Below are 57,671 nucleotides of genomic sequence, written 5' to 3'. Positions count from 1 at the left end.
ATCTGCTGAAACCGGATGTTGTGGGTGTTCGCGATCAACGGCCGAATGTCGAAGACCTCCACCGGCCGAAAGGCGGCTACGTGGGCGACGAAGCCGTCGATTCTCGAGCCTACGTCGACATGCCGTTCGGGCGCGGCATGAAAGATGCGGTTGGCAACGAAAATATCCTGGTGGAAATAGTGCCCTTGCGCGGTGCCGCTGGCGGCATCCTTCTCATTCAGGATCGCGAACGTCGGCCCCATGGCGAAGTCGCCGCCGTCGGCCGGCATCTGGGACAGGAATTCACGGCGGTCGCGGTGAAAATCCAGCTGGCGCGTGACCTGGCGTTTGAGGTTTTTCTAAGCGTTCTGACGACGTTATTCTTCTTCATGGCAGGGGCGTACGAAAGCCAGTGAACAAGATACAGCCTAACTGCTGTTACATGGCAGGCGCCGCGCGCCGATCGGGTCGATGGTTGCCCAGCGATCTGGCGCCTGCAGACAGCGGTCCGGCCGGGATACGATGTCTTTATCGACCATCGCGCTTGCCGTGTTCATGAAAGCCATTATTCCTGAAGGATTCGGGCCGAGCGTCCGCCTGACCCTGGGCGAGCGCAAACGGCCGGTGCCGGGCAAGAACGACGTGCTGGTGAAAGTGCATGCCGCATCGGTCAACCCGAAAGACTGGAAGCTCAATCTGACCCTGGCGCGCGCAGCGCCGCCGCTGGGCCGGCGTCTGATCCCGCCATTATTCGGCGACGATCTGGCCGGCGAGATCGTCCAGCTGGGCGCGGGCGTCGAGGGCTTCGAGGTCGGTGATCGGGTCTATGGCATGGATATGCGCCTGCGCACCGCCACCCTGGCCGAATATGCCGTGATCGATACGCGGCGCATCGCGTTGATGCCGGCAAATACCGGTTTCATCGAGGCCGCGGCCGTGCCATTGGCCGGCCAGACCGCATTGCAGGGGCTGCGCAAAGGGCAGGCCGGGCCCGGGCGGTCGGTGCTGATCATTGGGGCGTCGGGCGGTGTGGGCAGTTATGCCGTTCAGATCGCCCGCCAACTGGGCTGTCATGTCACCGGCGTGTGCAGCACGCGCAATATCGAGCTCGTGCAATCACTCGGCGCCGATGCGGTCATCGACTATACCGCGGGCGATTATCGCCAGCCCGCACCCGGCCAGCGGCGAGCGTTCGATCTGGTATTCGATGTCACCGCGTACGAAACGCCGGCCAGCTGCGGCGCATTACTGGCGCCAGCGGGCTATTTCATCTCCACTATGGGCCATGCGCGGCCCGCATTGCGCACGTTGCTTTCGCGCCGGCGCAACGCCTCGCTGCTGCGTGTCGAGTCCTGGACGGCGGACCTTCAAACCATCGGCGAGTGGATGACCGCCGGCGCGGTGCGGTCGGTCATCGACAGCAGGTTTACGCTCGCCGAGGCGCAGCAGGCCTACGAGCGCAGCCGCAGTGGCCGCGCCCGTGGCAAGATCGTGATCGCGGTGACGCCCGGCTGAGCTGCGATTACCCGTTAATGCGCGGTCTGTTTGGCGTAGACGGATTCCGCCGCTTCCACGATTTCATCCAGTTCGGCGAGCAGGTGGGCGTTGTTCTGCTGCCAGGGATGGAAGCTGTATTTGAAGTAGGCAAAGTAGTGCGGCAGGGCCTTGCGCAGCGCGCCGGGGCCGCCGAACAGGTAGTTGGCGAGCTTGAGGTGGCCGCGCCAGCCGGCCTTGCGGCAGGCCGGATCGGCAGCGGCCAGGGCGCGGTAGGTCATGAACACGCGGGGCCAGAAGTTGGTGGTGGTCAACAGCATGTAGCTGGCGCGCATGGCATAGGCCTTGGGCCCGCGGCCTACGCATTTTTCGTAGACATCGAAGGCCACGGCCTTGTGTTCGACTTCCTCGAGCGCATGCCAGCGCCACATACGTTCGTAGTGGGGCTCGGAGCCGGCAATGAGATCCGGGTTGCGGAGCAGGACGTCGCCCAGCAGCGCCGTGTAGTGCTCCAGGCCGATGGTCATCAACAGCGGTACGACACGCGGCGCGCGTTCTTTGATTTCGTCGAGCTTTGCCTTGACCCGGCCTTCGATCTCGCCTGCGGGCAGACCGGCAGCATCCATGACCCGGTTGTATTCGGTGTGCTCGCGGCTATGCATGGCTTCCTGGCCGATGAAGGCCGTGGCCGCCTTGCGCAGATCCGGGTCGGGGATGTCGTCGCGATAGGCGCGCACGGCATCGATGAACAGCCGCTCGCCGGCCGGGAAGAACAGCGACATGGCGTTCATGAACTGGGTGACGTTGGGCCCGGCCTTGTGCCAGTCGCAGACCCGGTCGGCCGGCGGAAGAAAATGCAGGTCGCGGCGTTCCGGCATGACCGGTCCGCTGTAGCCCGAGCCGTGAATATTGACTTGCGCTTGCCGATCGCTCATGACAAATCTCCTGCACCTGTGGCGCGTCGTATCGATCGTTTATCGGGTTGGCCGTATGGGAAAACGTGTATCGTCGGGCGATACGTTCTACCATGTAGCCAATTGGATACTCAATGTATCCAGCTGGATACTTGTTCGTCAAACCCTGTTATGACATCGCAACGCCTGATCTCTGCCGATACGCCGCGCGGTAAACGCCGACTCATCGAAGCCGCGGCCCGGCTGGCCATGCGCAAGGGCAGCACGCGCAGCCTCGTTCTGCGCGAAGTCGCGCGCGAGGCCGGGCTGAATCACAACACCTTCTATCGCCATTTCGACGATGTGCCGGGCATGATGCTGGCAATCGTGGACGACTTTGTCGGCGAGCTGCGCCAGGGCCTGCGGCGTGAGCTCATGCGTGTGCCCGCGGGTGAAGTGCCCTCGCCGTGGGTTGTCGGCTGGTTCTTCGATTTCGCGCTCGAGCACGATGCGGTGTTCACCGTGGCCTTTCGCGAGCGCTACGGCCCGCCGGGGCCGCTGCGTAAGCGGGTCGTCGATACCATGGCCGCGATCCGCGAGGACATGATCGTCGATTTTCAGACGCTCGGCTGGCTCGTCGAAGCGGATATCGACGACGACCTGCGTGCGCTCATCGACATCATGGTCAACGAGGTCTTTTGCATGGGCCTGGACCTGATCGACGACCCCAACCGTCGCGAGCGCATGCTCAAAACCGCGTCCGGGCTGTTTTCGCTGGTGATCGCACGGTTGGGTCACGCGCCTTGAATAGCGCCGCCGGGGCCGGCGGTGGTCGTGCGGTCTGTCCAGGGTTGCGAACGTCTACATTCGTTTGTGGTCAAGTAACTGCGTCGTCAACGATTGCTGCGCTGCAGCGCGTTTGGCTGTCGCGCCTATCGCTTGAGCACCGAGGTCCGCGCCTGTCGCATGATTATTCCGACCGTTCCGGGGTTCCGGCATATTCTGACCGGGATATGGTGGCCGTTGTTGTGGATGTTCGTCTGGGACGTATTGATTACGCTGCTGTATTTCGCCCAGCCCGAGCGCTACCAGGATTTTCAGTCCAGCGCCTTGTCGCGAACCACGCTCACGCTGTTTGGCACGGGCATCGTGTTGTTTCTCGGTTTTCGGTCGAATTCGGCCTACGCACGTTGGTGGGAGGGCCGCGTGCTGTGGGGTCTGATGATCAACGCCTCGCGCAATATCACCCGTTGTGCGCTGGCATTCATCGACAGCGCCGACGCCCGTGCCCGCGAACTGCGTGAAGCGATCGTGACCAACCAGGTGGCCTATGTGCATGTTCTGCGCTGCCAGCTACGCGGTACCGATCGCGCGGTACCGGCGTATCGCATACTCGATGCGAAAGACGCCGAGCGCATGCTGGAGATGAGTAACGCCGCCAACGCCCTGCTCAACGAAAACGCCCGCCTGGCGGGCCAGGCGCGGGCGGAGGGCTATATCGACACCATCCAGCAGTCGCGCCTGGAGGCCGTGAATATAGATATCGCCAATGCCCAGGGCGGCATGGAGCGAATCAAGAATACGCCGTTGCCCATGCAGTATCGGTTGTTTCCGCAGATGTTCGTGCGGCTGTTTTGTATCCTGCTGCCGATCGGCATTGCGCCGTATCTGGGAATCTTTACGCCCATCGGCTCGTCGCTGGTGGCGTTGATGTTTCTGGCCGCGCTGCATATTGGCGATGAACTGGTCGATCCGTTTGCCAACAACGCCCACGATCTGCCGTTAGAGGCCATGTGTACGACCATCGAGATCGATTTGATGGAATCGATTGGCCGACCGGCACCACCCGCGGTCGAACCGGTCAACGGGGTGCTGTGGTAGCCCGTCCGGCGGGCCGGCGAGCGGGCCCATCAATTCGCCGCGGCTGTGGCCGATAAATCGTGCGACGGCGCCGCCCGGATACCCGGCCCGGTATCGCGTGACCCATGTTTCGCGTTGGCCGGCTGACCCGTGGCCGGGCCGACTGCATAACTCAACAACGGCAGGCGAGCGCCTGCATACGCGATGCTGACACGCTGGGCCAAACGCTGCTGGGCACTGGGCGCGCCGGATTCCCCGCCGGCGCTGCGACGCCGCGTGATGCTCGTCAATCAGCTCGCCGCGTTGGGTTTTGTGACCACCGTGCCGTATCAGCTGTTCTACGGGCTGACGTCGTTGTCGTACTACGCGCCCGTGTTCGCCAGCAATATCGTGATCATGGCCGGCTATGCCTGGACGCTCTGGGCGAATTATTGCCGTCGGCACGATTCCGCCCGCGATTTCGTGGTCACCGTGGCCATGCTCCATCTGGTGATGGTGACCTGGTATGTCGGCCGCGATCTGGGCGTGCATCTGTTCTATTTCACGATCGTGAGTATTCTGCCGCTGCTGTTCGAGCGCGCACACACCCGAACGCTCGCCGCGCTGGCACTGATCAACGTCACGCTTTTCTGGCTATGCGATCGCAACTTCGGGTTTGCCGAAGCGCGCCTGGTCGTACCCGATGCGGTACTAACGGTAGCCTTCGGTTTCAGCGCGGTGGCTGCCGTCGCACTCATAAGCGCGTTCATGACGCTGTTTCGCTATCAAATCCGTTTCGCGGAAAAGAAGCTGACCGATTCCAATCTGGAACTGGCCCGCCTGAGTGCGACCGATGCCCTCACCCAACTGCCCAATCGGCGCGCGGTGGACGCGTTTCTGGCCAGCTGGAAGAAAAAGGCCGACGCCGTGGTCGGCGTCGTGCTCTGCGATATCGACTACTTCAAGCTTTACAACGACCACTACGGACATTTGCGTGGCGACGAAGCCCTGGCGTCGATCGGTGCCGCACTGCGGTCGGTCACGCGTCGCGATTTCGATCTGGTTGCACGCTTTGGCGGCGAGGAGTTCATCATCCTGTTGCCCCAGGCCGACCGAGCCTACATCCGCGACACGGTCGAGCGCCTGCGCGCGGCCGTTCAGGCGTTGGCGATTCCGCATGGCTACCGGCCGGATGGGCTGGCCGTGGTCACGGTGAGTATCGGCTATAGCCAGTTCGAAAGCGCCAGCAACGAGGCCGAACCATGCCTGGCCTCGCCAATCGATGCCGCCGACAAGGCGCTCTATCGGGCCAAGGATGAAGGCCGCAACACGGCCACCAGCGGGTTTCTGCAGGCTTGAATCTGGCCAGGGCGCGCGGTCCGGCGCAGCGCTAAGCGGGATCGGCCGACAGGCGGCCCTCGTATTGCGCGCATCAGGCCGGCGGGATGGTCAGCAAGCGTGCGGTAGATGAAAGCGCCCAGCCCGGGTTTGCCGATCGCGTGGCTGCGTATCCCCGTCACAGTCGCAACGGCCTCAGCCTCGGTTCAAATGATTGGTCGCGGACCCGGGCGCGCCGGCATGGTGCATAGAAAAAAGCGCAGCCCGAACTTGGTCGGGCTGCGCTGTGTTTTATCAAAGGCGGTGTCGGATCACGCCATGGCGAGCTGAGCTGCCGCGGCGCCGGACGCACTGTGCTGCGATGGGACAGGCGCTGCCTGCTCGGGCGTTGCGCCAGCCTCGCCAGCGTCGACGGTAAACTGGCCGACTTCGCGCGCCATTTCCATGGCCTGCGCGTCGAGCGACTTGCTTGCTGCGGCCACCTGCTCGACCAGGGCCGAGTTTTGCTGTGTCACCGACTCCAGCTGTGCGATCGCCTGATTGATCTGCTCGATCCCCTGCGACTGTTCGTTCGTCGCGCCGGAAATATCGGTGACAAGACCGGTGACCTCGCGGATGCGCTCCGCGATCGCAGTCAGCGTGCTGTGGGTTTCGCCCACCAGTTTGTTACCGGTATCGATGGTTGCGACATTGCGCTCGATCAACTGGCGTATGCGTTTGGCTTCGCTGGCGCTACGGCTGGCCAGCTGGCGCACTTCCGAGGCGACCACCGCAAAGCCGCGCCCATGCTCGCCGGCACGTGCGGCTTCCACCGAAGCATTCAGCGCCAGCAGGTTGGTCTGGAAGGCGATGCCGTCGATCGCTTCGATAATATCGGTGACTTCCTCGTTGGCATTATGAATATCGCCCATTGCCTGACGCGCATCGTCGGCGATCGACCGCGCCTGGCGGGCCTGCTCGGACATGTCATCCGACAGCTGCTGGGCGCGGCCGGCGTTTTCGGCGGTATGACGTACCGTCGAGGTGATTTCTTCCAGGCTGGCGGCCGTTTCCTCGATCGATGCAGACTGCTGCTCGGTACGTTGTGCCAGGTCCTGATTGCCCTGCGAGATCTCGCCGCTGGCCACTTCCACCGACTGAGCGCTGCGCTGGATATTTCTGACCAGCTGGGCCGTGCTTTCGGTGGCCTGATTGAAGGCCACGTAAAGCTGCGACAGTTCGTCGGTGCCGGGTACCGCCAGGCGTTGACTCAGATCGCCATTGCGATGGGTGATGTCATGCAGCGCCTGTTTGAGCGGGCGTACGATCGCACGCACGATGGCCACGGTGAGTGCCAGCGTCAGCAGCGCCGCGATGACCGCGATGGCGATATAAACCCACAGATCGCGGCGTGCCTCGCTGCGCAGTGCCTGGGCAGTGGTCATGATTTCGGCGGTAACCGCGTCTTCCACGTTCTTGAGCCGGCCGATCTTGACCGTCTGCCATGCGAACCATTGCTGCGGGTCGACGCCGAAACCGCCCTGGGCGGCGCGTTCGATGGCCAGATCCCGCAGGTCGTTCAAACGCTCGATTTCCGGCCCGGAAACAGCCTGCTCGTACTGTTGCCGCATGGTGGGTGAAGCAAGCGTCTTGAAACCTTTAAGAAATGCCGCTTCGGCACCGATCAACTCCAGGAATCGGCGATACAGGGCAGGCGACATCCGGTCGGCTGCAAACGCGTTGGCCAGCAGGGCGCGCTCTATACCGGCCAGATCCTTGGCTTCCAGCAGCTTGTAGTAGGCCGATATAGGCCGCGCCACATGCGCTTCGCTTGTGATATGGCTGAGTTTTCCGGCCACGCCCATGAGCGCCCCGTTGGTGCCGGTGTAGTAGGCAAGCGCGTCGCCAAGGGAGATCGAGAGTGCATCCACCCGATTGCGCATGGCGGACGTCTCATCCAGGCGCTGGCGGGCGGTATCGATCTGGGCGCGCAGGTCGCTGCCGAGTGCGCTGTCATCGAGCGTGGCGAGCTGGTCGATGAACAAATCGGCCGCGCTATCGGTGGCCGGGCGTTGTTCGCGCAGCTTGTCGCCAAAGGTCTGGCCCTGGCTGCCCAGAAAACCGGCGGTCATGCCGCGCTCGAGCTGTAGTTGGTGAACCAGGTTGCCGGCCTGCTGAGCCACGGCGGTCAATGATTGCAGGCGGTCCATGTCACCCACCATCTGCTGGCGTTGCACGATCCCGGTGATCGCGAAGTAAAGCATGGCCAGCGTGGGCAGAGTCAGTGCCAGCATGAACTTGCGACTGATCCCGATACGATGCAGCAGATGTGTCATGTTTGGTGAAAGAGCTGGGGACGCGTGACGAGCGAGCACGGGCATATCTCGCCAGTTGCCGTTGATGCCAAAGGTGCGTTCATCCAAGGCTTCTATCGGCAGCAGTCGGAGGGGGTTTAATCCGGCACGCTTTGCCGCGCCCTTTGGGCTGTGACGCCTTGCCGCGACTTGCCCAGCGTTTTTACGAGGCAACGCGTGGTAAGTGCCTGCCTGCGCGGACGCCGGCGCATGGTGATGGCCCGGCCGGCGCGGTGCATGACTGCGGCAGGTGAGCGTGGCGAGCGGGCAGTCGCGAGCCCGTGGCGCCAACCGCGCCCCCAGCCAATGACTGGCGGCGGTGCGATCAGGGGCGCCTAGCCCGGATCGCGCTCGAATTCACTCGCCGCGTTCATGATGTCGTCGAAATCGTCCTGTTGCTCGGCGGCGCGATCGGCCATGGCATCGAGATCGTCGGTGGCCGGCACGTCCGTGCGTGGCGGCGCCGGCGGAGCGTTGTCGAATGTCGATGCGCCGTCATCTGCAGCGCGCGGTGGTTTAGCCGGCGTCTTGGTGTTTTTGCTCGCGGCGGGCTTGGCGGCGGTATCCGGTTTGGCCGACTTCTGGTTCTCGCTGGCCGTCGCGCAGATACACACCTGGCCGTCGGTCCACACGACCTGGGTGATCTCGGCGCGCCATTGCTTGTTGGCGCGGGTGACGATCTGCACGCTATCGCCGACCTGAACGGGCTCCTGGGTCTTGCAGCCCCAGTCGCCGTTGCGCAGTTTGCAGGGGCTGGCTTCGATCAGATCGTTTTCACTCATGGCGGCGTTTTGCGTATTGGCAGGTTGTCAGGTGAGTCGTGCGCGCAACGCTATGGGGTTTGGCGCGTGATTTCCAGTCTTGCGCTGGAGCGGCCAGCGCCTGTATTCAAGTGCGCGCGCTCGAGTCGCGATCCGCACGGCGCAGCCCGTCGATGAGCACATCGATCATCGGTGCGACACGTTGCTGCCAGTCCGGCTCGGTCTGGATCAGGCACATGCCGACCACGGCATGCAGCAGATCGCGTGCGCCCAGCGCATCCCGTAGCTGATCGTGGGCGATACAGCGTGCAAGCAGGCCGTCGAGCGCCTCGACCAACCGTGCCGAGGTGGCCTGCGATACGGCCGATTTGGTTTCGGCCGAGATCGCCAGCGCCGCGATCATGCCGGTCTTGGTCGCCACCAGCGCGACCAGCGCCTGCAGCCAGTCGCGCAGGGCGGCGGCCGGATCGGGCGCGTCGGCAAGCGCGGCGGCGCGGGCCGCGAGTTGATCGACCTCGCTTTCGTAGACTGCGGTATACAGCGTTTCCCGCGCCGGGAAATGCCGGTACAGCGTGCCGATGCCCACGCCGGCCTCGCGCGCGATCCCTTGCAGACTGGCGTTCGCGCCTTCGGCGGCGAATACGGTACGTGCGGCCGCCAGCAGCCGTTGGCGATTGCGGCGGGCATCGACGCGTTGGGCGCGCGGGCGCGTTGTTCTGTTCACCTCGTTACTGGCCATGGTCAACGTATCTTTACAAAGCGGAGGATGCCTCCGTATATTGCCTTGACGCCCTGAACGCACGCGGTTCGCGTGTCACGGCCCCGTTCCTGCTGCTCATTTTACCGGAGGCTGCGCATGTCGCTGTCCATTCAAATCACTCTCAACGGCGAACGGCGCAATATCGCGCTGGACGATCCGCGTATCACGCTGCTGGATCTGCTGCGCGAGCGCCTGATGCTGACCGGCACCAAGAAAGGCTGCGATCGTGGCCAATGCGGGGCCTGTACCGTGCTCGTCGAGGGGCGGCGCGTGAATGCCTGTCTGACACTGGCCGCCAGTCTGGAAGGCGCGCGCATCGAAACCATCGAAGGCGTGGCCACTGGCGCGGCGCTGCACCCGGTGCAGCAGGCGTTCATCGATCACGACGCCTTTCAGTGCGGTTTCTGTACGCCCGGTCAGATCATGAGTGCGATTGGCCTGCTGCGCGAAGCGCGCGTACACGGGGACCCGGAACGGGTACGCGAACAGATGAGCGGCAACCTGTGTCGCTGTGGTGCCTATGCCGGCATCGTCGAGGCAGTGCTCGATGCCGAGCGCCTCACGGCACGCGAGACGGAACGAGGTGTGGCATGAATCATTTTGACTATGTCCGCCCGGCCACCATCGAAGAAGCCGTCGCCGCGGCCAGCGAGCCGGGTGCCGCCTATCTGGCTGGCGGTACCAACCTGCTCGATCTGATGAAAGGCGGGGCGGTCACGCCGTCGCGGCTGGTCGATATCACCCATTTGCCTGAACTCAACACGATCGAAGGCGACGACAGCGGCGGCGCGCGTATCGGCGCGCTGGTGCGAAACGCCGACCTGGCCTACGACGACAATTTTGCGCACGACTTCCCGGCCGTGGCCGAGGCGCTGCTGGCCGGCGCCTCACCGCAGCTACGCAATGCCGCCACGGTGGGCGGCAATCTGTTGCAGCGCACGCGCTGTGCCTATTTCTACGATCCGGCCAGTGCCTGCAACAAGCGCGTGCCCGGCGCCGGATGCGATGCACGTGGCGGGTTGAACCACAACCATGCCGTGTTCGGCTTCAGCGATGCCTGTATCGCCACGCATCCTTCCGATTTCTGTGTGGCGCTGGCCGCGCTGGATGCGGTCGTCGAGATCGCCGGGCGTGACGGCGTACGCGAGGTCGCGCTGACGGACTTTCATCAACTGCCGGGGGACACGCCGCACGAAGAGACGGTGCTGGCGCCGGGTGAGCTGATCGTCGGCGTGCGCCTTTCGGGCGAGGCGGCTGCGTTCGCCTGGCATTCGCGCTATCTCAAGGTACGCGAGCGCACGTCCTATGCCTTTGCGCTGGTCTCGGCTGCCGCCGCGCTCAAGATCGACGACGACGGCACGATTACGGATGCCCGCATCGCGCTCGGCAGCGTGGCCGCCAAGCCGTGGCGCGCACACGAAGCCGAAGCGGGCCTGATCGGCACGAGCGCTGGTATCGAGGCCTTCGCTGCGGCCGGCCGGGCAGCGCTGGCTGGTGCCGCGCCGTCCGGCGACAACGCCTACAAGATCCAGCTCGGCCAGAACGTGGTGGCCCGCGTGCTCGCGCGTGCGGCTGCCGGTACACCGCGCGAGTTGCCGGCACTGCCCGCCGCGCCTTTTGCCACCGAAGTCGGAGAGCTCGCCCATGTCTGATTTCGCCCCCATTACCGCGCCCGCGCGTCAGCGCCAGCAGGCGAGCATCGGCCAGCCGGTCAAGCGCCGCGACGGCGTGGCCAAGGTCACCGGCAGTGCCACCTATGCGGCCGACAATCATCCGCAAGCCATGCTGCATGCCGTCATGGCGGTGGCCACCATCGCCAATGGTCGTGTCGTCGCGCTGGATGTCGACGCCGCGAAGGCACACCCCGGTGTGGTCGAGGTGATGACGCCTGCAAACCGGCCGCCGCTGGCCAAGAACCCCGACGATCGCGACACCCCGTTCATGTTCCGGCTCGACGTGCTGCAGAACGATCGCGTGCGCTATGCCAACCAGCCGATCGCGGTGGTCATCGCCGACACATTCGAAGCCGCGACCGAGGGCGCGGCCCTGCTCGCGCCCCAGTACGAAATCGAGCCGGCCCAGCTCGACATGCATGCTGATAGCGAGGCGTTCGTGCCCCAGGCCGTCGGCCCCGGCGCGCCGGCCGAAAGCCATGTCGGCGATATCGATGTGGGGCTGGCCGGCGCCACCCGGCGGGTCGAGGCGACCTACGACACGCCCGCGCAGTACCACAACCCGATGGAGCCGCATGCCATCGTCGCGACTTGGGACGGCGACAAGCTCACGGTGGATACGCCCAGCCAGGCGATGACGATCGCGCGCGGGCGTCTCGCCGGGCTGTTCGGTATCGATGCCGACGATGTGTTCATCCGCAGCCCCTATCTGGGCGGCGGTTTCGGCTGCAAGGGCGCACTGATGAGCCCGCAGGTCCTGGGAATCCTGGCGGCGAAGCTGGTCGGGCGACCGGTCAAGCTGGTGCCGACGCGGGCGCAGATGTACGGCCCGCTCGGCCATCGCGCGCCCACCAGCCAGACGCTGCGTCTGGGCATGGATGACGCCGGCAAGCTCACCGCGTTGGCGCACCACGCACGCACCACGTCATCCGTGTTCGACGAGTTCTTCGAGCCGTCCGCGAATATCTCGCATACGCTCTATGCCAGCCCGGCGATCTCGACCACGCACGATGCGGTGCGCGTGCATACCGGCACGCCCATGTTCATGCGCGGCCCCGGCGAGGCCAGTGGCTCCATCGCGCTGGAATCGGCGATCGACGAGGCTGCCCATGCCTGTGGCATGGACCCGCTGGCATTCCGGTTGGCCAACTATGCCGACGTCGAGCCGATCTCCGGCAAGCCGTTTTCGTCCAAGCGTCTGTACGACTGCTATGCGCAGGGCGCCCAGCGCTTCGGCTGGGCCAAACGCGTGCTCGCCCCGCGTTCGATGCGCGACGACAACGGTCTGCTCGTCGGCTGGGGCCTGGGTACGGCCACGTTCCCGGTGATCATGTTCGAGGCCGAGGCACGAGCGATAATCCGGGCCGACGGCACCGGCGTCATGGAAACCGGCGCCCAGGACATGGGGCAGGGTGCCTGGACCGCACTCGCCCAGATCGCAGCCGACAGCCTCAAGCTCGAACTCGATCAGACCGTGTTTCGGGCCGGCACCTCCGATTTGCCCGATGGCGGCGTGGCCGGCGGCTCCGGGCATACCGCGACCGTGGGTAACGCCATCGATGCGGCGGGTCGCGATGCCATCGCCCGGCTCATCGAGATGGCCATCGCCGATGTCGAGTCACCCCTGCACGGCGTGGCCGCCGATCAAGTCGAGGCGCGCTGGGGCCGGCTTCAGGCCGGCGATGATGCAGCCCGTAGCGAAAGCTATGCCGATATCCTGCGCCGCGCCGGCCTGCGCGAACTCGTCGGCCACGGCCGCGGGCGTGCGGATGCGGATGTCGGCGAGCGCTATGCCATGCATGCCCACGGCGCGGTGTTCGCCGAGGTCAAGGTCGATCCGGATCTGGGCCAGATGCGCGTCACGCGCATGGTCGGCGCGTTCGCGGCCGGGCGGGTGATCAACCCGCGCATGGTCGAAAGCCAGTTCTTCGGCGGCATGATCTGGGGCCTGGGCTTCGCGCTGCACGAAAAAGCCGACACCGACGCCCGAACGGGCCGGATCATGAACGCCGATCTGGGCGAATATCACGTGCCGGTCAATGCCGATGTGGCGAATATCGAAGCGCTGATCGTCAACGAAGACGACCCGCACGTAAACGTGCTCGGTATCAAGGGCGTGGGCGAGATCGGCGTGACCGGCAGCGCCGGCGCGATCGCCAACGCCGTCTGGCATGCCACCGGCAAGCGTATTCGGCGTTTCCCGATCCGGGTAGCCGATATGTTCGCCGACGGCGCGACGGTGGGTTGAACGCCGCCGCGCCGGTTCGATGAGAAGGCCGGCATCCATCACGTGGGTGCCGGCCTTGGCTATCTGTCGACGACGGTAAGGCGACGCCTTTCGAGACGGCTTCAGTCGCTGCAGTTGCGCTCGGCCGCCTCACCGGCGAATCGGGCCGCAATCCAGGCACGCGCATCCTCGAACGAGGCCTCGACCGTGCCGCGATGGCCCTCCGGCGGCGTATCCGCGTTCTCGATCGTGTAGCTGCGATAGTCGACCGGCGCGCCCAGGTTGCAGGCCTTGGCGACCGCCTGATCGGTATACACCTTGGGCACGATGCGATCGTTGGCGGCCTGTAGTACCAGCAACGGCACGCTGGGGTAGACATGTTCGCTGCCGCCGAAGACATCGAGCACATCGTAGAGCGGCTGATAGTTCGCGTCGGCTTTCAGGAACTGCGCGGTGGTGAGATCACCCAGCGCATCGGGTTTGCGCAGACCGTTGAGGCAGCGCTCTCCGGCCAGCTTCAACACCGCCTGGCCGGCGTCCGTGGTCAGTGCCTGTGGGTTCACGGTGTCAGCCGAGGCCGCCGCGCCTTCCAGCACCAGGGGCAGAAACGGCGAGGCCGGCTGGGCTGCGTGGGCCTGGAAATACTGGATGATGGCTTCCAGATGCGAGGCCGGCGCGAGCGCGACCGCGCCGACGAGATGCAGTTCCGGTGCATAGGCTTCGCCGCGCCCGGCCGTGAACCACGCCGCTTGGCCACCCTGCGAATGGCCCATCACCAGCCAGTCAGTACTCAGGTCGTCGCTGAGCGCGCGGGCGGCTCGCACGATATCCACCGCGTTGCGTGCTTCGGATTCGCCGTTGAGATACGGATGTGGCCCCGGCGTGCCCAAACCCTGGTAGTCGGTCTTGACCACCGCATAGCCCAGCTGCACCCAACGATCGAGCGTTTTGTTGATGCGGTCCACATAATCCTTGTCGCGATAGCCGACATCGTTGAGCGACGGCGCACAGACATCGGCCGTGCCGGTCGTGCCGTGCGTCCAGCTGATCACCGGCCAGCCGCCCGCCGGCGCTTCGCCGGGCGGAATGGCGACTGTGCCCGACACCGCGATCGGGTCGCCGTTGATATCGGTCGAGCGATAGAGCACCAGATGGTTGCTGGCGGCGTGGGGCAACGCGGCATCGTTGGTGAGTGCGCGCGAACGAATCACATCGCCGGCCTGGGCGCCCGGCAGGGGCGAGGGTGGTGTATAGAACTCCGATACCACCGCTCCGGGCGCCGTATCGGCCGGTGCCGCCAGGGCGGTCTGTGCGATGGCCACGGTCGTACTCACGGCAGTCAGTGCCGCAAGCCATGTCGTGGTTAATGAACTGCCTCGTCGAACCATTGCTGTCTCCTCGTTATCGGCGCTGCGCGCACGCTTGTTGGTTATGAGCGGAGCAAACTTTACCCGAGCGACCCGAAGCGGCGTTGCCGATGCGTAGCCGGTGCAGCAAGCGCACAGAGAACTACGATCGGCAACGGCGATACGAGTGCGGCAGGTGTAATCCCGTGCGCGTTTGTATGACCGCCCGAGACTTGCATTCGCGTGCCCGATTGCGTTGTCTCAAGCCTTGGCGGCACAGCGCCGCAATGGGGCCGCTTATTCGGTGCCGGTCACCCGTCGCCAGGTTTCCATCAACTGACGCCCTGACTCTCCGTTGTCTTCGACATAGGAGTCGTAGATCGGCTGCATCTGTTCACGGAGTGCAGTTTTGTCCGACTCGGAGACTTCGACCACGTTTTCGGCTTGTGCGACGACCTTGTCATGCAGCGCCTTTTGCTCAGTGGCGAAATGCTCGCGCGACCATTCAACGGTGCGATTGACTGCCTGCGTGATCACGTCGCGTTCTTGGTCGCTCAAGGCGTCGTATTTCGCCTTGTTCATCAGCAACAGGTATGGCGCACGCACCACCGTGGCGGCCAGGTAAGTAGGTGCTACGTCAGCCAGTCCATAGTTCACATACGACGACCACGTGGTGGAGATTCCATCGACGGTGCCGGTCTGTAGTGCCAGGAATTGTTCTGCGGCGCTGAGCAAGACGACCGAAGCGCCCAGCTTGCGCAGTGCGACGTCCGACAAGCCGCCGGCGCCGCGCAGCTTGCGGCCCGAGATGTCGGTTACCGAGCGAGCGGGGTTGCGCAGGAACAGCTGGGCCGGGCCGGACGAGTTGATAACGCCCAGATACTTGACCCCGAACCGGGCGAACGTCTTGTCCATGAGGGCGACGGTCTTGGAATCCAGCGCCAGCTCGTACATCGCCTTGTCGTCATAGGACGGGGGCGGGAACGGCAGCGAGAAGATGTTGATCAACGGCACCTGGCCCGAAAGATAGCCTGCATAGACCGAATAGATATCCACGACGCCCTGAGAGGTCGCTTGCAGCGCCTCGCGGCCCTTGACCAGCGATTCGTTGGGGTAGACATCGACGTTGAGTGCGTCGGTGTGTTGATTGATCTGGTCGGCGAAATACTGCGCGGTCTTACCGCGGAAGTCCTCGGTCGCGAAATAATGACCCAGTCGCAGCGTCTGCTGCGCCCAGGCCGAGCCTGTCGCGAGCGTGGTCAGGGCCGCCATGGCCAGACATAGGGTTTTCTTCATCGTCATCGTTCATCTCCTCTTGGTCTTATGTCGTTCAATAGATAGCCAGGCCCGGAAAGAAACACAGCGCGATCAGCACGAGCACATACATCATCATCAGCGGCGCCGTACCCAGGATCACGTCGCGCAATGACGTCTCGGGTGCGCAGGATTTGACGACGTAGAGACACAGCCCGACTGGCGGGGTGACAACGGCAAGGCTCATGTTGGCCATCAGCACGATGGCGAACCAGACCGGATCGAAATGCAGGGCCACCACGGTTGGAAAGATCACGGGCATCGTGATCAGGATGATCGAGGTCACTTCGAGGAACATGCCGAGAATGAAAAACGCCAGCATGATCAGCGCGAACACGAGCCAGCGCGAGACCTCGAGTTCGACGACGAGCGCGGTCAGTTCCTGCGGCATGCGGGTGATACCCAGCAGGTAGCCGAACAGCATCGCCCCGACCAGCACGAACAGCAGCATGGCGCTGATCCGGGCCGAGGCATACAGCGAGCTGACGATACGTTGCCAGGTCAGACGCCCCTGGATCCCGGCGATGACGAATGCGCCTACCGCGCCCACGGCAGCGGCTTCGGTTGGCGTTGCGATGCCGGCGTATATCGAGCCGATCACAAGTACGATCAGCAGCACCACCGGCATCGACAACTTGATCGATTCGAATGCGCTCGCCGTATCCATCGGATCGCTGCGGATATCGGATCGACGCACCATGAAGCTCACGCAAACGCAGCACAGCACGGTAATAATCACCCCGGGCACGATGCCGGCCAGGAACAGATCGGCGATCGGCGTTTCGGTGACGACGCCATAGATGATTAGCGGCAGGCTCGGCGGAATGATCATGCCCAACGGGCTGCCGCCAGCGACCGCGCCTGTGGCGATACGGCGCGAGTAGCCGCGGGAGAGCATTTCGGGAATGGCCACGCCGCCGATTACCGCGGCCACGCCCACGGCGGTGCCACTGACCGCGCCGAAGATCGCGCAGGCGACCACGGTGGCCACAGCCTGGCCGCCGCTGATGCGTCCGAGAAAGCGTTCGACGGCAATGAACAGATCGCGCCCGATGCCGGTGGCGCCAATGATCTCGCTCATCAGGATGAACAAGGGAATCGCGGTGAGCACGAACTCGGATGTGGTGCTCCAGGCGGTGTTGGACATCGCGGCCACCGCGCCCCAGCCCCCCATATAGAACAGCCCGAGCAGTGTTGTACCGGCCAGCGAGAACGCCACCGGCACGCCGAGCAGGATCAAAAGCAGCAGTACGCCGAGAAATATGAAGCCGAGAAACATGCCGCTACTCCGAGCGGTATCGGGCACCGCTTACGGTGTCCCATAGGCCGATGACCGATTGCAGCAGCAGCGCCAGCGATCCGAGCGGGATGAGCGACTGCGGTAGCCACAGCGGGGTCGCGAGAATCGTCGAGGCACGCCAGCCGAAGGCATAGTTGGCTGATGTCATATGCCAGCCGCTCCACAGCAGGGCGGCGGCAACGACCGCGGCGATCGAGAACATCGCCAGGTCGGAGACGAGCTGGCCGATACGCCCGCCGGTCTCGCGAAGCAGATCCATACGAATATGCCCGTCGTTGCGCAGGGTCCAGGCCGCACCCAGGAACGTCACCGCGACCAGGAAATAGCTGGCGAGCTCGGTCACCCAGATGGTCGGCCGGCCAAAGAAATAACGGCTTGCGACCTCGTAGGTGACCGACAGCGCCATCGCCACGATCACCAACGCACACAGGCCGAATAACAAGCGGCTGAACGTTTCCAGCATGTTTCGGATAGCGGTCATTGATCTCCCCTTGGATGCCGGCCTCATCCGCCTCGCACGCAACCGGTTTTGTGTTCTGATTTCGATAAAAGCTACACAAGCTTTGACAAACTGTATACTGTTTTCGCTAAAGAGTATCCGCCTGTGCACCATTCGAGGCACGAATCGAACCGCTATGAATTTGGACGAAGAACAATCGACTGAAACGCAGCCGTCTGTTTCTCAATCAGAAACAGTAACCAAGGGGCTGGGTCGGGATATCATGATCGGGCATCGAAAGCCCGGCGATTTCCTGTCCGAGGCGCAGATCGCACAGCAGTACGGGGTATCGCGTACACCGGTTCGCGAGGCGATTCGTACACTCGCAGCCGATGGCCTGGTGACGCTTCGCCCGCGACAGCGTGCGGTGGTCAAGGGGCAGACGGCTGCCGAGATACTGGATCAGTTCGAGGCGATGGCCGAGTTGGAAGCCGCCTGTGCGCGTCTAGCCGCTCGGCGACGTAGTAGCGACGAACTCGCGCTCATGGAACGACACCAGGCCGAGTGCCGGGCGCGCTGTATCGATGACGATCCGGCCGACTATTACGAGGCCAACGTACGCTTCCACGAAGCCATTTACGCCGCCTCGGGCAACCAGTACCTCGGCACCCAGACCTTGCGTCTGCGTGATCGCATGTGGTTCTTGCGCATCACTCAGGGACGTTTGCCTGGGCGCCTGGCGGAATCCTCTTCGGAGCACGACGCGGTGCTCGACGCCATACGCGAGCAGAACGAGGACCGCGCAGCGAACGCCATGCGCACGCACCTCATCCTGCAGGGGGAAAGCCTTCACACGATGTTGAAATACACCAACGCAGCCGGCGTGGTGCATATCTCGGAGATGCGTTCGACGATCGTCGAGCAGCTGGGACTGGACACGGGAGCGCGTGAATGAGTGTCTCAAATACGCCGGGCGTCACACTGCAGATGGCCGACGGTATCGCACGTGTGACCCTGTCGAACCCGGCGCGCCGCAACGCGATTACCCGGGGCATGTGGTTGGAACTTACGCAGATCACCGAGCAGCTGGCCGCGCGCGATGATCTTCGTGTGGTGTTGATTCGCGGCGAGGGCGATATTGCCTTCGCCTCCGGTGCGGATATCAGCGAATTCGATGAGTCGCGCCGGGATCCGGCCCAGGCCGAGCAGCATACGGACATCATCCAAACTGCCCTGGATGGCCTTGCTTCGATTCGTGTGCCGGTCGTGGCCTTGATTCACGGATTCTGTATTGGCGCCGGGACCGCGATCGCGCTCGCCTGCGATATGCGCTACATGGACGACAGGGCGCGTTTCGGGGTGCCGGCCGCGCGGCTGGGTATCGGCTATAGCCCGAACTGGATCAAGCAACTGGCCGACGTGGTTGGCCGCGCAGTGGCCGCGGAAATCCTGACGACCGCGCAATTCTTCGACGCGGAAAAGGCTTTGCGCTGCGGTTTTGCAAACGAGGTACGGCCAGCCGCCGCGCTGGACGAGTTCGTGGAGACACAGATCCGCACGATCGCCGCCAACGCGCCGCTCACGCTAACCGCCGCGAAAATCAGCTTGCACGAGATATACGCCTTCGAAAGCGATCGTGACTGGCAAGCCCCGTTCGATGCGGTTCACGCCTGTGCACAGAGCCGCGATTACCTGAACGCGCTCACGGCATTCGCCAATAAACAGAAGCCGGTCTTTCACGGCCATTGATACAACGACGCTCAAGGTGAGGCCATTGATACCAGTCTCCACGCTCCCGCAATCGTTACGTCAGCACGCAATGTCGCAGCCCGATGCGCCGGCGCTGTGTTTTCATGCCCACCGCCAGGATTGCGCCGAGGCGTGGATTACGTACGCGCAAGCCGATGCTCGCGTGCGCCAGATTGCCGCGGCACTGCGATATCACGGCATCGCCCGGGGCGACCGTGTTGCCGTGCGGTTGGATAAATCTGCGCAGGGGCTTCTGCTTTTTATGGGCGTGCTGCGCGCGGGCGCGATCTATGTGCCTGTCAACCCGAGTTTCACCGCTCGTGAAGCGAACGTTCTGCTGCAGGAGTCCACGCCTGCCTTGCTCATCGACAACGACGCGCAGGCACTGAATCTGGAAGACGCTATCCGCTTGCGCACACTCAGCTATGACGACGGTGCCTCGACCGATCTGCTGAATGCGCCGGCGATGGATATCGATAGCGTCGATGAACCCGAGTCGGCGGATTATGCCGCCATGCTTTTCACCTCGGGCACGACAGGGCGTCCGAAGGGCGCGCCGCTGACGCATGCCAATTTGATGGCGAATCTCGATTCGCTGGCCACGGTCTGGCAGATCGGCCCAAGCGATCGCGTGCTGCATGTATTGCCCGTATTCCACGCGCACGGGCTGTTCGTAGCGGCGGCCATGCCCTTGCTGCGTGGCGCGAGCGTGATCGTCACCGAGACGTTCGATGCCGCGCAGACGGTGCAGCTGTTACCCGAAGCCACCGTCTTCATGGCCGTACCGGCGATTTACACTCGCTTGCTAGCACAGCCGGAATTCGGTCCGCAGGCATGCCGCAACCTGCGTCTCGCCACCTCGGGCTCGGCGCCGTTGTCACCAGAAATGTTCACCGCACTCGAACAGCGTATGGGGCTTAAGGTGGTCGAACGCTATGGATTGACCGAAACCAGCATTCTCACCAGCAACCCCATCGACGGCACGGCCACAGTCGGCTCGGTCGGCAAACCGTTGTCGATCGTCGAATTGCGGATCACCGACGCGCAGGGCAACGCGGTGGCCAACGGCGAAGTCGGCAGTCTGCAGGTGCGCAGTCCGGCGACGATCAGCCACTACTGGAACCGTCCCGAGCTCAAGGACGAGTGGACCGCCGATGGTTTCTTCGATACGGGCGATATGGGGCGTATCGACAAAGACGGATTTGTCTGGCTTGTCGGCCGCAAGAAAGAGCTGATCATTTCGGGCGGTTACAACGTCTATCCGCGCGAAGTGGAGAACGTGCTTGAAACGGTGCCGGGGGTCGACGAAGCAGTGGTGCTGGGCGTGCCGCATCCGGATTTCGGCGAAGGCGTGCTCGCCGCCATCCGCCGTACCGCCGGCGAGCCGGTGACCGAGGACACGATTAAGCAGCATGTCATCCGGGATCTGACCAGTTACAAACGGCCCAAGGCGATCGTATTCGTCGATGACTTCCCGCGAAACGCCATGGGCAAGGTCATGAAGAAGACGCTGCAACAAACCTATAGGGATATCTTCTCGGCGAGCTGATCTTTCGAACGGGCGATGTCACACCTTGCGGGTGGCACAGCGGCTTATGCGTCAACGGCCTCCACCACCGACACATAGTTGGCCACGGCTGCGCCGCCCATGTTGAAGATCAGTCCCAGCTTGGCGTTGGGCAACTGTAGTTCGCCGGCCTGGCCGGTGAGCTGACGATAGGCGATCGCATGCATGGACACCCCGGTAGCACCCACCGGGTGACCCTTGGCCTTTAAACCGCCAGACAGATTCACCGGCAGGCGGCCGTCGCGATAGACGCTGCCGTCTTCGAGCGCGCGTGCGCCCTGTCCCTTGGGCGCGAGGCCCATGGCTTCGTAGGTGAGCAGTTCGGCGATGGTGAAACAGTCGTGGACTTCGGCGAAGTCGATATCGTCGAAACGCACGCCGGCCTGTTCGATGGCCATGGCGAAGGCACGCTCGGGGCCTTCGAAAGACACGAAATCGCGCCGGCCCATGGGCAGGAAGTCGTTGACGTGAACGGCCGAGCGAAAGCGCGCGGCATGTTCGAAGTTCGCGGCGTTGTCGGCCGCGGTGAGCACGATCGCGGCGGCGCCGTCGGTGACCAGCGAGCAGTCGGTCAGGCGCAGCGGCGGGGCGATTTCCGGGTTCTTGTCGCTGACCTGGCTGCAGGCCTCGAACGAGAATGCCTTTTGCATCTGCGCGAGCGGATTGCGTAGCGCGTTTTCGTGATTCTTCACCGCGATATGCGCCATGGCATCGAGGGGGCTGCCATAGCGCTCGTTGTATTGCTGTGCGGCCACGCCGAAAACCTGTGGGAAACTCAGTTGCTTCTCGGATTCGTCGTTCTGATAACCGGCGCCGGCAAGTGCTGCGGTCACGTCGGCGGTCTTGCGATGGGTCATCTTCTCGGCGCCGACGACCAGTACGGTTTTCGCCTGGCCGGCGAGAATGGCGTTCATGCCGGCATGAATGGCCGCGGAACCCGAGGCACAGGCGTTTTCGGCCCGCATGGCCGGTTTGAAGCGCCATTCGGGATAGGCCTGATGGATCAATGACGAGGCAAAACCGTCGGTCACGAGGCCCGAGTTGAAATGGCCGAGATAGAGCGCGTCGATCTGGTCGGGTGCGAGGCCGGATTCTTCCACTGCTTCACGTACGGCCGCCACGATCAGCGCTTCGAGGTTGTCGTCCAGTCGGCCGAATTTCGTATGACCGCTGCCCACGATCGCCACTGTCTTGTCCATGTGCGCTCTCTTGGCTTGAAGGGTTGAACGCCAATGTCTGGCGTGTGTCGAGTGCGCTCCGTTGTACGAGCGCGGGGCGCTTTACGCAAGCGTTGTGCGTTCGTCTGGTCGCGTCATCCTTTTCGATAAGCTCTTGGCTCTTGTCGAACAATGGACATCTGGCATGACCACGCGCCGTCTTCTGCTCAAACAGTGTGCTTCAGGGGCGGCGTTGTCCGCACTCGGCCTGTCGAAGCTGTTGGCCGCGCCGGCTGGCGATTTCAATGCGGCGATACGTGCGCTCGAACAGCGCCACGGCGGGCGTTTGGGCGTGGCCGTGCGCGATACCGCGAATGGCCGTGAGGCCGCGCATCGCGGCGACGAACGTTTTCTGATGTGCACTACGTTCAAGGTACTGGCTGCCGGCATGATCCTGGCCCGCGTGGACGCCGGCGAAGAATCGCTCGACCGGCACATCGCTTACGGCAGCGACGATCTGGTGACCTATTCGCCGGCAACCGAAAAGCATGTTGGCACCGGCATGACGCTCGGCGCAATCTGCCGTGCCGCGATTACATTGAGCGACAACACCGCGGGCAATCTCATGCTCGACAGGATCGATGGCCCGGCCGCACTCACGGCCTTTCTGCGCTCGATTGGCGATGACGTGACCCGTTCGGATCGCTATGAAACCGCGCTCAACGACTACACGCCGGGCAACGATCACGACAGCACCACGCCGCGCGCGATGCTGGCTTCGATGCAGCGGCTGCTGCTGGGGGATCGATTGAGTCGAGGCGCACGCGAGCAACTCGCGGCGTGGATGCAGGCCAACGAAACCGGCGATGAGCGCCTGCGTGCCGGGCTGCCTGGCCGCTGGTCCGTGGGCGACAAGACCGGTTCCGGCGACAACAACACGGCCAACGATATCGCCATCGTCTGGCCTGATGGCGGTGCGCCGTTGCTCATTGCGACGTATTACACCGGCTCGCAGGCCTCGAATACCCAACGCGATCGCGTATTGGCTGATGTGGGTGCCACAGTCGCGTAATGGCACGCGCAGCCCGACCGATGACACACGTTTTGTAAACCCAGTATTTTAAATTCGAACCGTGGATAATCACGGTTTTCCGGGGTGCGGTGTCGCGCCCTTGCCCGCGAGTTGCCAATGAACGATCAGCCGACCAACGATTCCCCGTGGCATCTGCTGCGACGGGTGATGCCGATCGCACTCGTGGCGGTGGTGGTGGCCTTGCTGGTGTTCGAGGCCGGTCATATCGATCTGCATGCGATCCAGAAACAGCTGGCCGCGATCGCACCGCCCTGGCTGGCGGCGCTGGCGCTGGGCGGTCTGGCCGCGGTGGCGGCGGCGGCCACCTACGACGTGATCGCGGCGCGGGTGATCGGCTATGCCCGAACGCCGCTGGCCGGGCTGCGGGTCGGCATGCTGGCCACGGGTATCAACAACGTCGTGAGCCTGTCGGGGCTGACCGGTTCGAGCCTGCGCGTGTTGCTGGTGACCGGCGACGGGGTGAGTTCAGCCGCGGCCTTGCGCTATGCCGGCATGGTCGCGACCGCCTCGCCGCTGGGGCTGTCCGTGCTGGCCTGGATCACGCTCATCGTGCGCCCGGCGATTCTCGCGGCCACGCCGGTACCGGAATGGCTGATGCTGGTCGCCCTCGCTGTGATCGCGCTGTATCTGCCGCTCTATCTGACCCTGGCGATGACGTCGCTGTTGCGCATTGGCCGGCTGGCGGCGGTGGAACGGCTGAGCGCGATGCAGGCCGGTGCCTTCGTGGCTGCTTCGGTGCTGGAATGGCTGCTGGCGGCGTCGGTGCTCTGGGGCGCATTGTGGGTATTGGCCGCGCCGCCACCGCTGGCTGCGGTGCTGGCCGCGTTCGTGCTGGCGGCCACGCTGGGCATGCTGAGTTTTCTGCCCGGCGGTTTTGGCGTGTTCGATGCCACGCTCGCCGGGCTGCTGGTGGCCCACGGCACCGATACCGAGACTGCGGTGGCCGCGCTCGTGCTCTATCGCGTGGCCTATTTTCTGGTGCCAATGCTTGCCGCACTTTTCCTGGGGGCGAATGTGCTGGCCAGCTCCCGGCTGGCGGCGAACCTGCGGCGTCATCCGATCGTGTCGATTCTTGCCTGGCCGGTGGCCCGGGCGGTGGATCTGGGGATTCGTCTGCTCTCGGGGCTGACCGCGGCGGCCGGTATTCTGCTGCTGGCCGGGGCCGCGTTTCCGAATCTGCTATCGCATAACCGCCTGTTGTCGCAGTGGCTGCCGCTGGCCGCGATCGAGGCCAGCCACCTGGCCAGCGTGGCCATCGGCCTGAGCCTGATCGTGGCCGCACGCGGGCTGTCGCTGCGCCTGCGGCGGGCGTTGTGGTTGGCGGTGGGTCTGTTGATCGCTGGTGCGGTGTTCGGGCTCACCCGCGGGCTCGACTGGGGCACGAGTCTGTTGCTGGCGGTGATCGCGGTCTTGCTCTACGTCAGCCGCGGCTCGTTCGAACGCCAGGGCAGTCTGTCGCGCCAGGTCGGCGCCTGGCCGTGGACGCTCGCGCTGGTGCTGGCCCTGATTGGCTACCTGGTGCTGGGGCAGTCGTTCTATAACGGCGGTTCGCTCAACCCGCTGGTCTTCGGTATCGATGTGCATTCGACGCGTTTTCTGCGCGGTGCCGTCGTCGGTCTGATTAGCGTGATCGTGCTCGCCATCTGGACCTGGCCGCGCTGGGCCGCCCCGACCCTGGAGCTGCCCAGCGCCGGCGAGCTCGACGAGCTGGCCGAATGGCTCGAGGCCCACGGCTCGAACGGCTATTCGCATCTCATGCTGCTGGGCGACAAGAGCATTCGCTACAGCGGTGATGAGCGCAGCGCCATGATTGGCTATGCCAGCGTGCGTAACCGGCTGGTGGCATTGTCGGACCCGGCGGGCGACGCTGCCGCGCGACGCGCCGCGATCGTGGATTTCCGGCGTCTGGCCGATGCTCAGCACTGCACGCCGGTGTTCTATCAGGTGGGCCCGGACGATCTGTCGGCCTATCTCGACAACGGTTTCGCCTTGTTCAAGCTCGGCGAGATCGCCCGCGTGAACCTGCTGGAATTCTCCATGCAGGGCAAACGCAATAGCGACAAGCGCGGCGCGCTCAACCGGGCCGAACGGCTGGGCCTGCGCTTCGAGATCGTCGAGCCGCCGTTCGACGATGCGTTCCTCGACGCGCTGGCCGTGGTTTCCGATGACTGGCTGGGTGAAAAACCGGCTGAAAAGACCTTTTCGCTGGGCTGTTTCGATCGCGATTATCTGCAGCGTGCGCCGATCGCCATCGTGCGCGACAGTGACGATCGGTTGATCGCCTTTGCCAGCATTTTGCCCAGCTACGGCCATCACGAGGAATATTCCATCGACCTGATGCGCCATCTGGGCGATGCCCCCGGCGGCACCATGGATTTTTTGTTCGTGCGCCTCATGCAAAGCGCGCAGGCCGACGGCTATCGCTGGTTTTCGCTGGGTATGGCGCCGCTGGCCGGGGTGGGCGATACGCCCTGGGCGCGGCCGGCCGAGCAGCTCGCCCGGCTGGCCTTCGAGCACGGCAATCGCTTTTACAACTACAAGGGCCTGAAAGCGTTCAAGGACAAGTGGCACCCCGAGTGGCAGTCGATGTATCTGGCCTACCCGCCGGACACGCGCCTGTCGACGCTACAGCTGGATATCGCCGCACTCATCGCCGGCGGTTACCGGCGCATTCTCGGTCACGGCTGAGGCGCTCGCGTGTCGCGGCCGGGCGTCGTGTCGGCGCGGTATTCGCGGCCGCTGTGTAGGTCGATGTAGTAGGTGATGACGGTGTCGTTCTCCGGCCGGCGTACCCGGCCATCGTCGTCGATCGAGATATAGCGCGGCGGCGTGATGCGTGCGCCGGTGTGGGTGTTGAACAGCCCGTAGCGCGTGCAGCAGTCGGTGTTGGTTGGGTCGGTGGGGGCGATGTCCTGGGCATAGGCGGCCACGCCGCGTATCAGCGGGTCGTCGTGCAGACGCACATCCGCCGAGCGCACGACCCAGCGCGCTTGCTGGATATCATAGAGGCCACTGCGCCCCTCGGCGTCGATGCCGCCATACAGGTGGTCGCCGAACGACCGGCGGGCGACCTCCTGCATGGGCAGTTCGCTGAAGTGCAGATCGGCGTCGAGCACGCCAAACGGCTTGGCATAACGAAACAGAATGTTGCCCGTGTCGGAGATGCTGTAGAGCCCGGGGCGCGGTTGCCAGTTTTTGGCCCAGTGCCCGTCGCTGTCGAAAAAGAAGACGTAGGGTTCGCTCGGTTGCGCGTCGCCGCGCTCGAAGCGAAGCACCAGTACAAACCAGGGGCTGTTCGGCAGCGCCTGCAACAGGGGCGCGAACTGGGTCGTGTTGAGCGTATCGGCCGGCATGCGCTGGCCGTCGGCGAACACGAAATCGGCCAGCGTGGTGGGTAGGGGCTTGTCGAGGTCGGGCAGCAGATAGAAGCGCCCGTTTTCGTCCTCGAATGTATGTTCGCGCACCAGCATGAGTGATTGACCGTGGGCGTCTTCGAGCACGGCGCGACGGCGTTCGGTATAACGATGATCGTTCACGGGCCGGCCCGTGGCATCGACGCGGCGATCGGTATCGGCTTCGGCCCGTTGCAGGAAACTGCCGTCGGCCAGCCGCGTGCGAATACCCTCGGCGATCCGCTCGAAGCGGGCCGTGTCGGTCCGGGTCGCGTAGAGCGTTTCGTCGATGACCACGGCGCCGTCCGGCCAGTGGCCGATCCACAGATCCTCCGGGCGTTGGCGCTCGGGCTGCCAGCCGTCGCGCCAGTAGCCATCACCGGTGATGCCGCGATCGGCTCGGTCGCGTCGCACGAGTGTCTCGCCGGTCGCCGGATTGATGACCCGCCAGACCGCACGCGGGACATAGGTCACCAGCCACGGCCCGGAATGCGAAGTGCTGATGATGTTGTAATCGGGCAGCACTCGCCAGTCCCAGAAACGCCACCAGGCGTTGTATTCGGTCTTGGTGACCACCAGCGCGGCCTTGCCTGTGTCGATGAGTTCGAGCGCGGCATGGTCGCGGGCGAGCACGTTGCGACCGGTGGCATCCACCACGCCCCATTGGCCGTTGTCGGCGGCGACCGGCGCATAGCCATGCGCGCCGGGCCGGGCATCGGCAAAGCGCGGCGCGACGAGCTGGCGCTGGCCGTCGGCCGTGACGAAACCGAATGTTCCGGCGTCGCTACGCCAGGGCATCATCGCGACATCTGATGGCGCGCGGCCATCAGTGTTACAGGCCGTCAGTGCGATGGCCACCAGCAGCGTCAGCGCCAGCCAGAGCGCGGTGCCGGTCCGCCGGCGCTTGCGATCGGGCGATTGCGTAGCGGCGATCATGGCGTTTGTTCTGCGGGCGTTTCGCGCTGGCCGAACAGCCGGCCGCAGATAGCGCCGGCGATCAGGGCGATGGGCAGAAAGAGTACTGCGTTCAACTCGCCGATATCGGTTTTCCACAATGCCGTAGCGCCAATCTGCACGAGCCAGCCGAGCGTGCCGGCGAGCGCGCCGAGCCCCCAGCGGCTGGTATGCCCTGTGGCGTACTTCAGCCAGCCGAAGACCGCCCCCGCGATGGCCGCGGCAGGGCCGGCAAAGGCATAGGCGAAGATCGAGAAAAACAGCCAGCTGCCGATCACCTCGTCGGCACGAATCGATACATCCAGGCTCGATAGCAGCAGCATCGGCAGTATGAACAGCGCGGTGCCGATCGGCGGGCCGGCGAGTGCGAAGCGCCAGGTTGCCGCCCAGATGTGTCGCCAGAGATGCCCGATACGCGCGGGCGCTACGGCCGGTTTTTTCGTGTCGGGCGGGATTGGTGCGGTCATGGCGGTACGCATAGTGCCGCGTCGGCGCGGCCGGCGCTACGCCGGGCGATACAATCGGGAAAAAAGCGAGTGTAAGATTGCGTGCTTTCTCGGCGTGCTAATGCCGCTTTCAGGTCAATGGGTTAGTCAATGACATCGGTTTGGGTACGGGGCGTCGCCGCTGTGTGTGTCGTGGGTTCGGTGCTGTTGACCGGCTGTAACCAGCCTGGCGGCACGGCCGTGCTCGAGTTCGGCGAGCACGATCCGCTCAACGGCGGTATGCGCGCCCTGCCAGATACCCTGCGCTCCTCGCTGGAGGACCAATTCGGCGAGTTCGGTCGCCTGCGTATCGAGTCGATGGAGCCGGTCGAAATACCCCATCAGAGCGAGTCCAACCCGGGGACGACGTTCTATAGCCATCGTTACCGTCTGCGGCTGACGTTCGTTGATGACCTCGACGACAGCCAGCGTGATGCGATACGCGCGATTTTCGACGGGCTACACGACGCACGCGAAAACTGGCCGCGCGGGATCACGGTCGACGGCCACACCAGTGACGTGGCACTCGGCGAACGCGGCGCCTCGCTGATTTTTTTCAAGGAATACCGGTACGGCATCGAGATTCCGGCCGCCGATAATCCGACGCATTGCACGGTCTGGCTCGAATTCGAGCCGCCGCTGCCGATCGATATCGACACCTTTGCGTCCGCAGCCGCAAAGAATGCAATCGATTTCGCGTACGCCCCGTTGCAACAGGCTTTCGCATCGGATCACTTCGCGGTGGCCGGTCCCGGCGACCCCGGGGTCGACAACGTGTCCCCGCTACAAGAGGTGCGGCTGGACTTCGGCGTCGTCAGTGACGCCATCGACATGGGCGCGGGCCGTGCCGGCATGGCATCGAGCGGCAGCCAGCAAGCCTGCAACCAGCGCGTCGCCGAGGCCGGCCGTCCGTTTTCCTTCACGACCGGCTGGACGTTCGATCGCGTCGTCGATGCCGAGCTGAATTTTCCGGAAGGGGCTGACCCACCGGACGTCCCGTGAGCAGCTTTGGCAACGGCCTCGGCCAGGCCGCCATGCAGCCGCTGATCAACAGCCAGCCGCAATGGATCACCATCGCGCCGCGCTTGAAGGAAGAATGCTTCGCCGAATCGAACGGCGTCATCAATGCCACGTTCGTGCGGTGCCGGCGTGGGCCAGGAGCTGACGCGGTACGATGCGGCGGGGAATCCCGTGGTGTTGAGTGAGCGGGCGATTCCGGAGTGGTGAAGGCTCTAAGCACTGAATATCTAATCGGCCAAGCCGCGAATTCGCATAGCAGCGGGCAGGCCACTCCCAAACTTGGTAAGTCGGGCGCTGTTTTATTGCTACGCGGAAAGTGCTTTAAGCGCTATATCTAGGATCGTTCGTATATTTGGTGTTAGGTCTCTTCGTAATTCCTATGGAAATATCGGTTCTTTCAAACTGGTTTGGTGTCTTGAGCGGTGTGGCTTTTGGAGCTACTTGGTTATGGAAGCTTCAAATTTGGTTGCGAAGAAATGTTGCCGAGGTAAGAGAGGCTGCAGACGATGGTAAGCATCTCGCAACTGAGGTTTTAGATAAAGCGACAAGTCCCGCTCGAAGAGCAGACATTTATGCGTTCATCCATTTCAGAAGTACTGAAATCGAGGCTGAAAGAACACGGCAGCTAATATGTAATATAGCAATATCATTTTTTATAGTATTTTTCGGGTTTGTTCTCGCACTATTTGAGCTGCTTTTTGTGACTGATTCTGTGTCTTGGCTGAGGCTCTTTCTGTATACCACTTATTCTATGCTCATAGTGTCGTTCTTGGTGGCGCTTTACTTTGGCTGGAGAGTTAAAAAATTGGATCTCGCATGGCAGAGTAGCGCTCATGCAATTTTACGTGGCCGTGCGTTCGGCTATATAGATGACACCTAACTGGGCACTGCAGTTGATCGCCCAAAGCGCTGCCGCGCTTCGGCCGGCAACTGAGCTTCGGCGTTAAGCGGTATGAATGTGACCCCTTGGCTTTGGAACGAGCTTCGCGACCTCTTCGATACCGACGACGGCTCGCTTCCCGAGGTTCGTGTCGACTACCGGGACCCGGCAGCCACGGGCGCCGGATACGCGCTGCTTCGCGGACGCGCCGCTCGAGTGGTCAGCGACAAGGCTTATTTCTGGTCAAAGACCCATGACGCCGAAGGCTCGCTGGACTTCGTCTCCGATGCCGCGGCGCTCGTTGCTTCCGGCGAGGCCGAGGCGTTTCACGTAGTCCTCGGTGGGGTCCAGTCCCGGAGCGCTGCTGTCCCCGACTTGGGCGTCTTCGTGTTCGCGGATCAGCTAGCTCTCGACTACCGAATGGGGCGGGCCTGGGGTCCAAATGAGCTCGAGGCCTTCTTTAGTCTGCTGGGCGAACTCGCATCGCTCGATCCGGCCGCTAACCTGTCTCTCGAAGAAGGAGTGCTTCCTGATGTGGTCGCCCGTTTCCAGAACGCATGGCGACGTTGGTCCGCTGAACATGTCACCTAACAACAGCATGCAGCGGACGGCGCTGCGCGCCGCCGGTGATGCTGAGCGTTATACGAGGAGTGTGAATTGAGCGTCGAAAACTTCGCCACCCAGTTACGCGCGACGATCCAAAGAATCGAAAGCCAGGGAACTGACGTAATCGCTTGCCGTGACTTGATTCACTATTTGGATGATGTAATTCAGTCGCCACCCGGCGATCTAGATGCTGCGCGTCTCGCGCAGTACGAAGCCGAATTACAACAGTACATTGAGCACACGAAGAGCCAGAATGCAGCGCAACTCGAAATGTTCCGTTCGGTCATTAGTTCTGGCCAAAATGCTATCCGAACGTCATTCTTGCTTAATGGCGGAGCGGCGGTTGCTCTGCTTGCGTTCTTAGGTCATCTAGCTACGTCGAAGCCGAACTTTGTGGCGCTCTTTGCCGATGTGCTTTTACCGTTTTCGATTGGGGTATTAGCCATAGCAATCGTTTCCGGTTTCACGTATTTAAGCCAATGGTTTTACAACTCAGAACGAGCTTGGTCAGTCAAAGTTGGCTTCGGTCTGAACATAACTTCAATCGTTTTAGGTTTGTCTTCATATGGCGCATTCGTCTGGGGAATGGTTTCGGCGGCAGAAGCATTTCAGAAGTTCGCATAACGAAACGCTACAGTTGACCGCCCAAAACGCTGCCGCGCTTTGGGTTCCCTGCGCAGCCTGCGGCCGCTCCGGCGGCAACTGGGCTTAGGCGTTGGGCGTAATGGCAGTTTCTGGAAAGATCGTTATAGCTGTGCTGGTCATTTCATATCTAACTGCGCTGATCGCGTTAGTCATTGTGATCCGTGTGATCCGTGTGATCCGGTCTGATCCGGGGACAGTATATGGAACTCGTGATCCGGGGACAGTATATGCGTGATCCGGGGACAGAGGTGATCCGGGGACAGTATATGGAACTCGATTTTCGAGAAGGTCCGGCCGCTGCTTACCAGGTGTCGATCATCGGCCGGCGTTTGCCGGCGATGGGCTCCAGCCCGCCGGGCGGGGTGGCGCGCAGGCCGCGCAGAATCCAGTCGCGGGAGTCCGCCGGGTCGATGACCGCGTCGATTTCCAGGGCGGCGGCCATGCTCAGCGCCTCGCCGCGCTCGTAGAGCTTGTCCACCAGTTTTTTGAACAGGGCCTCCCGGGCTTCCGGGGTTTCCTGGGCAGCCAGCTCCTTCTTGTAGGCCAGGTTCACCGCCCCTTCCAGGCCCATGCCGCCAAACTCACCGCTGGGCCAGGAGGCGCAGAACATGGGCGCGTGGAAGGAGCCGCCGGTCATGCCCTGGGCGCCCAACCCGTAGCCCTTGCGGGTGACCAGGGAAAGCAGCGGCACGGTGAGGCTGGCGGCGGTGACGAACAGGCGGCAGGTGCGGCGCACCATGGCGGTTTCTTCCTCGGAGGGGCCGACCATGAAGCCCGGGGTGTCGCACAGGCTGACCAGGGGAATGCCGAAGGCATCGCAAAGCTGCATGAAGCGGGACGCCTTGTCGGCGCCGGCGGCGTCGATGGCACCGCCCAGCACCTTGGGATCGTTGGCGATCAGCCCCAGGGGCCGGCCCTCGATGCGCACCAGGGCGGTGATCATGCCGGGCGCGAAATCCTGGCGCAGTTCCACGGTGGAATCGGTATCCACCAGCACGCGGATAAGATCGCGCATGTCGTAGGCGTGCAGCCGGTTCTCCGGCACCGACCGGCGCAGCCAGCGCTGGTCTTCACAGGTCCAGTCGGTGACCGTGCCCTGGAAGTAACCCATCAGTTTTTTCGCCAGGGCAGCGCCTTCCGGTTCGTCCTTCACCACGCAGTCGATCACGCCATTGGCGCGCTGCACGGATACCGGCCCCACTTCCTCCGGCTTGAACACGCCCAGGCCACCGCCTTCGATCATCGCCGGGCCGGCCATGCCGATGCAGGCGTTCTCGGTGGCAATCAGGATGTCGCTGGTGCCCGCCAGCACCGCGTTGCCGGCGAAGCAGCGGCCGGACACCACGGCAATGCGCGGCACCAGCCCGCTGAGCCGGGCGTATTGCAGGAAGCTGGGGCCGTCCAGGCCGGCCACCTTGGTGGCGTTGTCGGTGTCGCCGGGGCGGCCACCGCCGCCCTCGGCGAAGAAGATCACCGGCAGCTTCTGCTGCTCCGCCACCTGCAGAATGCGGTCGGTCTTCTTGTGGTTCATGGTGCCCTGAGTGCCGGCCAGCACGGTGTAGTCGTAGGCCAGCACCGCGCAGCGGCTTTTTGTCTCATCGAACAGGTCACCGTTGACCGCGCCGATGCCGGTGATCATGCCGTCCGCCGGGGTATTGGTGATCAGGTCGTCCACCTCCCGGCGGGCGCGCTGGGCGGCGAAAGTAAAGGCGCCGTATTCGATAAAGCTGCCCTCATCGACCACCGCCGCCACGTTTTCCCGGGCGGTGCGCTGGCCGGTCTTGCGCCGTTTCGCCACCGCGTCCGGGCGGTTCTCGTCGCGCAGCAGGGCTTCCCGGGCCTGTAGCTTGGCCAGGTCCGGGCGAATGTGGTCCAGGTCGATCTCTTCTTCTTCGGCATCGGCGCCCACCGCCACCTCGCCGGGCTCGATAAACAGCAGCGGATCACCGGCGGCCACCGCGTCACCCACCGCGAAGGTGATCCGGCGCACGGTACCGCTGGTGGTCGCTTCTACCCGGTGCTGCATCTTCATGGCTTCCACGAAGGCCACCGGCTGGCCTTCGCGGACGCTGTCGCTCTCGGCCACCAGCCATTCCACCACCACCCCCTGCATCGGCGTGACCACGGCTTCGGTGCCCGGCGGCGCCTGGACCGAAGGCCCCTGGGTTTCCTGTTCGCCACCGGCCTCGCCAAAGTGCAAGGACGGATGCTCACCGCCGTTCACCAGCTCGGCCATGTGGTCGTCCACGAAGCGGGTGTACACCCTGTTGTCCACCACCTCATCCCGTTGCAGCAGGTTCTGCAGGAAGCCGATGTTGGTGTCCACCCCCTCGATACGGAACTGGCACAGGGCCCGGTAGGCACGGCGCACGGCGGTGGCGTAGTCGCCGCGCCCGTGCACGATCAGCTTGGCCAGCAGGGAGTCGTAATGGGGGCTGGTGCGATAACCCCGATAGCCGAAGGTATCCACGCGGACGCCGAGGCCGGAAGGCGGCTCGAAGGTGGCCAGGGTACCACCGGCGGGGCGTGCCTCGCCGCTGGCGTCCATGGTTTCCATATTGATGCGCAGTTGCACGGCGAAGCCGGAGGGCGCCGGCACCGCATCGCGGCTCAGACCTACGTCCGCCAGCGAGGCGCTGCCGGCGATCTTCAGTTGTGTCTGCACCAGATCCACGCCGGTGACTTCCTCGGTGACGGTGTGCTCCACCTGCAGGCGCGGGTTGGCCTCGATAAAGGCGAACCGGCTTTCGTCCGCGTCCACCAGGAATTCAAAGGTGCCCAGGCCCCGGTAGCCAACCCGGGCCGCCAGCCGCAGGGCCGCTTCCAGCAGCTTTTCCCGGGTGGTCTCGGACAGGGTCGGCGCCGGTGCGATCTCCACCAGCTTCTGGTTACGGCGCTGCAGGCTGCATTCGCGTTCCCACAGGTGCACCGGCGTGTCACCGCCATCACCCACCACCTGCACTTCGATGTGCCGGGCGCGGTCGATAAACCGCTCCACGTAGAGAGCACCGTTGCCGAACGCGGCTTGTGCCTCGGCTTCGCAGCGCTTGAACGCCTCGGCCAGGTCATCGCCGGGCCCGACGATGCGCATGCCCCGGCCGCCGCCACCGGCGATGGCCTTGACGATCACCGTGGCGTCGTCGCCGAGACCATCACGGAACGCCTGCGCCTGCTCCAAGGTAGTGTCAGCCCCGGTGCCGGGCACCACCGGCACCTGGCATTCCTCCGCCAGCACCCGGGCGCGGGCCTTATCACCGAGCAGAGCCAGCACCTCCGGGGTGGGCCCCACGAAGGTAAGCCCGGCCTGCTGGCAGCGCTCGGCGAACTCACGGCTTTCACTGAGAAAACCGTAGCCCGGGTGCACCGCGTCACAGCCGGTCTCCAGCGCCACTTTCACCAACTGCTCGCCGTCCAGGTAGGCGGCGGCGCCCCGTCCCGCCAGGGCCACCGCCTGATCGGCCACGCGGGTGTGCAGGGCGCGTTCATCGTCGGCGGGGTGGACCGCCACGGTGGCGATGTTCAGGTCGGCGGCGGCGCGGGCAATGCGCACGGCGATTTCGCCGCGGTTGGCGATCAGCAGTTTACGGGGCATGGCGGTGGTCCGTTTCTTATTGATGGCCGGCAAGATAGCGAGATACTGACTTGCACGTCAATTAGTATTGACTCCTGTTTTATTTACTTGCAGATTAGTCAGCATTGACTTTCAAACTGCCCTGTACAGGAGGCCGGCGTGGCCCGACCGGAAAAGAAATCCCAGCTTGGTCAGCCGCCCATGAAGGACCAGATCAAGACCGCCGCCCGGGCGCTGTTTATCCAGCGCGGGCTCAGCGACGTCAGCTACGGCGACATCGCCGAGGTGGTGAACACCACCCGCGCCAACCTGCATTACCACTTTGGCAACAAGGCGGCGCTGATCGAGGCGGTGTTCCAGGAAACCTTCGATGACCTGGAGCAGCAGTTCCAGCACACCTGGGCGCAACCGGGGCTGACCCTGGCGGAACGCATCGGCCTGGTGGCCGCGGATTGCGAACACCGCTTTTACGAGTTCAATGACAATGAGAAGGGGCGCAACCCCTGGAGCCTGTCGGCGCGGGCGCGCTTCGAGCGGCACCTGATTCCAGAGCGAATCCAGGAAGGCATTTCAGACATGTCGCGGCACTTCGAGGACTACGTGTCCCATTCTGTGAAGCTGGCCATCGGCAGCGGTGAACTACGCCCGGACACGCCGGTACGCCAGGTGGTGATGCTGATCACGCCGCTCTGGTATTTCGGCTCCCTGCTCACCCAGAACAGCGGCCTGAACAAACTGCTCGACCATTACCAGGCGGTAATCGACACCGTCACCGCCGCTTACGGCAACGCATAACAATAATTTCCTTCGGCCCCTGAAGAGGCCGACCGTGGATGTGCTCGAACGGAGATAAATCATGGCGCACGAGCAAGACCGGCCAGATCGGTACCGGGAGAGTGCCGTCGGCCAGCCTCTGCTGGCGGTGAACAATCTGAACATCGCTTTCGCCCACGGCGACGGCGAGACCGCCATTACCCGCGATGTGTCGTTTACCGTGGGCCACGGCGAACGGGTCGGGGTGGTGGGCGAAAGCGGCTGCGGCAAGACCGTTACCGGACTCGCCCTGCTGGGCCTGCTGCCGGAACGCACCGCCCGGGTGCGCGGCGAGATCCTGTTCCAGGGCCGCGACCTGTTGAAGATGCCGGCCCGCGAGTTGCGCCGCCTGCGCGGGCGCGACATCAGCATGATCTTCCAGGAGCCCATGAGCGCCCTGGATCCGGTATTCACCCTCGGCGAACAACTCACCGAAACCTTGCGCGCCCATGAAAAGGTAAGCCGCCGCGAAGCCCGCGAGCGCGCCGTGGCCGCGCTGGAGGATGTGGGCATTCCGTCGCCGCACCTACGCCTGGACGATTACCCCTATCAGTTCTCCGGCGGCATGCGGCAACGGGTGATGATCGCCATGGCACTGATCTGTCGCCCCAAGCTGGTAATCGCCGACGAACCCACCACCGCCCTGGATGTCACCGTGCAGGCGCAGATCATCGACCTGTTACGGGAACTCAGCGACACCACCGGCGCCGCCCTGCTGTTCATCACCCACGACCTGGGCGTGGTGGCCGAAACCTGCTCGCGGCTGCTCACCATGTACGCTGGCGAGGTGGTGGAAAGCGCCCCGGTGGACACCGTGCTGCGCCGCCCGGCGCATCCCTACTCTTCCGGGCTGCTGCGCTCCCTGCCAGGGCTGTGCGAGCGGGGCGGCCGGCTGCCTTCCATTCCTGGGCGCGTGCCGGCGCCGGGGCAGATGCCCGCGGGCTGTCGCTTCCAGGCCCGTTGCCCCCATGCTGCCGACGGCTGTGAGCAGAGCCAATCGCTGCGTGAGTTGGACACCGAACGCCTGGCGCGCTGCTGGCGCGGCGCCGAACTCACACTGCCCGGAGCGGTGACACCATGAACGCACGACTGACGCCCCGGGCCGCCAACGGGGCCGGCGTGCGAGCTGACCGGGTGCGCGTGCACTTTCCCACCCGCGCCGGCACCGTCAGGGCCGTGGAGGATGTGAGCTTCGACATCCGCGCCGGCGAAACCTTCGGTCTGATCGGCGAATCCGGCTCCGGCAAGACCACCCTGGGCCGGGCTCTCGCGGGCCTGCAGCCACTCAGCGGCGGTCGCCTGTTCTACGACGACCGGGAGCCTTCGTCCCTGAACCGGGCCGAGCGCCGGCGGCAGCGGCGCGATCACCAGATCATCTTCCAGGACCCCCATGCCGCCCTGAACCCACGCATGACCATTGCCCAATCGGTGATGGAGCCGCTGGATATTCTGCGCGATGGGGACCGCGCCGGGCGCCGCCGGGTGGCCGACGAGGCCATGGAACGGGTAGGCCTGGCGCCAGAGATCGGCCGCCGCTACCCCCATGAGCTGTCCGGCGGTCAGAAGCAGCGGGTCAATATTGGCCGCACCCTGACCCTGCGGCCGCGCTTCATCGTTTGCGACGAGGTCGTCGCGGCCCTGGACGTCTCCATTCGCGGCGACGTTCTCAATCTGTTCGCCGACCTGCAGGACGAGTTCGGCATCACCTATGCCTTTATCACCCACGACATCTCGGTGGTGTCCCATGTCAGCGACCGGGTGGGCGTGCTCTACCTGGGCCGGATGATGGAGCAGGGGCCCACGGAGGCAGTCTGCGAACAGCCCCTGCATCCCTATACCCAGGCGCTGCTGTCGGCGGAGCCGTTGCCGCTGCCCAGTGGTCAGCGCGACCACCGCCGCCGCATCCGTTTGCAGGGCGAAATCCCCAGCCCGCTGAATCCGCCGTCGGGCTGCCCGTTCCGCACCCGCTGCCCGCGCGCCGAAACGCGCTGTGCCGAGCAGGTGCCGGCATGGCGTGAGGTGGCACCGGACCACCACGTGGCCTGCCATTTCGCCGGCCCCGTCTGATCGCCTGAGTGACCGGTTTTTTCCGAACAAAACAACAAAACTCGAGGAGAGCCCTATGAACATGAAGTCAGAGCCCAAGCAACCCCGGCATCCGGACGACGATACCCTTGATGTGGGCGGCCACGCCGTCTCCCGACGGGCCTTTCTCGGTTACCTGTCCGGCGCCCTGGTGGTGGGCGCCCTGGGCGCGCCGGCAAAACTGTGGGCGCGGGGTGGCGCCGTGCTGCGGGTGGGCGCCAACTCCAATCCGTCCAGCCTGGACCCGGCCACCGGCGGCTCCGGCTCGGATCATGTGTTTCTGTTTCCGATCTACGACACCCTGGTGACGTGGGATTTCGACAGTCTGAAGGCCGAGCCCGGGCTGGCGGAAAGCTGGGAGTTCACCGATCCGAAAACCCTGGTGCTGCATCTGCGTAAGGGCGTCACCTTCCATGACGGCGCGCCGTTCAACGCCGAGGCGGTGAAAACCAACCTGGACCGCAGCCGCACCGCCGAGTTTTCCAATATCCGCTCGGATCTGGGCTCGGTGGATCAGGTCACCGTGAACGGCGAGCACACCGTTACCCTGCATCTGAAAAACCCGGACACCGCGCTGCCGCTGATCCTCTCCGACCGGGCCGGCATGATGGTGTCGCCCAAGGCCCTGCAGGCCAACGACAACCGGGTGGATCGCACCCCGGTGGGCACCGGCTTCATGAAATTCGAGAAGTGGAACGACGGCAGCGAAATCAGCGTGACCGCGTTCGACAATTACCACGGCACCGATAAACCGAGTCTGGCCGGCATTACCTTCTCGATCATCACTGACAGCGCTACCCGCCTGCGGGCGGTGATGTCCGGCCAGGCGGATCTGGCCTACCACCTGGACGGCCGCCAGAAACCGCTGGCGGAAAAAATGCCCACCCTGCATGGCGTGATCGGCTCCACGGTGTACTGCTATCAGCTCTATCTGAACATGTCCCGGGACACCCTGGCGGACCGCCGCGTGCGCCAGGCGTTGAACTACGCCGTGGACCGGGATGCCTTTATTCGCGGCGCCATGGCCGGCTCCGGTGAAGCCGCCTATATGAATCTGCCCAAGTCCCACTGGGCCTACGACGCGCAAACCGCCGAGCTGTATCCCCACGATCCGGACAAGGCCCGGGCGTTGCTCAAGGAAGCCGGCTACGCCGATGGTGTGACCCTGGACATGCGCGGCTACAACGACCAGTCCTCGGTGCAGATGCAGGAGCTGCTGCTGGCGCAGTTCGCCCGTGCCAACATCAAGGGCCGCTTTCGCACCGGCACCATCGCCGACATGTCGGCGGAATACTTCGCCAAGAAGCAGGGCGATCTGCTGCTGTCGGCCTGGACCGGCCGGCCGGACCCGAGTCTCAGTTATTCGCTGATGTACAACCAGGAGTCCTACTTCAACGCCGGCGACAAGGCGCCGCCGGAAGGCTTCGCCGAGGCGCTGCTGGCGTCACGCAGCAGCGATGACCTGGCCACCCGCAAGGAGGCCCTGGCCAAGGTGCAGCGGCTGGTGATGGAAGACGCCCTGGTGGTGCCGCTGGCGTTCCGGGAAAGCATCGTTGCCACCAACGACAAGGTGCAAAACCTGCGCAACAACCTGCTCGGCAAGCCCAAATTCAACAGCGTTTCGCTGAAGGGCTGACCCCGTGGCCAACCGCGTCAAACAGCGCATGGTGGCGGCACGTCTGCTGCAGTCCCTGCCGATTCTGGTGCTGGCCACCTTTATCGTGTTCTGCCTGATGCAGCTGATCCCTGGCGACGTGGCCGTGACTCTGGCCGGCGAAAACGCCTCCATGGAGCGCATCGAACAGATCCGTGAAGCCTACGGCCTGAACCAGCCGTTCCTGGTGCAGTACGGCCAGTGGCTTGGCCACGCCGCCCAGGGTGAACTGGGCGCGTCGCTGCTGTCCGGTGAACCGGTGGCGCAAACCATCGCGCGCACCTTCCCCAACACCTTGCTGATCGCGGTGTACGCGGTGCTGCTGTCGGTGCTGGTGGGCGTGCCGCTGGGCATTGTCGCCGCCACCCGCGCCGGTTCGCCCCTGGACAGCACCATCATGGGCGCCGCCTCCCTGGGCGTGGCGGTGCCCAATTTCTGGTTCGGCATGATCCTGGTGCTGTTCCTGGCCCTGGGGCTGCAGTGGTTTCCCGCCACCGGCTTCGTGTCGCCCACGGAGGACTTCAGCGGCGCGCTCTGGTACGCCACCCTGCCGGCGCTGGCGCTGTGCACCAACGGCATCGCCGAAGTAGCCCGGCAGCTGCGCGGTTCCCTGGTGGAGATTCAGTCCTCCCAGCATGTGCGCACGCTGCACGCCAAGGGCCTGAGTCCGGCGCGCATTCTCTGGAAACACGGCCTCAAGAACGTGAGCGTCAATCTGCTCACCGTGATCGGCCTGCTGTTCAACAAGATTCTCGCCGCCACCGTGGTGGTGGAAGCGGTGTTCGCCATTCCCGGCATTGGCAGTTCCATCGTCAACGCGGTGCTGCAAGGGGACTTCCCGGTGGTGCAGGGCGCGGTGCTCGCCATGGTGGTGACGGTGATTCTGGTGAATCTGTGCACCGACCTGGCCTGCACCGTGCTTGACCCGAGGATTCACGCATGAACGTCATCGTTTCTTCCGCCCGCGTCGGCCACCACCCTGAACCGGGCCTGGCCCGGCGGGTGCTCGGCTGTCTGCGCGGCGATCCCCGTGCCGCTTTGAGTTTGCTGGTGCTGGTGCTGATTCTCGGCACCGCCCTGCTGGCCCCCTGGGTGGCGCCCTACGACCCGGCCCAGCAGGATCTGGAGCACATGCTGGAAGGGCCGTCGGCGGCCCACTGGCTGGGCACCGACGATCTGGGCCGGGACGTGCTCAGCCGGTTGATCCACGGCGGCGCTAATTCCTTGTACGCCGCCTTGCTGGCGGTGGGGGTGGCGCTGTTGCTGGGTATTCCCCTTGGCCTGATCGCCGGCTTCGTGGGGGGCTGGACCGACGTGGCCATCAGCCGCCTGATCGATACCTTCCTGTCGTTCCCGGCGATCATTCTGGCAGTGGCGGTGACCGGTGCCATGGGCATCGGTCTGACCAACGCCATGTTTTCCGTGGGGCTGGTGTTCGCGCCGCAGATCGCGCGCTTGATCCGTGCCCGAACGCTGGTGGTGCGCCAGGAGTTGTACGTGGACGCGGCGCGCTGCTTCGGCGCTTCGCCGTTGCGTCTGCTGGGCCGTCATGTTTTGCCCAATGCGATCCAGCCGGTGATCGTGCAGAGCACCTTGCTGCTGGCGGTGGCGTTGCTGGCCGAGGCCAGCTTGAGCTTCCTGGGTCTGGGGGTGCAGCCGCCGGACGTGAGCTGGGGCGCCATGATCGCGCGGGGTTATCTGTATATGTCCCTGGTGCCGGAGCAGATGTATGCGCCGGGGCTGATCATCATGATCACGGCGGTGGCGTTCAATGCGTTGGGGGAATCCCTGCGTACGGCTTTGGACCCGACGGCGCGCGGGCATGGTTGATTTCGCGTTTGGGCTGGGAAGTGGTTCTGGACTCTCCAGTGAGGCGTGCCAAAGGTTATAAGAATCAAGGAGAACAAAGATGTCCACCGTTTCTGCGACCGGTTTTGAGCCGGTGCCGGTACCCGGTTCCGTCTGGGCCGGAGAGAGTGTTTCCTATCTGCGTGGCGAGAAGCCGCTGCACGAATATCTGTTCCAGCACGCCGAGGAGGTGCCGGATCGGGTCGCCTATATTTACTACGGCACCGAGATCACCTGGGGCCAGGTCGGCGACGCGGTGCGGCGGCTGGCGGCGCATCTGCGCGAGAACGGCGTGGGCGCCGGCGACCGGGTGGCGTTGTTCATGCAGAACTGCCCGCAGTACATCTTTGCCCACTACGCGGTGCAGGCGCTGGGTGCCATGGTGACGCCGGTGAACCCGCAGTACAAAGCCGCCGAGGTGGCCTATCAGTTGAGCAACGCGGAGACCAAGGCGCTGGTGGTGGCCCGGGATCTGTATTCAATCGTCGCCGAGGTGCGCGACCAGGTGCCGACGCTGGCCACGGTGGTGAGCACCGCCTACGGCGACTATCTGCCGGAGCAACCCACGCTGACCGTGCCCAAGGAGTTGCTGGGCGAGCCGTCCGCGGCGCCGGCGGACACCGACGATCTGCAGGCGATCCTGAGTCACACCGCGCCGTTGCAGCGCTTCGAACCGGTGGATCTCTGGAACGGCGTGGGGCTGATGACCTTCACCTCCGGCACCACCGGCCGGCCCAAGGGCGCCATGCTCAGCTACGGCTCCAGCCTGTTCAAGATGGCGGTGTCGTTCACCGCCAATCGCATGAGCGAGGACACCGTGAGCCTGGGCATCGCGCCGCTGTGTCATATCGCCGGCATGAACTTCGGCGTTTACCAGCCGGTGTATGCCCGCCAGACCCTGGTGATCCTGGCGCGCTTCGATCCGGCCACCACCGTGGATGCCATCGAGCGCTACCGGGTACGCAACTGGTACAGCATCGCGCCCATGCTGCGCGCCATCCTCGACCTGCCGGGCGTGACGCAACGGGACCTGACCTCGCTGACCAACAACCCCTGCACCAGTTTCGGCATTCCGCTCACCGAGAAACTGGCCGATGAATGGAAGGCGCTCACCGGCTGCCAGACCCACGAAGCGGCCTACGGCCTGAGCGAAACCCATACCTCCGACACCTTCATGCCCAAGGATCGAATCAAGTGGGGCAGTTGCGGCGTGCCCATGGCGGAAAACGAAATCCGCATCGTCGATACCGAAACCGGCACCGAATGCGCGCCCGGGCAAAGCGGCGAAATCGTGGTGCGCAATAAAGCGGTGTTCAAGGGCTACTGGAAGCGCGACGAGGCCACCGCCCAAACCCTGCGCGACGGCGCCGTGTACACCGGCGATGTGGGCTACCTTGACGCGGAGGGCTACCTGTTCTTCACCGGTCGTATCAAGGAAATGATCAAGTGTTCCGGCTACAGCGTGTTCCCGGAGGACGTGGAAGCGCTAATGCTGGACCACCCGGCCATCGCCCAGTCCGCGGCCATCGGCATACCGGACGATCAGCGTGGCGAGACGGTGAAGCTGTTCGTGGTGCTCAAGCCCGAGTACCAGGGCAAGGTCAGCGAGGCCGAGCTGATCGACTGGGCCAAGGAGCACATGGCGGCCTACAAGTACCCGCGTCAGATTGCCCTGATCGATAAGCTGCCGGCCACGCCGGCGGGCAAGGTCTTGCGCCGGTTGTTGAAGGACGATTGAAGCGCTGGGAAGAGCGCCCGTTCGACCGTCCCGGGCAAGTCTGCGATTCAAGCCCCGGCGATAACGCGCGCCCGGCGGTTGCGGCATTCAGGCAATGGCTGATGGGGGAGCGGTAACGAACCGGCGGCCGGGTGAGGGCTGAATTGTATGCACGCGCGCCCATGCCGGCGCTCGAGGGTATGAGAAAACCACAAGACTGGCCCCGGCCGGTTCGGCGGGCCGCTTGCCTGCGCGTCGCCGCTGCGGCCTTTGGCCCTGCGAATACGTTCGGCGTCAGTGCGACTGTTCGAGCAGGGCGTTGCGGCGCAGGTGGTGATAGAGCATGTCCACGAAAGCCTGCAGGCCCGCGCTGTCGCTGGCCTCGACGCGGATTACGCCGATATCCATGCCGGGCACGTCGGCATCCAGCGTACGCCGCGATAGATGTTCGCCGTCCAGCGTCCAGGGTCGAAAGATCAGATCCGAGAGGATGGTAATGCCCACATTACGCCCGACCATGCTGCGCACGGCCTCGATCGAATGGCTCTGGAATACGATCTCGGGCAACACCGGGCTATCGCGCCAGTAGCGTTTCCAGGTGGCCACGTGTTCGTCCATTTCCAGCAGCACGAACGGGTAGGCGGCCACGTCGTGCAGCGTGATCCGTTCTTTTTTCAATAACGCATGGCCGGGGCTCAGCCAGAGCCGGCGCGGCGAGGAAAACAACACGTCGCAACGCAAGGCCGGATCGGGCGCGATGTTGTCGGTGACCATCACGCCCAGGTCGAGTTCGCCGTTTTTCACGCGTCGCTGCATGCCGGCGATATCGTCTTCGATATAAGTGACCGACAGTCCCGGCAGCATGGTCTGTTGCCAGCGCAGCAGGCGCGGCAGCAGATAGGCCGAGATGGTTTCGGTCACGCCTACCCGCAGGTGCCCGGTGAGGTTTTCCGGTTCGTCGTCGAGGTTCAGCCGTGCCTCTTCGACGGTTTGCAGGATACGCGTGGCGTACTGCTGCAGGCGTCGGCCGCTGTCGGTGGGCGTGAGCCCGCGGGCATGGCGAATGAACAGCTGCTTGTCGACATCTTCTTCCAGGCGTTGCAGTGATGCCGACATCGACGGCTGCGAGATATGGCAGCGCTGGGCCGCCTCGGACAGCGAGCCGGTATCGACCACCGCCAGAAAATGTCGCAACTGCTGGAGCTTCATGTATAGGTTTTATCTATATTTTGATCTCGAAAATACATATTAGATTGTTTAGAGCGCACGCCGGTAGGGTTTCTACAGGCTCGAATACAGGGAATACCGTCGGTGAAGCGCCGTTTGCCAGGCTATTGCACGCTGTGCCGCTCGCGTTGCGGCACGCTCAACACCGTCGAAAACGATCGACTGGTGGCAGTCGCGGCCGACCCCGATCACCCCACCGGCCAGGCGACCTGTGTCAAGGGCCGTGCTGCCCCGGAGCTGGTTCACAGCCGCGAACGTATTCTCTACCCGCTCAAGCGCAGCCAGCCCAAGGGCGCGGCCGACCCCGGCTGGCAACGCATCAGCTGGGATGAGGCGCTAACCGAAATCGCCGACAAGCTGGCTGTTTACCGAGATCGCCACGGCGCTGAAAGCGTGGCCTTTTCGGTGACTACGCCCAGCGGTACGCCCATGTCGGACAGTATCGACTGGGTCGAACGCTTCATCCGCCGCTACGGCAGCCCGAACACCATCTATGCCACCGAGCTGTGCAACTGGCACAAGGATGTGGCCCACGAATTCACCTTTGGCTGCGGCATGCCCACGGCAGACTACGGCGCCGCGCGGCTGAATATTCTGTGGGGGCACAACCCGTCGAGCGTGTGGCTGGCGCAGGCATCGCGGCTGGCCGAACAACAGCACGCGCACGCACCGCGCGCGTTGCTTGTGATCGACCCGCGCGCCACGCCCCATGCCCGCGATGCCGATTTGTGGCTGCAGATCCGGCCCGGCACGGACGATGCCCTGGCCCTGGGCCTGGCCCGGCTATTGCTCACCGGTGAGCGCATCGATACCGATTTCGTGCGCCGCTGGAGCAATGCGGCCCTGCTCGTCGACGAAGCGAATGGACGTTTTCTACGCGCGGATCAGATCGTGGCGGGCGCCGCGGGCTTTGTGGCCTGGTCGCAGGCGGCACAGGCGGCGGTGTGTGTGGACACCCATCTGCCGCCGGACGCCGATGCCGCAGCCGATTGGGCGCTCGCCGGGCGTTGTGACGTGACCCTGGCCGATGGTCGCGCGGTCCAGGCGCGGCCGGCGTTTGCCCACTATCGCGATGCCTGCGCGGCATGGACGCTGACGCGGACCGCCGATACCACCGGCCTGGCCCCGGGCGATATCGTGCGCGCCGCGCAGATGATCGCCGCGGCCGGTTCGGCAGTGAGCTATCACGGCTGGACCGGCATTGGTCAGCATGCCAATGCCACCCAGACCGAACGCGCCATCGCCACCCTCTATGCCCTGACCGGCAGTTTCGATCGGGTCGGCGGCAATCGGATTTACGGGCCATTGCCGCTTGCCACCATCAACGATATTTCCCTGCTCGAACCCGGCCAACGTGCCAAGGCGCTGGGCCTGGCCGAGCGCCCGCTGGGCCCGCCGGCCTCTGGCTGGGTGACGGCGGGCGATGTGTACGAGGCCGTGCTCGATACAACGCCCTATGCCGTACGGGCGCTGTTCGGCTTCGGCGGCAATTTTCTGGTGTCACAACCGGATCCGCAGCGCGGCGCGGCTGCGCTCGAAGCGCTGGAATTTCATGTGCATTGCGATCTGTTTCATACGCCGACCAATGCCTTCGCCGACATTCTGCTGCCCATCAACACCCCCTGGGAACGCGAAGGCCTGCGTCCCGGCTTCGAGATCGACGCCCGTGCGGCCGGGCATATCCAGCTGCGCCCGCGCATGGTCGCGCCCCGGGGCGAATCGCGTGCCGACCACGATGTAGCCATGGATCTGGCCTGCCGGCTGGGCATGGCCGATTACTTCTTCGGCGGCGATATCGAGGCCGGCTGGAATCACATGCTCGCGCCGCTGGGCCTCGATGTGGCCACGCTGCGGGCCGAGCCGGCCGGACGGGCCGTGCCGGTCGATAGCCGCGAGCGCAAGTACGCATGCCGGCTGGATGATGGCGCGGTCGCAGGTTTTGCCACGCCCACGCGACGCGTCGAATTCTATTCCGAACGCCTGCACGTCCACGGCTATGCGCCGGTACCGCGAGCACGCGCACCAAGCGCGCGGAATGCCCGTCTGCCGCTACGCCTGACCACCGCCAAGGATGGCTATTACTGTCATTCCCAGCACCGCAATATCAGTTCGCTGCGTCGGCGCTCGCCCGATCCACGCGTCGCGTTATCGGAAGCGGCCGCCTGTGAGCGCGCTATCGTCGATGGGCAATGGGTCGCCCTCGACGGGCCGCTGGGGCCGATACGCCTGCGCGCCCGGGTCGATAGCACGCTGGCCGATGATGTGGTGGTGGCCGACTACGGCTGGTGGCAGGGCTGTGCCGATCTGGGCCTGCCCGGCGCGCCGATCGGCGGCGCCGAGAGCTTCAACCTCAACGCCATTCTGGATGACGACGCGCGCGATCCGGTGAGTGGTGCGATCGCTCTGCGTAGTGCCTGCTGTGACGTACGCGCGCTGGCCAACGATCCGGTCTGGACCGGCTTTCGCGAGTTGCGCGTCACCGCCATCGAGCGCGAAGGCGAGGCCGTGGCCAGCGTCTATCTTCACGCCATCGATGGCATGCCGTTGCCCGCTTTTCGCCCGGGCCAGCATTTGCCGTTGTCGTTCACCCTTGCCGACGGGCGCGAGGCACGGCGTTTCTATTCGTTATCCAACGCGGCGGTGGAACATCCCGCGTGCTATCGCATCAGCGTTAAACGTCTGGCGCAAACGCCGCAGGCGCCGGCCGGAACGGTATCCAGCCATATCAACGAGGCGTTGCGCGAAGGCGATATCGTGCGTGCGCGTATGCCGGCGGGGCGGTTTACGCTACCCACCCGTCACGCGGCGCCCATCGTGCTCATCGCTGGCGGGATTGGCATCACGCCGTTTCTGTCGCTGCTGGAAACGCTGGCTGCGACGCGCGGCGAGGGCATGCCGGAAATTCATCTGCTGTATGCCAATCGCAACAGCGCGACCCATGCCTTCGCGCAACGCCTCGAGCAACTCGAGCGCGAACTGGCGCGATTGCAGGTCGTGCATATCTATAGCGAAGCCCTGGCCACCGATATGCGCGGGCGCGACTACGACGCCGACGGCTATATCGACGACCGCTTCATCCAGGAAGACTGGATCGCACGCCGGGCGCGTTTCTATCTGTGCGGGCCGGCGCCAATGATGCGCCAGCTGCGCGGATGCCTGGCCGCGCGTGGCGTGTTCGATTTCGAGATATTTTCCGAAGCGTTCACCTCGCCCGCCCCGATCGAGCGCGCCGGGCTGAGCGCCCAGACCATCACGCTCACGCGCTCCGGCCGGTCGTTTACCTGGCGGCCCGACCAGCCCTCGATTCTCAGCAGCGCGGAAGCCGCGGGCATCGAACTGCCCAGCGGTTGCCGGGCCGGCCAGTGCGAAAGCTGTGCGCTGCCGCTCGTGGCCGGGCGCGTGCAGACGGCGGTGGCGACCGACGCCCTGGGCGACGATCTGTGCCTGACCTGCCAGGCCGTGCCGCTGACCGCCGTGGAGCTGGACGCATGAACGCGGCCTGTGTGCCGGCGCCGCCCGCGAGATCTGATTTATTTATTGCGATTGGAACGCCCCGATGTTGACCCTGGATGCCCGAACCGCCCGCCGCAATCTGCCTTTCGATCGTCTGGTGCCGACGTTGCGCGATGCTTTTATTGCCGGCTGCGATGCGCCCGAGCGCCATCACCACCACGGTGTCGGTAATGCCGACGACAGCACGCTGCTGCTCATGCCGGCGTGGTCCGAGCGTTATATGGGCATCAAGGTGGTGAGCGTGTTTCCCGGCAACGGCCGGCGCGGCATGCCTGGTCTGCATGCCAGCTATCTGCTGTGCGATGCCGATACCGGCAAGCATCTCGCGCTGATCGACGGCGACCAGATTACCGCCCGGCGCACCGCCGCGGCCTCCGCGCTGGGCGCGTCGTATCTCGCCCGTGGCGATGCCAGCGAGCTGCTCGTGCTGGGCGCGGGGCGTATTGGTTCGCTCATGGCGCCGGCCTATGCCAGCGTGCGCCCGATCCAGCGCGTACGGGTATGGAACCCGACCACCGCGAATGCCGATCGGCTGGTACGCCAGCTCAACGACGACGGCTTTGACGCGCGTGTGGCCACCGATTTGGAAGCTGCGGTGCGCACGGCGGATTGCGTGGTGGGGGCCACGCTGTCCACCGAGCCGCTTATTCGCGGCGCCTGGTTGCAGCCGGGTGTGCATGTCGATCTCATCGGCAGCTTTTCGCCGGTCATGCGCGAAGCCGATGACGAGCTTTTCAAGCGCGGCCGCGTGTTCGTCGACGTGTACGGCGCGCTGCATGAAAGTGGTGATCTGATCGAACCGCTACGCAGCGGCGCGCTCGCCGAGGCCGACATCCAGGCCGACCTGGCCGGCCTGTGCCGCGGCGATCATCCCGGGCGCGAGCACCGCGACGACATCACCGTATTCAAGGCGGTGGGGACCGCGCTGGAAGACCTGGCCAGCGCCACACTCATCTATGAAGCGAGCCAGAGCTGATTTTCTATCGATAACGGGCCCAGCAGCCCGAAAAAGGGGGATTCCACCATGTTCAGTGCACTCACTCGCGGCTGTGTCCGCGTCTTCGACCGCTACCTGCCCGATCCACTGATTCTGGTGCTCATCATCACCCTGATCGTGTTCGCCGCCGGCATGATCTTCCAGGGCCACGGGCCGGTGGCCATGCTCGGCTTCTGGCAGGACGGCTTCTGGAACCTGCTCAGCTTTGCCATGCAGATGGCGCTGATGCTGGTCACGGGCTTCACCGTGGCCAAGACGCCGCTGTTCATGCATCTGGTGGCGCGTATTGCCACGGTCGCGCGAACGCCGGTGCGTGCGGTGGTCATCGTGGCCTTCGTGTCGCTCGTGGTCACGTGGTTCAACTGGGGCATCGGGCTGGTCGTGGGGGCGATCCTGGCGCGTGAACTCGCCCGCCGGGTCGAAGGCGTGGACTATCGCTTGCTGGTGGCCAGCGCCTATGTCGGCTTCATCATCTGGCATGCCGGGCTATCCGCCGCGGCACCGCTGGTCGTCGCCACGCCCGGGCACTTCCTGGAAGACAAGATCGGCCTGATCTCCACCAGCGAAACTCTGTTCAGCCCGCTCAATCTCATCATCTGTGCGGTCATTCTCGTGCTTTTGCCGGTGGTGTGCGGCTTCATGATGCGCGGTCTCAAGAACCCGGTCACGGTCAAGGCCGACCAGCTCACCGACGAGCCGACCGACACAACGCACGACGAAGAAACCCGCCCGGCCGAACGCCTGGAGCAATCCAAATGGCTGGCCTGGATTAGCGCCGCACTTGGCTTCGCCGCGGTCATCGCCTATGCCGTAGGCGGCGGCGGGCTCAACCTGAACATCGTCATCTTCGTGCTCATCTTTCTGGGCCTGGCCCTGCACGGCAGCCCGAAACGCTTTCTGGAAACGCTGGACGAAGCCGTACGCGGCGTGGCCGGCGTGCTCATCCAGTTCCCGTTCTATGCCGGCATCATGGGCATGATGAGCGCCTCCGGGCTGGCCGCCGAACTGGCCAACGGCTTCGTGAGCATTTCCAGCGCGCATACGCTGCCGCTGGTGAGCTTCCTGTCGGCCGGTTTCATCAATATCTTCATCCCCTCCGGCGGCGGCCAGTGGGCCGTGCAGGGGCCGATCCTCATCGAAGCGGCGCAATCGCTGAATGCCGATATCGGCGACGTGATCACCGGCTTTGCCTGGGGCGATGCCTGGACCAACATGATCCAGCCCTTCTGGGCGCTGCCCGCACTCGCCATCGCCGGCCTCAAGGCCCGCGACATTATGGGCTTCTGCGTGGTCATCATGCTGGTTACCGGTGGCGTCATCGGCGCGTTGCTGCTGATCTAGAACAGCCTGCCTGCGCGTCGCGCGCCGTTTGGCGCGCGACGCGCAGGCGGCACGCCGTAAAAACATGCTCGCCGTCCCTGTTGTGGTAACAAACGTAACCATTGGCCCGCCTTGATTCGCCCCGAATCTGCGACCAATGACTAATCAAGGCCCGCTAAAGCGGGCCTTTTCTTTGCGCGCGGTTTTATGGAATGTTCTCTACTGGGCCTCGCAGCTACGCCTGCGCCGGCCCACCGCGCGGCACGCTGCGCGAGACGAGGGGGAACATGAACTATCCAATCATCGCCGCGCTGGCGTTACTCGCCGGCGCCACCACGGCTGCACAAGCCGACCCTGCCAACGCGCTCGGCCGAGCCGTGGGCACCTTCAGCAGCGGCGTCAGCCAGGCCGCCGTGCAGCCGCTCATCAACAGCCAGCCGCAATGGATCACCATCGCGCCGCGTTCCAAGGAAGAATGCTTTGCCGAAGCTAACGGACTAAATCTGTTAGCGTCAATCCAAATAACCACCGGGGAATAAATGGCTGATTATATTTACGTAGACAACTCGAATTTGTATATCGAAGGCAGGCGAGTAAGTGCGGTACAACAAGGGGGCGCAGAATCAATCTACGAAGCAATGAATCTCGGAATTCTAGATCATGGGTATACGATCAGTTTCGGGAAATTACACCAGTTCCTAACCGGTGACGACCTATCAAAAATTAAGAGGGTCGCTTTGTTTGGATCTCGCCCACCACCAAACGATGGTATTTGGCAGTTTGCAGAGCGCGCGGGCTTCGAGCTACATCTGGAAGACCGGAATATAGCTAACAAAGAAAAAAAGATTGATACCGGTGTTGCCACGCTTATCACCAAGGACGCATATAAGTGTGGTGATGCCGATGCTGACGTCTTTACCTTGGTATCCGGTGACGCAGATTATGTACCTACGATCAAGGCGCTTGCCGAAGACGGCTACCGCGTCGAGGTGGTGTTCTGGGATCACGCGGCGAAAGAGCTCAAAGATGTCGCTTCAAAGTTTGTTTCGCTCGACGAACACTTGGAGCACTTGAGACTCTAGCTTTAACCGGTCGCTGTAGTTGACCAACCAAAGCGCTGGCACGCTCCGCCCCGGAAACTAAGGGTAGGCGTTAGATGCAGAAGAAAAAGGGGACGAGCATTGACTGAAGCGAGGGGCGAGTTTTGTCAGTATTCCTGAACGCATTTCCAATTAGAGTCCCTGATACGGAGCTTACGGCTCTCCAAGTCCCGTACGAAAAAGAGACGCTGGATAGTTTTCGCGCGCACCATGGATCAAGGCATTCCTTTCGTCGCCAGGGGGACAACATCCTGATCTTTTCAAAGGATGGAGCGTTCCCCGTGTCCGGGACGCCGCGCACGATCACGTTCAAGGATAATTTCGGCATCTTCTGCTCTCTGGTGAAGGATGGTCTGACGAAGCACCTCGTCGGACTAGGCCGCAATCCCATCGGCTTTTCGCCCATTGAGCTGGTGAGTGTAAAGCGGGAAGACAATCTTCTGGTTCCAATTCTTGGTGATGCTTACCCATTTAAGGTTTGCGCGAAATATACAATCGATACACGCATCGTTAAAGGGCGGCCATGCCTTGTTATTGATTGCACAACACGACGGGTCCTCAAAGAAAACGGTCTGTACTTCTTGGAAGCCGGATTCGATCTTATGGGCCGTTATGTCGTCACTGAGCAAGACAATGGATACCGTAAGCTCCTCGGGACAGTGAGCGGATGCAAGCGTGAGGCACTCACCGTGACGATGCCTGATAATCACGTGGTGCAGGTCAATGCGAAAGACGTCTACCTCGAGGCCAGCCGAGTAAATTTCGACGATTACATCCTGCATACGCATGGTAAGGAGAAAGACGTCATCGTCGAACGCATTCGGCAAGCTGTCTCAACATTCAACAGTGGCAAGAATAAGAAAGCCCGCATTCGCGCGCTTAAAAATTACATTCAGTCGAGAGAAATTTCGCTGATTGATGGCACGACCATTGACATCATGGAACCGCCGGATATTCAAAGCCAGTGCGGCCAGATCCAAAAAGCAGTTTTTGTTTTCAACGATAATGGCGAGGCCAATTGGGCTGAGAGAGGTCTCACTCAGTACGGTCCGTATACGAAGCGAACCTTCGACAGGAACGACCCTTCAATCTGCGTGATTTGCGCTCAACATGATAAGGGACGTGTTGAGCAGTTTGTACGAAAACTCTTGAAAGGTATTTCGCGAAGTAAGTATTTCAGCAACGGTTTTGAAGGAAAGTTTACGATCGGAACCAGCCGCATCGAAGTGTTCATGACCGCCAGCGACAGCGTGGATGCATACAAGGAGGCCATTGAGGCTGCGATACGAAAAAAAGCCGATGACGGTGGACGGTGGGATTTGGCTCTCGTTCAGGTTCGGCAGTCTTTCAAAAAGCTCAAAGTTAATGAAAATCCTTACTATTTAGGAAAAAGCCTCTTTTTCTTGCATCAGATCCCTGTGCAGGATTTCACAATAGAGCTTTTAGGACAGTCCGATTACTCACTGGGGTATTCGCTTAACAATATGGCGTTAGCCTGCTACGCAAAGATGGGCGGCATACCGTGGCTTCTAAAATCGTCTCCGACCCTTTCTCACGAACTTGTGATAGGGATCGGTAGCGCAAATATCGGATATCAACGCGGCGTTGATAATCAAAGGATTATGGGAATAACCACCGTTTTTTCCGGTGATGGCAGTTATATTATCTCGAGTACTTCGAAGGCGGTTGTGCCGGAAGCCTACTGCGAGGCGTTAACTTCTGTTCTCGATGAAACCATTGAGAAGATTCAGAAACGTATGAACTGGCAGAAAGGCGATACGATTCGTCTAGTTTTTCACGCGCAGGTCAAGAAGTTCAGCAAGGACGAAATCGCTGCTGTCAAGACTGTCGTAGAAAAATATCGGGAATACCAAGTTGAGTATACGTTCCTGAAAATATCTGAGAATCATGGCCTGCATATGTTCGATTCCACGACGGGCGGAGAGAAAAAAGGCAAGCTCGCGCCGCAGCGAGGAAAGACGTTCAAACTCTCCAAACATGAAATGCTCGTCTACTTAATCGGTCAGCGAGAGTTACGTAACGAAACTGACGGCCACCCACGGGGATTGATCCTCGATGTGCACAAGAATTCGACGTTCACGGACATAAAATATTTAAGCACACAGGTGCATAGTTTCGCCTCACATTCTTGGCGCAGTTACTTTCCCAACCCGCTCCCTGTGACGATCAGCTACTCCAACCTGATCGCTCAGAACCTTGGATGGTTGAACCAGATGCCCGGCTGGAGTAATTCTGTGATGATCGGGAAGATAGGTCAGTCTCAATGGTTCCTATAGGGCGGGAGAATGCCTACGAACTGCGCGATCACCTTTATAATAAGGTGGTCGAGTGGGCTCAGATCGACCCTTTTAAATCCTGTTTCCTATATTTCTTGGGGTTGTCGAACGGGAGGGTTTCGTCCTTCGATTTTGCGGTGCTTCCCTTGTATCAGCGATGCGCGATTGCGGGCCTCGGTGTTCTGGATGAGGTGGTCTCGCGTAAGGATGTTTCCCGCCTTCTCGGGCAAGCTGCCAAAATCGACTCCACGCCGCGCCCATGGGTATCCGACGTGTTTGGAGTCATGGCGGTGAAATGGCTTGTTTTGAAATTGGACGATGACCGCATCACTCGGGAGTTTGAAAACTGGAAATCAGGGTTCCTTGCGCAACAGGTGAGTAGTCACGGTCTCAATGCCTTCGAGAAGGACATAGCGGTGTATGTTAATAGCGATGAATCCGCAGTCTATACGAGCGCATGCGTCCCACTCTTCCTTCATTACCTGAAGATTCAGCGGATTAGCGATCATCAAGAGCGGCTTTCGCTTATTGACCGTTTTATGGGGGAGTTCCGAGCGCAAGCGCAGCGAGATGCGTCGACAGCTTTTTTGAGCCTGATGGTGTACGTTTTTGATCAGGTCAACCAGGATTTGGCCGTGGTGCCCCCGAAAGGTTGGAGCCTCGGCGACCTCCTGGGGTTTCTGGAGCATATTCCCGTCGGCCTAAAACGCTGGACATGGGAGGACGTCGGCAGGACGAAAGGCGCGGAGCCAGTTAAGTGGCCCATTATGAACGAATACCATGTGCAGAACCTTCTTTATGTTTTGCTCGCTCCAGTTTTTAAGAACATTGCCGACGAAGTGAATCTCCAGCCTGTAGGGCAGAAGAACCCTCGCATCGATCTCTACCTGCCGTCGCTGCATACGATCATCGAGGTGAAGTACCGCAAGAATATGAAGAAGTCTTTCCCGGCGCTCGTTGGCGAGATCGCTGAAGATGCATCTCTGTATCGTGCAGACGCGAAATACACGGAGGCATTGATTGTCACCTTCCTGTGGGATTGCACTCGCGCGACACAGGAACATGCGAAGTTTAAAGAAGGTGTTTTGAAGATCGGCGGGATTAACGGTTGTGTCGTAGTTAGCGCGCCATCAACAATAGATTGCTGACCGCGGTGATCACGGATCCGGAGACGCGCGAGTGATCCGGGGACAGTATGAGGCGCCCCGGCTGTGACGGACACCCAGATCAGGAGACAATCCTGACGGAGGTGCCCTATGACCGAACGACAAACGTTCTCAGCCGAATTCAAACGCGAAGCCGTACGCCTGCTCGAAAGCGGAGACCGGAAAGCCGCTGCTTTAGCCCGAGATCTGGGCGTGCGGCGCAACTTGCTCTACAAATGGCGAGACGAGATACGCAGCAAGGGCGATGACGCCTTTTCTCGCAAACCGGGCCCGAAGCCGGCCGCCGAGGCCAGCGAGGTCGAACGACTTCGCAAAGAGCTCGAAGCCGTTAAAGCCGAACGCGACATCTTAAAAAAAGCGGCGGCGTACTTCGCCAGAGAGCTGCCATGAAGTACGCCTGGATCGCGCAGCATCGCCAGTCCCATTCGATCACGACCTGTTGCCGGGCCCTGGGCGTAAGCCGTTCGGGCTTCTACGCCTGGCGCCAGCGTGGCCCGAGTGCTCGAGCCCAGGCTGATAAAGCGCTGACGCAACGGATTCTGAAACTGCACCGTCAAACGCGCCAAGCCTACGGAAGCCGCAAGATTCAAGCGGCCCTGCGGCAAGATGGCGTCTGTGTTGGAAAGCATCGTGTGGCTCGTCTGCGACGCGAAGCCGGTATCGTCACGCGCCGTCGGCGGCGGTTTCTGATCCCGGGCCGGGCGAAACGCCAACAATGGATGGCACCGAACCGGCTCAATCGGGATTTCTCTGTCGCAGCGCCGGATCGTGTCTGGGTGGGCGATATCACCTTTATCGGCTTGCCCAACCGCTGGCTCTATCTGGCCGTACTCGTCGATCTCTATGCGCGACGTGTCGTTGGCTGGTCGATGTCGAACCGGATCAATCAGCCCTTGATCATGAATGCGCTCGATATGGCGATACAGCGCAGACAACCAGAGCCGGGACTCATCCACCACTCGGATCAGGGCGCGTTGTATAGCGGCCACGCGTATCGTGATTATTTGGCCCGACGACAGATCACGCCGAGCATGAGCCGCAAGGGCAACTGCTGGGATAATGCGGTCGCCGAAAGCTTCTTCAGTACGCTGAAAAACGAACTGATCTGGGGCCGGCGGTTCGAATCGCCATCACAGGCCAAATCGGCGATCTTCGACTACATCGAGGTCTTTTATAACCGACAGCGACTACACCAATCGCTGAACTATCAAACACCGGAGAGCTACGAACGTAAGCTAGCCACTAACCCCTGATCTGGCTGTCCGAAAACGCCGGGACATCTCAGTATATTTAATTCAAGCATCGTGTTACCCCAGTTTGCTCTGGTCGCGTATTCGGTGGATTCAGATCGCGCTGTCCCCAGATCGCGCCAGGCCCCCGATAGCCGGCTTGGGCAGCCACGCGGGCGATCGGGTGCGGTGTACGGATCGCTCCCAAGCAGTCGTTATAATCGGCCGCCAATCCATAAAGCCGGCCCGCGGGGTTCTGTGCAGCGTCTATCGCAGCCTGAGGCGGACTGGGGTGCGCGATGACTCCTGCGTTTTTTGCATTGCTATTCGTGCTGGCTGTCAGCATTCCATGGTGGCTTCGCTACCAGCGCCACCGCAAAGTGTCGCGGCGGCTGGCCGCGCAGCATGAGGCCGATACGCTATCGCCGCGGGACCGGCTGGCGGTTGCCCTGGCGTATCCGCACGAGGTGCTGATCGATGGCCGCGTGCATGCCACGGAAGGCGAGTTCAGCGTCACGGGCGGTACGGGCTCCGACGGGCGAATCTACATCGGCGATTTATGGGTGCGCGTGCATGAAAGCCTTCTGGCGTCGATCGCGCCGTACTGCACCGCCCGCGTCGTACGTGCCTGGGACAAGTCGCTGGTGGTCGAGCTTAACGGCGTACCCGTGCTGCCCACGCTGGTAGCGGGCGATACGCTGCCGGAAATCGACCCAGACCACGGCGTGCGACTGATGGGCGAATACCGTGAGAGCGGCGCCGATTTTCGCCTGCGTTTGAGCGACAGCGCTGTCGAAACCGGTGGCTTGCGGGTGATAAGCGCGAGCCTGATCGCTCTGGGCGCGGTGATCGTGATGCTGGCTGTGCCGAGTGTGCACCCGGTGTGGTTCGGGGTCGGCTGCCTGCCGCTCGTCTGGGGGCTGCTCGTCTATAAGCCCGGGTCGAGCGTGGGCATGTACAAGCAGGGCGAGCGCCTGTTCCGGGTGCGCGGCCGTGTGAGCGTGGCCGATTGTGAAGCGGGTATACCGGGCAGCGAACGAATCGGCGAGCTAACCGGCGATGCGCAAGCGCGCCTATCTCAGATGATGATTCACCAGGCGGCCACCGGGCCGGTGGTTAGCTCGGCCCAGCGATGGCCGGTGGTGCTGATCGGCAATATCGTGTTTCGCTACCCCGAACACTGGCTCGAAACCCTGCGCGGGCGTACCCCGGCGGTCGCCGACGTTACGGTAACGGAGCGCGGCCGCGTGATCAGCCATGGCGCGTTGTCGCGCTACAACGAGCTGAAACGCTTTCCGCCCGTGGATTGGCGCTCGCACGCGTTGGTGGCCGGTTTGGCCATGGCGGCGATTGCTATCGCACTTGTCAGCGGCACGCGGGCCTACCGCATGCCCGTGGATCTTGCGACCAGTGCATCGGCGCTGGACTGGCTCGATCGGTTGCCGGCGACGCTGGTGTTCTATGGCCTGGCGGGGCTTGGCGTGTATCACGGTGTTTGTGCCGTGGTGCGACTGTTGCGCGGGCGCGATCGCAGGGCGCGCCTCGCGCGCTGGTTGGATACGCAATAATGCGCCGCGAACGCCGGCGGGTGGTGACCTTGTCGTGGCCGCACACGAAACAGCGACCGGCTACGTCGCTGATGCGGGGACAGCGCTGATGCGGGGACAGTATACGGAACTCGTGAACCGGCTAGCGGGCTCTGCGCTAAGCGCGTCCAGAAATCCGAATTAAGGATGCGGCCCCGATGCGCGGGCGTTGGCTCGAAGCGGTAGGACCGCACGGGATTCGCGCCTGGCATCGGTGGCCGGCACCTCATACATAAAAACCCCGCGGGAGAACCCGCGGGGCGTGCTAGGCGTCGAGCCGTGGCCCGGGGCCGCCGGTCTTCTC

The 57,671-nt window shown here is 63.2% G+C and carries 49 protein-coding genes (2 of these 49 running past the window's edge); 35 read left to right on the top strand and 14 right to left on the bottom strand.

Features of this window, described 5'->3' with window-relative positions; genetic code table 11:
- Positions 1-395, top strand: the 3' portion of a protein-coding gene (locus S4A8_RS06850; RefSeq protein WP_353219572.1) for a hypothetical protein. 13 nt of this gene lie to the left of the window's left edge; 395 of the gene's 408 nt are visible here — the last part of the coding sequence; its start codon lies off the left edge, out of view; the stop codon is at positions 393-395.
- A gap of 106 nt (positions 396-501) precedes the next feature.
- The gene (locus S4A8_RS06845) at positions 502-1,494 is read left to right on the top strand and encodes an NAD(P)-dependent alcohol dehydrogenase (RefSeq protein WP_353219571.1); all 993 of its coding nucleotides are present in this window, start codon (positions 502-504) and stop codon (positions 1,492-1,494) included.
- Between the two features lie 14 nt (positions 1,495-1,508).
- Here the strand turns inward: S4A8_RS06845 and S4A8_RS06840 are convergent, their stop codons facing one another.
- Complete coding sequence (locus S4A8_RS06840) at positions 1,509-2,408, bottom strand: metal-dependent hydrolase (RefSeq protein ID WP_353177565.1); 900 nt, start codon at positions 2,406-2,408, stop codon at positions 1,509-1,511.
- Between the two features lie 150 nt (positions 2,409-2,558).
- Between S4A8_RS06840 and S4A8_RS06835 the strand changes: the two genes are divergently transcribed.
- The 3 genes from S4A8_RS06835 to S4A8_RS06825 all read left to right on the top strand — a co-directional run bounded on the left by S4A8_RS06835 (position 2,559) and on the right by S4A8_RS06825 (position 5,564).
- A complete protein-coding gene (locus S4A8_RS06835; protein WP_353177563.1) occupies positions 2,559-3,173 on the top strand; it encodes a TetR family transcriptional regulator in 615 nt (204 codons plus the stop codon).
- A 159-nt stretch (positions 3,174-3,332) separates the two neighbouring features.
- The gene (locus tag S4A8_RS06830; protein WP_353177651.1) at positions 3,333-4,247 is read left to right on the top strand and encodes a bestrophin family protein; all 915 of its coding nucleotides are present in this window, start codon (positions 3,333-3,335) and stop codon (positions 4,245-4,247) included.
- 183 nt (positions 4,248-4,430) lie between these two features.
- Complete coding sequence (locus S4A8_RS06825; protein ID WP_353177561.1) at positions 4,431-5,564, top strand: diguanylate cyclase; 1,134 nt, start codon at positions 4,431-4,433, stop codon at positions 5,562-5,564.
- A 290-nt stretch (positions 5,565-5,854) separates the two neighbouring features.
- Here the strand turns inward: S4A8_RS06825 and S4A8_RS06820 are convergent, their stop codons facing one another.
- From S4A8_RS06820 to S4A8_RS06810, 3 genes are all read right to left on the bottom strand, one after another.
- Positions 5,855-7,858 (bottom strand): methyl-accepting chemotaxis protein, encoded by a 2,004-nt coding sequence (locus S4A8_RS06820; protein ID WP_353177559.1) that lies wholly within the window; start codon positions 7,856-7,858, stop codon positions 5,855-5,857.
- A 353-nt stretch (positions 7,859-8,211) separates the two neighbouring features.
- Positions 8,212-8,658, bottom strand: a complete 447-nt coding sequence (locus S4A8_RS06815) for a hypothetical protein (protein ID WP_353177558.1) — start codon at positions 8,656-8,658, stop codon at positions 8,212-8,214.
- A 106-nt stretch (positions 8,659-8,764) separates the two neighbouring features.
- Positions 8,765-9,376, bottom strand: a complete 612-nt coding sequence (locus S4A8_RS06810; RefSeq protein WP_353177556.1) for a TetR/AcrR family transcriptional regulator — start codon at positions 9,374-9,376, stop codon at positions 8,765-8,767.
- 117 nt (positions 9,377-9,493) lie between these two features.
- On the opposite strand from S4A8_RS06810, the gene S4A8_RS06805 reads away from it, so the two are divergent.
- The 3 genes from S4A8_RS06805 to S4A8_RS06795 are packed head-to-tail and all read left to right on the top strand — an operon-like array spanning position 9,494 to position 13,318.
- Entirely contained in the window at positions 9,494-9,991 is a 498-nt protein-coding gene (locus S4A8_RS06805) for a (2Fe-2S)-binding protein (protein ID WP_353177554.1), read from the top strand.
- On the top strand, positions 9,988-11,049 hold the full coding sequence (locus tag S4A8_RS06800; protein ID WP_353177552.1) for an FAD binding domain-containing protein: 1,062 nt from the start codon (positions 9,988-9,990) through the stop codon (positions 11,047-11,049). Before S4A8_RS06805 ends, S4A8_RS06800 begins: the two co-directional genes overlap by 4 nt.
- Positions 11,042-13,318 carry a xanthine dehydrogenase family protein molybdopterin-binding subunit gene (locus S4A8_RS06795; protein ID WP_353219570.1) on the top strand — a complete coding sequence of 759 codons (2,277 nt, stop codon included), beginning with the start codon at positions 11,042-11,044 and terminating at the stop codon, positions 13,316-13,318. Before S4A8_RS06800 ends, S4A8_RS06795 begins: the two co-directional genes overlap by 8 nt.
- 101 nt (positions 13,319-13,419) lie before the next feature.
- On the opposite strand, the gene S4A8_RS06790 is transcribed toward S4A8_RS06795, so the two are convergent.
- The 4 genes from S4A8_RS06790 to S4A8_RS06775 all read right to left on the bottom strand — a co-directional run bounded on the left by S4A8_RS06790 (position 13,420) and on the right by S4A8_RS06775 (position 17,738).
- Complete coding sequence (locus tag S4A8_RS06790) at positions 13,420-14,631, bottom strand: lipase family protein (RefSeq protein ID WP_353219569.1); 1,212 nt, start codon at positions 14,629-14,631, stop codon at positions 13,420-13,422.
- A gap of 309 nt (positions 14,632-14,940) precedes the next feature.
- Entirely contained in the window at positions 14,941-15,945 is a 1,005-nt protein-coding gene (locus S4A8_RS06785; protein WP_353219568.1) for a TRAP transporter substrate-binding protein, read from the bottom strand.
- 28 nt (positions 15,946-15,973) lie between these two features.
- On the bottom strand, positions 15,974-17,236 hold the full coding sequence (locus tag S4A8_RS06780) for a TRAP transporter large permease (RefSeq protein ID WP_353219567.1): 1,263 nt from the start codon (positions 17,234-17,236) through the stop codon (positions 15,974-15,976).
- Positions 17,237-17,240: 4 nt separating this feature from the next.
- Positions 17,241-17,738: a TRAP transporter small permease subunit gene (locus tag S4A8_RS06775; RefSeq protein ID WP_353219566.1), complete on the bottom strand. Its 498-nt coding sequence runs from the start codon at positions 17,736-17,738 to the stop codon at positions 17,241-17,243.
- Between S4A8_RS06775 and S4A8_RS06770 the strand changes: the two genes are divergently transcribed.
- From S4A8_RS06770 to S4A8_RS06760, 3 genes are all read left to right on the top strand, one after another.
- Complete coding sequence (locus S4A8_RS06770) at positions 17,719-18,651, top strand: GntR family transcriptional regulator (protein WP_353219565.1); 933 nt, start codon at positions 17,719-17,721, stop codon at positions 18,649-18,651. The two genes, S4A8_RS06775 and S4A8_RS06770, sit on opposite strands and share 20 nt — an antisense overlap.
- Positions 18,648-19,445 carry an enoyl-CoA hydratase-related protein gene (locus S4A8_RS06765; RefSeq protein ID WP_353219564.1) on the top strand — a complete coding sequence of 266 codons (798 nt, stop codon included), beginning with the start codon at positions 18,648-18,650 and terminating at the stop codon, positions 19,443-19,445. Before S4A8_RS06770 ends, S4A8_RS06765 begins: the two co-directional genes overlap by 4 nt.
- A 70-nt stretch (positions 19,446-19,515) precedes the next feature.
- Entirely contained in the window at positions 19,516-20,994 is a 1,479-nt protein-coding gene (locus S4A8_RS06760) for an AMP-binding protein (RefSeq protein ID WP_353219563.1), read from the top strand.
- 44 nt (positions 20,995-21,038) lie between these two features.
- Here S4A8_RS06760 and S4A8_RS06755 read toward each other — a convergent pair whose 3' ends face one another.
- Positions 21,039-22,211 carry an acetyl-CoA acetyltransferase gene (locus S4A8_RS06755; RefSeq protein WP_353219562.1) on the bottom strand — a complete coding sequence of 391 codons (1,173 nt, stop codon included), beginning with the start codon at positions 22,209-22,211 and terminating at the stop codon, positions 21,039-21,041.
- A gap of 163 nt (positions 22,212-22,374) precedes the next feature.
- Here S4A8_RS06755 and bla point away from each other — a divergent pair, with 163 nt between their 5' ends.
- Together bla and mprF are read left to right on the top strand one after the other, a co-directional pair.
- Positions 22,375-23,241 (top strand): class A beta-lactamase, encoded by an 867-nt coding sequence (bla, locus tag S4A8_RS06750; RefSeq protein ID WP_353219561.1) that lies wholly within the window; start codon positions 22,375-22,377, stop codon positions 23,239-23,241.
- A 117-nt stretch (positions 23,242-23,358) separates the two neighbouring features.
- Positions 23,359-25,950, top strand: coding sequence for a bifunctional lysylphosphatidylglycerol flippase/synthetase MprF (gene mprF, locus S4A8_RS06745; protein ID WP_353219560.1), 2,592 nt, complete (start codon positions 23,359-23,361; stop codon positions 25,948-25,950).
- On the opposite strand, the gene S4A8_RS06740 is transcribed toward mprF, so the two are convergent.
- Positions 25,941-27,590, bottom strand: coding sequence for a hypothetical protein (locus S4A8_RS06740; RefSeq protein ID WP_353219559.1), 1,650 nt, complete (start codon positions 27,588-27,590; stop codon positions 25,941-25,943). The two genes, mprF and S4A8_RS06740, sit on opposite strands and share 10 nt — an antisense overlap.
- Entirely contained in the window at positions 27,587-28,075 is a 489-nt protein-coding gene (locus S4A8_RS06735) for a hypothetical protein (RefSeq protein WP_353219558.1), read from the bottom strand. The genes S4A8_RS06740 and S4A8_RS06735 overlap by 4 nt, the downstream gene beginning before the upstream one ends.
- A 171-nt stretch (positions 28,076-28,246) precedes the next feature.
- On the opposite strand from S4A8_RS06735, the gene S4A8_RS06730 reads away from it, so the two are divergent.
- The 5 genes from S4A8_RS06730 to S4A8_RS06710 all read left to right on the top strand — a co-directional run bounded on the left by S4A8_RS06730 (position 28,247) and on the right by S4A8_RS06710 (position 31,223).
- Positions 28,247-29,095, top strand: coding sequence for a hypothetical protein (locus tag S4A8_RS06730; RefSeq protein WP_353219557.1), 849 nt, complete (start codon positions 28,247-28,249; stop codon positions 29,093-29,095).
- Positions 29,092-29,298, top strand: a complete 207-nt coding sequence (locus S4A8_RS06725; RefSeq protein WP_353219556.1) for a hypothetical protein — start codon at positions 29,092-29,094, stop codon at positions 29,296-29,298. The genes S4A8_RS06730 and S4A8_RS06725 overlap by 4 nt, the downstream gene beginning before the upstream one ends.
- A 194-nt stretch (positions 29,299-29,492) precedes the next feature.
- Positions 29,493-29,993 carry a hypothetical protein gene (locus tag S4A8_RS06720; protein ID WP_353219555.1) on the top strand — a complete coding sequence of 167 codons (501 nt, stop codon included), beginning with the start codon at positions 29,493-29,495 and terminating at the stop codon, positions 29,991-29,993.
- A 72-nt stretch (positions 29,994-30,065) separates the two neighbouring features.
- Positions 30,066-30,584, top strand: a complete 519-nt coding sequence (locus S4A8_RS06715) for a hypothetical protein (RefSeq protein ID WP_353219554.1) — start codon at positions 30,066-30,068, stop codon at positions 30,582-30,584.
- A 66-nt stretch (positions 30,585-30,650) separates the two neighbouring features.
- The gene (locus tag S4A8_RS06710) at positions 30,651-31,223 is read left to right on the top strand and encodes a hypothetical protein (protein WP_353219553.1); all 573 of its coding nucleotides are present in this window, start codon (positions 30,651-30,653) and stop codon (positions 31,221-31,223) included.
- A 322-nt stretch (positions 31,224-31,545) separates the two neighbouring features.
- Here the strand turns inward: S4A8_RS06710 and S4A8_RS06705 are convergent, their stop codons facing one another.
- Positions 31,546-34,836 (bottom strand): carboxyl transferase domain-containing protein, encoded by a 3,291-nt coding sequence (locus S4A8_RS06705; protein WP_353219552.1) that lies wholly within the window; start codon positions 34,834-34,836, stop codon positions 31,546-31,548.
- 138 nt (positions 34,837-34,974) lie between these two features.
- Here S4A8_RS06705 and S4A8_RS06700 point away from each other — a divergent pair, with 138 nt between their 5' ends.
- The 7 genes from S4A8_RS06700 to S4A8_RS06670 all read left to right on the top strand — a co-directional run bounded on the left by S4A8_RS06700 (position 34,975) and on the right by S4A8_RS06670 (position 42,953).
- Positions 34,975-35,610, top strand: coding sequence for a TetR/AcrR family transcriptional regulator (locus tag S4A8_RS06700; protein WP_353219551.1), 636 nt, complete (start codon positions 34,975-34,977; stop codon positions 35,608-35,610).
- A 61-nt stretch (positions 35,611-35,671) separates the two neighbouring features.
- Complete coding sequence (locus S4A8_RS06695; protein ID WP_353219550.1) at positions 35,672-36,709, top strand: ABC transporter ATP-binding protein; 1,038 nt, start codon at positions 35,672-35,674, stop codon at positions 36,707-36,709.
- Positions 36,706-37,695, top strand: a complete 990-nt coding sequence (locus tag S4A8_RS06690; RefSeq protein WP_353219549.1) for an ABC transporter ATP-binding protein — start codon at positions 36,706-36,708, stop codon at positions 37,693-37,695. Before S4A8_RS06695 ends, S4A8_RS06690 begins: the two co-directional genes overlap by 4 nt.
- 55 nt (positions 37,696-37,750) lie before the next feature.
- The gene (locus S4A8_RS06685) at positions 37,751-39,349 is read left to right on the top strand and encodes an ABC transporter substrate-binding protein (RefSeq protein ID WP_353219548.1); all 1,599 of its coding nucleotides are present in this window, start codon (positions 37,751-37,753) and stop codon (positions 39,347-39,349) included.
- A 4-nt stretch (positions 39,350-39,353) separates the two neighbouring features.
- Positions 39,354-40,310: an ABC transporter permease gene (locus S4A8_RS06680; protein ID WP_353219547.1), complete on the top strand. Its 957-nt coding sequence runs from the start codon at positions 39,354-39,356 to the stop codon at positions 40,308-40,310.
- Positions 40,307-41,197, top strand: a complete 891-nt coding sequence (locus S4A8_RS06675; RefSeq protein WP_353219546.1) for an ABC transporter permease — start codon at positions 40,307-40,309, stop codon at positions 41,195-41,197. Before S4A8_RS06680 ends, S4A8_RS06675 begins: the two co-directional genes overlap by 4 nt.
- Positions 41,198-41,276: 79 nt before the next feature.
- Positions 41,277-42,953, top strand: a complete 1,677-nt coding sequence (locus tag S4A8_RS06670) for an AMP-binding protein (RefSeq protein WP_353219545.1) — start codon at positions 41,277-41,279, stop codon at positions 42,951-42,953.
- A 273-nt stretch (positions 42,954-43,226) separates the two neighbouring features.
- Here S4A8_RS06670 and S4A8_RS06665 read toward each other — a convergent pair whose 3' ends face one another.
- Positions 43,227-44,141, bottom strand: a complete 915-nt coding sequence (locus tag S4A8_RS06665; protein ID WP_353219544.1) for a LysR family transcriptional regulator — start codon at positions 44,139-44,141, stop codon at positions 43,227-43,229.
- 102 nt (positions 44,142-44,243) lie between these two features.
- On the opposite strand from S4A8_RS06665, the gene S4A8_RS06660 reads away from it, so the two are divergent.
- From S4A8_RS06660 to S4A8_RS06615, 10 genes are all read left to right on the top strand, one after another.
- On the top strand, positions 44,244-47,651 hold the full coding sequence (locus tag S4A8_RS06660; protein ID WP_353219543.1) for a molybdopterin-dependent oxidoreductase: 3,408 nt from the start codon (positions 44,244-44,246) through the stop codon (positions 47,649-47,651).
- Between the two features lie 64 nt (positions 47,652-47,715).
- Complete coding sequence (gene lhpI / locus S4A8_RS06655; RefSeq protein ID WP_353219542.1) at positions 47,716-48,648, top strand: bifunctional Delta(1)-pyrroline-2-carboxylate/Delta(1)-piperideine-2-carboxylate reductase; 933 nt, start codon at positions 47,716-47,718, stop codon at positions 48,646-48,648.
- A 48-nt stretch (positions 48,649-48,696) separates the two neighbouring features.
- Positions 48,697-50,010 carry a short-chain fatty acid transporter gene (locus tag S4A8_RS06650; RefSeq protein WP_353219541.1) on the top strand — a complete coding sequence of 438 codons (1,314 nt, stop codon included), beginning with the start codon at positions 48,697-48,699 and terminating at the stop codon, positions 50,008-50,010.
- A 266-nt stretch (positions 50,011-50,276) separates the two neighbouring features.
- A complete protein-coding gene (locus tag S4A8_RS06645) occupies positions 50,277-50,528 on the top strand; it encodes a hypothetical protein (RefSeq protein WP_353219540.1) in 252 nt (83 codons plus the stop codon).
- Positions 50,529-51,071, top strand: a complete 543-nt coding sequence (locus tag S4A8_RS06640; RefSeq protein ID WP_353219539.1) for an NYN domain-containing protein — start codon at positions 50,529-50,531, stop codon at positions 51,069-51,071.
- Positions 51,072-51,370: 299 nt separating this feature from the next.
- Positions 51,371-53,386: a Piwi domain-containing protein gene (locus tag S4A8_RS06635; protein ID WP_353219538.1), complete on the top strand. Its 2,016-nt coding sequence runs from the start codon at positions 51,371-51,373 to the stop codon at positions 53,384-53,386.
- Positions 53,374-54,534: a PD-(D/E)XK nuclease domain-containing protein gene (locus S4A8_RS06630; RefSeq protein ID WP_353219537.1), complete on the top strand. Its 1,161-nt coding sequence runs from the start codon at positions 53,374-53,376 to the stop codon at positions 54,532-54,534. Before S4A8_RS06635 ends, S4A8_RS06630 begins: the two co-directional genes overlap by 13 nt.
- Positions 54,535-54,642: 108 nt before the next feature.
- A complete protein-coding gene (locus S4A8_RS06625; RefSeq protein WP_353219536.1) occupies positions 54,643-54,942 on the top strand; it encodes a transposase in 300 nt (99 codons plus the stop codon).
- Entirely contained in the window at positions 54,939-55,805 is an 867-nt protein-coding gene (locus tag S4A8_RS06620) for an IS3 family transposase (RefSeq protein WP_353219535.1), read from the top strand. The genes S4A8_RS06625 and S4A8_RS06620 overlap by 4 nt, the downstream gene beginning before the upstream one ends.
- 275 nt (positions 55,806-56,080) lie before the next feature.
- A complete protein-coding gene (locus S4A8_RS06615; protein WP_353219534.1) occupies positions 56,081-57,349 on the top strand; it encodes a hypothetical protein in 1,269 nt (422 codons plus the stop codon).
- A 320-nt stretch (positions 57,350-57,669) separates the two neighbouring features.
- Here the strand turns inward: S4A8_RS06615 and S4A8_RS06610 are convergent, their stop codons facing one another.
- Positions 57,670-57,671 carry a 2-nt sliver of a PQQ-dependent sugar dehydrogenase gene (locus S4A8_RS06610; RefSeq protein WP_502950711.1) on the bottom strand. It continues 1,408 nt past the right edge of the window, so just 2 of its 1,410 coding nucleotides fall inside the window; its start codon lies off the right edge, out of view; the stop codon is cut by the window's right edge — 2 of its three bases fall inside, at positions 57,670-57,671.

Source organism: Salinisphaera sp. S4-8 (genome assembly GCF_040361235.1).
Classification (GTDB): Bacteria; Pseudomonadota; Gammaproteobacteria; order Nevskiales; family Salinisphaeraceae; genus Salinisphaera.
The sequence above is the reverse complement of the archived record's forward strand: the minus strand, read 5'-3'. Positions and strand labels throughout refer to the sequence as shown.

Bases quoted from the DNA above. Each gene is read 5' to 3' on its own strand.
- S4A8_RS06845 (WP_353219571.1), top strand. From the start codon at position 502: ATGTCTTTATCGACCATCGCGCTTGCCGTGTTCATGAAAGCCATTATT.
- S4A8_RS06840 (WP_353177565.1), bottom strand. From the start codon at position 2,408: ATGAGCGATCGGCAAGCGCAAGTCAATATTCACGGCTCGGGCTACAGC.
- S4A8_RS06835 (WP_353177563.1), top strand. From the start codon at position 2,559: ATGACATCGCAACGCCTGATCTCTGCCGATACGCCGCGCGGTAAACGC.
- S4A8_RS06830 (WP_353177651.1), top strand. From the start codon at position 3,333: ATGATTATTCCGACCGTTCCGGGGTTCCGGCATATTCTGACCGGGATA.
- S4A8_RS06825 (WP_353177561.1), top strand. From the start codon at position 4,431: ATGCTGACACGCTGGGCCAAACGCTGCTGGGCACTGGGCGCGCCGGAT.
- S4A8_RS06820 (WP_353177559.1), bottom strand. From the start codon at position 7,858: ATGACACATCTGCTGCATCGTATCGGGATCAGTCGCAAGTTCATGCTG.
- S4A8_RS06815 (WP_353177558.1), bottom strand. From the start codon at position 8,658: ATGAGTGAAAACGATCTGATCGAAGCCAGCCCCTGCAAACTGCGCAAC.
- S4A8_RS06810 (WP_353177556.1), bottom strand. From the start codon at position 9,376: ATGGCCAGTAACGAGGTGAACAGAACAACGCGCCCGCGCGCCCAACGC.
- S4A8_RS06805 (WP_353177554.1), top strand. From the start codon at position 9,494: ATGTCGCTGTCCATTCAAATCACTCTCAACGGCGAACGGCGCAATATC.
- S4A8_RS06800 (WP_353177552.1), top strand. From the start codon at position 9,988: ATGAATCATTTTGACTATGTCCGCCCGGCCACCATCGAAGAAGCCGTC.
- S4A8_RS06795 (WP_353219570.1), top strand. From the start codon at position 11,042: ATGTCTGATTTCGCCCCCATTACCGCGCCCGCGCGTCAGCGCCAGCAG.
- S4A8_RS06785 (WP_353219568.1), bottom strand. From the start codon at position 15,945: ATGACGATGAAGAAAACCCTATGTCTGGCCATGGCGGCCCTGACCACG.
- S4A8_RS06780 (WP_353219567.1), bottom strand. From the start codon at position 17,236: ATGTTTCTCGGCTTCATATTTCTCGGCGTACTGCTGCTTTTGATCCTG.
- S4A8_RS06770 (WP_353219565.1), top strand. From the start codon at position 17,719: ATGTTTCGGATAGCGGTCATTGATCTCCCCTTGGATGCCGGCCTCATC.
- S4A8_RS06775 (WP_353219566.1), bottom strand. From the start codon at position 17,738: ATGACCGCTATCCGAAACATGCTGGAAACGTTCAGCCGCTTGTTATTC.
- S4A8_RS06765 (WP_353219564.1), top strand. From the start codon at position 18,648: ATGAGTGTCTCAAATACGCCGGGCGTCACACTGCAGATGGCCGACGGT.
- S4A8_RS06760 (WP_353219563.1), top strand. From the start codon at position 19,516: ATGTCGCAGCCCGATGCGCCGGCGCTGTGTTTTCATGCCCACCGCCAG.
- S4A8_RS06755 (WP_353219562.1), bottom strand. From the start codon at position 22,211: ATGGACAAGACAGTGGCGATCGTGGGCAGCGGTCATACGAAATTCGGC.
- bla (WP_353219561.1), top strand. From the start codon at position 22,375: ATGACCACGCGCCGTCTTCTGCTCAAACAGTGTGCTTCAGGGGCGGCG.
- mprF (WP_353219560.1), top strand. From the start codon at position 23,359: ATGAACGATCAGCCGACCAACGATTCCCCGTGGCATCTGCTGCGACGG.
- S4A8_RS06740 (WP_353219559.1), bottom strand. From the start codon at position 27,590: ATGATCGCCGCTACGCAATCGCCCGATCGCAAGCGCCGGCGGACCGGC.
- S4A8_RS06735 (WP_353219558.1), bottom strand. From the start codon at position 28,075: ATGACCGCACCAATCCCGCCCGACACGAAAAAACCGGCCGTAGCGCCC.
- S4A8_RS06720 (WP_353219555.1), top strand. From the start codon at position 29,493: ATGGAAATATCGGTTCTTTCAAACTGGTTTGGTGTCTTGAGCGGTGTG.
- S4A8_RS06715 (WP_353219554.1), top strand. From the start codon at position 30,066: ATGAATGTGACCCCTTGGCTTTGGAACGAGCTTCGCGACCTCTTCGAT.
- S4A8_RS06705 (WP_353219552.1), bottom strand. From the start codon at position 34,836: ATGCCCCGTAAACTGCTGATCGCCAACCGCGGCGAAATCGCCGTGCGC.
- S4A8_RS06695 (WP_353219550.1), top strand. From the start codon at position 35,672: ATGGCGCACGAGCAAGACCGGCCAGATCGGTACCGGGAGAGTGCCGTC.
- S4A8_RS06690 (WP_353219549.1), top strand. From the start codon at position 36,706: ATGAACGCACGACTGACGCCCCGGGCCGCCAACGGGGCCGGCGTGCGA.
- S4A8_RS06685 (WP_353219548.1), top strand. From the start codon at position 37,751: ATGAACATGAAGTCAGAGCCCAAGCAACCCCGGCATCCGGACGACGAT.
- S4A8_RS06675 (WP_353219546.1), top strand. From the start codon at position 40,307: ATGAACGTCATCGTTTCTTCCGCCCGCGTCGGCCACCACCCTGAACCG.
- S4A8_RS06670 (WP_353219545.1), top strand. From the start codon at position 41,277: ATGTCCACCGTTTCTGCGACCGGTTTTGAGCCGGTGCCGGTACCCGGT.
- S4A8_RS06665 (WP_353219544.1), bottom strand. From the start codon at position 44,141: ATGAAGCTCCAGCAGTTGCGACATTTTCTGGCGGTGGTCGATACCGGC.
- lhpI (WP_353219542.1), top strand. From the start codon at position 47,716: ATGTTGACCCTGGATGCCCGAACCGCCCGCCGCAATCTGCCTTTCGAT.
- S4A8_RS06650 (WP_353219541.1), top strand. From the start codon at position 48,697: ATGTTCAGTGCACTCACTCGCGGCTGTGTCCGCGTCTTCGACCGCTAC.
- S4A8_RS06645 (WP_353219540.1), top strand. From the start codon at position 50,277: ATGAACTATCCAATCATCGCCGCGCTGGCGTTACTCGCCGGCGCCACC.
- S4A8_RS06640 (WP_353219539.1), top strand. From the start codon at position 50,529: ATGGCTGATTATATTTACGTAGACAACTCGAATTTGTATATCGAAGGC.
- S4A8_RS06630 (WP_353219537.1), top strand. From the start codon at position 53,374: ATGGTTCCTATAGGGCGGGAGAATGCCTACGAACTGCGCGATCACCTT.
- S4A8_RS06625 (WP_353219536.1), top strand. From the start codon at position 54,643: ATGACCGAACGACAAACGTTCTCAGCCGAATTCAAACGCGAAGCCGTA.
- S4A8_RS06620 (WP_353219535.1), top strand. From the start codon at position 54,939: ATGAAGTACGCCTGGATCGCGCAGCATCGCCAGTCCCATTCGATCACG.
- S4A8_RS06615 (WP_353219534.1), top strand. From the start codon at position 56,081: ATGACTCCTGCGTTTTTTGCATTGCTATTCGTGCTGGCTGTCAGCATT.